At 68.3% G+C, this 46,891-nt stretch carries 43 protein-coding genes; 20 read left to right on the top strand and 23 right to left on the bottom strand.

The window, feature by feature from the left end; translation table 11 throughout:
• The first annotated feature begins 243 nt into the window (after positions 1 to 243).
• From htpG to E2169_RS13295, 3 genes are all read left to right on the top strand, one after another.
• On the top strand, positions 244 to 2,169 hold the full coding sequence (gene htpG, locus E2169_RS13305; RefSeq protein WP_132987102.1) for a molecular chaperone HtpG: 1,926 nt from the start codon (positions 244 to 246) through the stop codon (positions 2,167 to 2,169).
• Between the two features lie 99 nt (positions 2,170 to 2,268).
• Positions 2,269 to 2,694: a DUF3597 domain-containing protein gene (locus E2169_RS13300; protein ID WP_132987101.1), complete on the top strand. Its 426-nt coding sequence runs from the start codon at positions 2,269 to 2,271 to the stop codon at positions 2,692 to 2,694.
• 23 nt (positions 2,695 to 2,717) lie between these two features.
• Positions 2,718 to 3,536 carry a type II toxin-antitoxin system RelE/ParE family toxin gene (locus E2169_RS13295; RefSeq protein WP_132987100.1) on the top strand — a complete coding sequence of 273 codons (819 nt, stop codon included), beginning with the start codon at positions 2,718 to 2,720 and terminating at the stop codon, positions 3,534 to 3,536.
• Between the two features lie 142 nt (positions 3,537 to 3,678).
• Here E2169_RS13295 and E2169_RS13290 read toward each other — a convergent pair whose 3' ends face one another.
• Together E2169_RS13290 and E2169_RS13285 are read right to left on the bottom strand one after the other, a co-directional pair.
• Entirely contained in the window at positions 3,679 to 4,575 is an 897-nt protein-coding gene (locus tag E2169_RS13290) for an NAD(P)/FAD-dependent oxidoreductase (protein WP_132987099.1), read from the bottom strand.
• Positions 4,572 to 5,018, bottom strand: coding sequence for an RrF2 family transcriptional regulator (locus E2169_RS13285; RefSeq protein WP_132987106.1), 447 nt, complete (start codon positions 5,016 to 5,018; stop codon positions 4,572 to 4,574). The genes E2169_RS13290 and E2169_RS13285 overlap by 4 nt, the downstream gene beginning before the upstream one ends.
• Before the next feature lie 51 nt (positions 5,019 to 5,069).
• On the opposite strand from E2169_RS13285, the gene E2169_RS13280 reads away from it, so the two are divergent.
• Positions 5,070 to 5,747 carry a class I SAM-dependent methyltransferase gene (locus tag E2169_RS13280; RefSeq protein WP_132987098.1) on the top strand — a complete coding sequence of 226 codons (678 nt, stop codon included), beginning with the start codon at positions 5,070 to 5,072 and terminating at the stop codon, positions 5,745 to 5,747.
• Between the two features lie 133 nt (positions 5,748 to 5,880).
• Positions 5,881 to 6,348: a hypothetical protein gene (locus E2169_RS13275; RefSeq protein WP_132987097.1), complete on the top strand. Its 468-nt coding sequence runs from the start codon at positions 5,881 to 5,883 to the stop codon at positions 6,346 to 6,348.
• Between the two features lie 160 nt (positions 6,349 to 6,508).
• Here the strand turns inward: E2169_RS13275 and E2169_RS13270 are convergent, their stop codons facing one another.
• The 4 genes from E2169_RS13270 to E2169_RS13255 all read right to left on the bottom strand — a co-directional run bounded on the left by E2169_RS13270 (position 6,509) and on the right by E2169_RS13255 (position 11,056).
• A complete protein-coding gene (locus E2169_RS13270) occupies positions 6,509 to 7,039 on the bottom strand; it encodes an SRPBCC family protein (protein WP_132987096.1) in 531 nt (176 codons plus the stop codon).
• The gene (locus E2169_RS13265) at positions 7,036 to 7,395 is read right to left on the bottom strand and encodes an ArsR/SmtB family transcription factor (RefSeq protein WP_132987095.1); all 360 of its coding nucleotides are present in this window, start codon (positions 7,393 to 7,395) and stop codon (positions 7,036 to 7,038) included. Before E2169_RS13265 ends, E2169_RS13270 begins: the two co-directional genes overlap by 4 nt.
• A 79-nt stretch (positions 7,396 to 7,474) precedes the next feature.
• Positions 7,475 to 8,029 carry a YdeI/OmpD-associated family protein gene (locus tag E2169_RS13260; protein WP_132987094.1) on the bottom strand — a complete coding sequence of 185 codons (555 nt, stop codon included), beginning with the start codon at positions 8,027 to 8,029 and terminating at the stop codon, positions 7,475 to 7,477.
• 261 nt (positions 8,030 to 8,290) lie between these two features.
• Positions 8,291 to 11,056 carry a VIT domain-containing protein gene (locus E2169_RS13255; protein ID WP_229659231.1) on the bottom strand — a complete coding sequence of 922 codons (2,766 nt, stop codon included), beginning with the start codon at positions 11,054 to 11,056 and terminating at the stop codon, positions 8,291 to 8,293.
• Positions 11,057 to 11,306: 250 nt separating this feature from the next.
• Between E2169_RS13255 and E2169_RS13250 the strand changes: the two genes are divergently transcribed.
• Positions 11,307 to 11,885: a hypothetical protein gene (locus tag E2169_RS13250; RefSeq protein ID WP_132987093.1), complete on the top strand. Its 579-nt coding sequence runs from the start codon at positions 11,307 to 11,309 to the stop codon at positions 11,883 to 11,885.
• Between the two features lie 24 nt (positions 11,886 to 11,909).
• On the opposite strand, the gene E2169_RS13245 is transcribed toward E2169_RS13250, so the two are convergent.
• From E2169_RS13245 to recC, 9 genes are all read right to left on the bottom strand, one after another.
• Complete coding sequence (locus E2169_RS13245) at positions 11,910 to 12,128, bottom strand: polyprenyl synthetase (protein ID WP_132987092.1); 219 nt, start codon at positions 12,126 to 12,128, stop codon at positions 11,910 to 11,912.
• 155 nt (positions 12,129 to 12,283) lie between these two features.
• Positions 12,284 to 12,793 (bottom strand): hypothetical protein, encoded by a 510-nt coding sequence (locus E2169_RS13240; protein ID WP_132987091.1) that lies wholly within the window; start codon positions 12,791 to 12,793, stop codon positions 12,284 to 12,286.
• A gap of 15 nt (positions 12,794 to 12,808) precedes the next feature.
• A complete protein-coding gene (locus tag E2169_RS13235) occupies positions 12,809 to 13,933 on the bottom strand; it encodes a DUF4062 domain-containing protein (protein ID WP_132987090.1) in 1,125 nt (374 codons plus the stop codon).
• Positions 13,934 to 14,203: 270 nt separating this feature from the next.
• A complete protein-coding gene (locus E2169_RS13230; protein WP_132987089.1) occupies positions 14,204 to 14,995 on the bottom strand; it encodes a hypothetical protein in 792 nt (263 codons plus the stop codon).
• A 143-nt stretch (positions 14,996 to 15,138) separates the two neighbouring features.
• Entirely contained in the window at positions 15,139 to 17,010 is a 1,872-nt protein-coding gene (locus E2169_RS13225; protein ID WP_132987088.1) for a UvrD-helicase domain-containing protein, read from the bottom strand.
• Entirely contained in the window at positions 17,007 to 19,331 is a 2,325-nt protein-coding gene (locus E2169_RS13220; protein ID WP_132987087.1) for an AAA family ATPase, read from the bottom strand. The genes E2169_RS13225 and E2169_RS13220 overlap by 4 nt, the downstream gene beginning before the upstream one ends.
• A 64-nt stretch (positions 19,332 to 19,395) precedes the next feature.
• Positions 19,396 to 21,213, bottom strand: a complete 1,818-nt coding sequence (gene recD / locus E2169_RS13215) for an exodeoxyribonuclease V subunit alpha (protein ID WP_132987104.1) — start codon at positions 21,211 to 21,213, stop codon at positions 19,396 to 19,398.
• A 104-nt stretch (positions 21,214 to 21,317) separates the two neighbouring features.
• Positions 21,318 to 24,971, bottom strand: a complete 3,654-nt coding sequence (locus E2169_RS13210; RefSeq protein ID WP_132987086.1) for a UvrD-helicase domain-containing protein — start codon at positions 24,969 to 24,971, stop codon at positions 21,318 to 21,320.
• Positions 24,968 to 28,498 carry an exodeoxyribonuclease V subunit gamma gene (gene recC / locus E2169_RS13205; protein WP_132987085.1) on the bottom strand — a complete coding sequence of 1,177 codons (3,531 nt, stop codon included), beginning with the start codon at positions 28,496 to 28,498 and terminating at the stop codon, positions 24,968 to 24,970. The genes E2169_RS13210 and recC overlap by 4 nt, the downstream gene beginning before the upstream one ends.
• 201 nt (positions 28,499 to 28,699) lie before the next feature.
• On the opposite strand from recC, the gene E2169_RS13200 reads away from it, so the two are divergent.
• The 6 genes from E2169_RS13200 to E2169_RS13175 all read left to right on the top strand — a co-directional run bounded on the left by E2169_RS13200 (position 28,700) and on the right by E2169_RS13175 (position 33,131).
• A complete protein-coding gene (locus tag E2169_RS13200; RefSeq protein ID WP_132987084.1) occupies positions 28,700 to 29,557 on the top strand; it encodes an ABC transporter ATP-binding protein in 858 nt (285 codons plus the stop codon).
• Complete coding sequence (locus E2169_RS13195; RefSeq protein ID WP_132987083.1) at positions 29,557 to 30,306, top strand: MlaE family lipid ABC transporter permease subunit; 750 nt, start codon at positions 29,557 to 29,559, stop codon at positions 30,304 to 30,306. The genes E2169_RS13200 and E2169_RS13195 overlap by 1 nt, the downstream gene beginning before the upstream one ends.
• Before the next feature lie 189 nt (positions 30,307 to 30,495).
• A complete protein-coding gene (gene mlaD / locus E2169_RS13190; RefSeq protein ID WP_132987082.1) occupies positions 30,496 to 31,041 on the top strand; it encodes an outer membrane lipid asymmetry maintenance protein MlaD in 546 nt (181 codons plus the stop codon).
• Positions 31,038 to 31,697: an MlaC/ttg2D family ABC transporter substrate-binding protein gene (locus E2169_RS13185; protein WP_132987081.1), complete on the top strand. Its 660-nt coding sequence runs from the start codon at positions 31,038 to 31,040 to the stop codon at positions 31,695 to 31,697. The genes mlaD and E2169_RS13185 overlap by 4 nt, the downstream gene beginning before the upstream one ends.
• A complete protein-coding gene (locus E2169_RS13180; protein ID WP_132987080.1) occupies positions 31,681 to 31,980 on the top strand; it encodes an STAS domain-containing protein in 300 nt (99 codons plus the stop codon). The genes E2169_RS13185 and E2169_RS13180 overlap by 17 nt, the downstream gene beginning before the upstream one ends.
• 26 nt (positions 31,981 to 32,006) lie before the next feature.
• Positions 32,007 to 33,131, top strand: a complete 1,125-nt coding sequence (locus tag E2169_RS13175; RefSeq protein ID WP_132987079.1) for an MlaA family lipoprotein — start codon at positions 32,007 to 32,009, stop codon at positions 33,129 to 33,131.
• Positions 33,132 to 33,165: 34 nt separating this feature from the next.
• On the opposite strand, the gene E2169_RS13170 is transcribed toward E2169_RS13175, so the two are convergent.
• On the bottom strand, positions 33,166 to 34,539 hold the full coding sequence (locus tag E2169_RS13170) for a DNA recombination protein RmuC (protein WP_132987078.1): 1,374 nt from the start codon (positions 34,537 to 34,539) through the stop codon (positions 33,166 to 33,168).
• Positions 34,540 to 34,668: 129 nt separating this feature from the next.
• On the opposite strand from E2169_RS13170, the gene E2169_RS13165 reads away from it, so the two are divergent.
• Complete coding sequence (locus tag E2169_RS13165; protein WP_132987077.1) at positions 34,669 to 35,046, top strand: DUF488 domain-containing protein; 378 nt, start codon at positions 34,669 to 34,671, stop codon at positions 35,044 to 35,046.
• On the opposite strand, the gene E2169_RS13160 is transcribed toward E2169_RS13165, so the two are convergent.
• Entirely contained in the window at positions 35,010 to 36,179 is a 1,170-nt protein-coding gene (locus E2169_RS13160) for a class I SAM-dependent rRNA methyltransferase (RefSeq protein WP_132987076.1), read from the bottom strand. The genes E2169_RS13165 and E2169_RS13160 overlap by 37 nt on opposite strands.
• Positions 36,180 to 36,298: 119 nt before the next feature.
• On the opposite strand from E2169_RS13160, the gene E2169_RS13155 reads away from it, so the two are divergent.
• From E2169_RS13155 to E2169_RS13135, 5 genes are read left to right on the top strand one after another with little or no spacing between them, the layout of a single operon-like run.
• Entirely contained in the window at positions 36,299 to 37,087 is a 789-nt protein-coding gene (locus tag E2169_RS13155) for a rhomboid family intramembrane serine protease (RefSeq protein ID WP_370465155.1), read from the top strand.
• A gap of 15 nt (positions 37,088 to 37,102) precedes the next feature.
• The gene (locus E2169_RS13150; RefSeq protein WP_370465156.1) at positions 37,103 to 38,314 is read left to right on the top strand and encodes a serine hydrolase domain-containing protein; all 1,212 of its coding nucleotides are present in this window, start codon (positions 37,103 to 37,105) and stop codon (positions 38,312 to 38,314) included.
• A gap of 31 nt (positions 38,315 to 38,345) precedes the next feature.
• Positions 38,346 to 40,061, top strand: a complete 1,716-nt coding sequence (locus E2169_RS13145; RefSeq protein ID WP_132987073.1) for a M28 family peptidase — start codon at positions 38,346 to 38,348, stop codon at positions 40,059 to 40,061.
• A 50-nt stretch (positions 40,062 to 40,111) separates the two neighbouring features.
• Positions 40,112 to 41,173 (top strand): Gfo/Idh/MocA family protein, encoded by a 1,062-nt coding sequence (locus E2169_RS13140; protein WP_132987072.1) that lies wholly within the window; start codon positions 40,112 to 40,114, stop codon positions 41,171 to 41,173.
• On the top strand, positions 41,170 to 42,327 hold the full coding sequence (locus E2169_RS13135; RefSeq protein ID WP_132987071.1) for an NAD-dependent epimerase/dehydratase family protein: 1,158 nt from the start codon (positions 41,170 to 41,172) through the stop codon (positions 42,325 to 42,327). The genes E2169_RS13140 and E2169_RS13135 overlap by 4 nt, the downstream gene beginning before the upstream one ends.
• Positions 42,328 to 42,592: 265 nt before the next feature.
• Here the strand turns inward: E2169_RS13135 and E2169_RS13120 are convergent, their stop codons facing one another.
• The 4 genes from E2169_RS13120 to E2169_RS13105 all read right to left on the bottom strand — a co-directional run bounded on the left by E2169_RS13120 (position 42,593) and on the right by E2169_RS13105 (position 44,242).
• A complete protein-coding gene (locus tag E2169_RS13120) occupies positions 42,593 to 43,126 on the bottom strand; it encodes a GNAT family N-acetyltransferase (protein ID WP_132987070.1) in 534 nt (177 codons plus the stop codon).
• A gap of 73 nt (positions 43,127 to 43,199) precedes the next feature.
• The gene (locus E2169_RS13115; protein WP_132987069.1) at positions 43,200 to 43,592 is read right to left on the bottom strand and encodes a cupin domain-containing protein; all 393 of its coding nucleotides are present in this window, start codon (positions 43,590 to 43,592) and stop codon (positions 43,200 to 43,202) included.
• Between the two features lie 84 nt (positions 43,593 to 43,676).
• Positions 43,677 to 43,997, bottom strand: coding sequence for a type II toxin-antitoxin system RelE/ParE family toxin (locus E2169_RS13110; RefSeq protein ID WP_132987068.1), 321 nt, complete (start codon positions 43,995 to 43,997; stop codon positions 43,677 to 43,679).
• Positions 43,985 to 44,242: a type II toxin-antitoxin system Phd/YefM family antitoxin gene (locus tag E2169_RS13105; RefSeq protein WP_132987067.1), complete on the bottom strand. Its 258-nt coding sequence runs from the start codon at positions 44,240 to 44,242 to the stop codon at positions 43,985 to 43,987. Before E2169_RS13105 ends, E2169_RS13110 begins: the two co-directional genes overlap by 13 nt.
• 209 nt (positions 44,243 to 44,451) lie before the next feature.
• Here E2169_RS13105 and E2169_RS13100 point away from each other — a divergent pair, with 209 nt between their 5' ends.
• A complete protein-coding gene (locus E2169_RS13100) occupies positions 44,452 to 45,435 on the top strand; it encodes an IS30 family transposase (RefSeq protein ID WP_132987066.1) in 984 nt (327 codons plus the stop codon).
• A gap of 1 nt (position 45,436) precedes the next feature.
• Here E2169_RS13100 and E2169_RS13095 read toward each other — a convergent pair whose 3' ends face one another.
• Together E2169_RS13095 and crcB are read right to left on the bottom strand one after the other, a co-directional pair.
• Positions 45,437 to 45,844 carry a hypothetical protein gene (locus E2169_RS13095; RefSeq protein WP_132987065.1) on the bottom strand — a complete coding sequence of 136 codons (408 nt, stop codon included), beginning with the start codon at positions 45,842 to 45,844 and terminating at the stop codon, positions 45,437 to 45,439.
• Positions 45,845 to 45,973: 129 nt separating this feature from the next.
• Positions 45,974 to 46,351: a fluoride efflux transporter CrcB gene (gene crcB / locus E2169_RS13090; RefSeq protein ID WP_132987064.1), complete on the bottom strand. Its 378-nt coding sequence runs from the start codon at positions 46,349 to 46,351 to the stop codon at positions 45,974 to 45,976.
• Positions 46,352 to 46,582: 231 nt separating this feature from the next.
• Between crcB and E2169_RS13085 the strand changes: the two genes are divergently transcribed.
• Positions 46,583 to 46,891: IS110 family transposase (locus E2169_RS13085; protein WP_165942428.1), on the top strand; the 309-nt coding region annotated here is incomplete at its 3' end.

Genomic DNA, 46,891 nt, shown 5'->3' with positions numbered 1-46,891 from the left:
GCGGGGAAGTAAAGGAGGAGGCATCCGCCGCCAGGCGGATGCCGGGGGACATGAGCCGCGAAGGCCTCCCGGCCGCGGCGGGGCCCTCCAGGTCACGACAAGGCGTAGCGAAAGAAGCAGACACTCCCCGTCGAACCCATTTCCACGGACTTGGGAGAAGAACCTGTTTTCGGCCCGCGGCGCTTGAAATCGCCACCGCCGCTCGCATATCGAAGGGCTCTCTGACCATGTTCTTGAGACCCGATGACCACCGCCGAAACCCGCAAATTCGAAGCCGAAGTCGCCCAGGTCCTGCACCTGGTGACGCATTCGCTGTACTCGCACAAGGAGATCTTCCTGCGCGAGCTGATCTCCAACGCCTCCGACGCCTGCGACAAGCTGCGCTTCGAGTCCATCGCCCAGCCCGACCTGCTGGCCGGCGACGCCGAGCTGCGGATCGACGTCAGCTGGGACAAGGCCGCGCGCACCATCACCCTCCGCGACACCGGCATCGGCATGGACCGCGACGAGGTGGTAGCCAACATCGGCAGCATCGCCAGCTCCGGCACCCGCCGCTTCCTCGAGGCCATGGGCAGCGAGCAGAAGGCCGACGCGCGGCTGATCGGGCAGTTCGGCGTGGGCTTCTACTCCGCCTTCGTGGTCGCCGATCGCGTGACCGTGCTGACCCGCCGCACCGGCGCCGCGCCGGAAGCCGGCGTGAAGTGGGAGAGCGACGGGCGTGGCGAGTACACGCTGGAAAACGTCGAACTGCCCGAGCGCGGCACCACCGTGGTGCTGCACCTGAAGGCCGACGAGGACGAGTTCCTCGAGCCCTGGCGCCTGCGCTCGCTGATCCACAAGTACTCCGACCACGTCGCCTTCCCGATCCGGATGCCGAAGGACGCGGCGGCGGGCGATGAGGATTCGGACGCGGACAACGGGAGCGATGGCGACGACGGCGCGGCCAGGGCGGACGCCGCACCCGAGTGGGAGGCGGTCAACGACGCCTCCGCGCTGTGGACCCGCCCGAAGTCGGACATCAGCGACGAGGAGTACCAGAACTTCTACAAGGCGCTCGGCCACGACTTCAACGACGCCGCCGCCTGGACCCACAACCGCGTCGAAGGCAGCCAGAGCTTCACCACCCTGCTGTACCTGCCGGCGCAGCCGCCGTTCGACCTGATGATGGGCGGCCGCGACGAGCGCAAGGGCCTGAAGCTCTACATCAAGCGCGTCTTCATCATGGACGCCGCCGAAGAGCTGCTGCCGAACTACCTGCGCTTCGTGCGCGGCGTGGTCGATGCCGACGACCTTCCGCTCAACGTCAGCCGCGAGATCCTGCAGCACAACCGCCAGCTCGAGCGCATCAAGGGCGCCTGCGTGAAGCGCGTGCTCGACCTGATCGAGAAGCTCTCGCGCGACGAGCCCGGGAAGTTCGCCACCTTCCTCAGGGCCTTCGGCAACACGCTGAAGGAAGGCATCGTCGAGGACGTGGGCAACCGCGAACGCATCGCGAAGCTGCTGCGCTTCGCGTCCACCAAGGGCGAGGGCGAGAAGCAGACCGTGTCGCTGGACGACTACGTCGGCCGCATGCAGCCCGGCCAGGACGCCATCTGGTACGTCACCGCCGACGGCTACCGCGCCGCGGCCGGCAGCCCGCAGCTCGAAGCCTTCCGTGCCAAGGACATCGAAGTGCTGCTGATGTCCGACCGCATCGACGAGTGGATGCTGGGCCAGTTCCGCGAGTACGCCGACACGCCGCTGAAGCACGTGGCCAAGGGCGAGCTCCCGCTGGACGAGGCCGAGAAGCAGAAGCTCGAGGACGCCACCGGCGCCGCGGCACCGCTGCTGGAGCGCATCAAGGCCCTGCTGGGCGAACGCGTCGAGGACGTGCGCGTCTCCGCGCGCCTGACCGACTCGCCCTCGTGCCTTGCGATGTCTGAGTGGGAGATGGCGCCGCACCTCGCGCACCTGCTGCGCGAAGCCGGCCAGGAGGTGCCCGAGCAGAAGCCGACGCTCGAGATCAACCCGCAGCACGCGCTGGTCCGCAAGCTGCAGGGCGAAGCCGACGACGCCCGCGCGACCGACCTGGCAACCCTGCTGCTGGAGCAGGCCGAGCTGGCCGCGGGCGCACCGCTGCCGGATCCGGCGGGCTTCGTGCAGCGCATGAACCGCCTGCTGGTCGGGTGATCCCGGCCCCGGCACATGCCGGGGCCCCGGTTCGCCGCCGGTCATGCAATTTCACCCTCGAAGCTGCAGAATCGCAGCTCACATCCCCCGGAGTGACCCATGGGCCTGTTCTCGAAGATCAGCGATCGCATTTTCGGTCGCAAGACCGCATCCGCACCGACGCCTGCCCCGGCAGCCACCGCCACGCCCGCGCCCGTCATCTTCGATGGCAGCGAGAACGACCCTGACGTGGCGCCTCCCGCGCTGACGCCGGCGCCGATCCCGGAGCCCGTCGACGTCGAAGCCGTGCTGACCGCCATGGCCGAAGAGAAAGGTGGCAAGAGCGACTGGCGCCACTCCATCGTCGACCTGCTGAAGCTGCTCGACCTCGAATCCAGCCTCGATGCCCGCAAGGAGCTGGCCGCCGAGCTCGACGTGAATGCCGGCGCCCACGGCAGCGCCGAGCAGAACATCGCCCTGCACAAGGCGGTGATGCGCAAGCTTGCCGAGAACGGCGGCAAGGTACCCGACGACCTGAAGGACTGAAGCTGCGCCGCGCCGCCGCGGTGGTGACGCCGCGGCGTCCAGCCACGCATCGAGCACCCCGGTTCGACCGCCTGCATCCCTGGATCGCCGCGCTCTCGAGCGCGCTGCTGCACCTGCTGTTCGTGCTGCTTCTGCTGTCGTCGACTCCGATCACGATGTCGAACCCTGATGGCGCCGCCGGCGGCAGCCGGATGGAAGTCGAGTTCATCGACGTGACGCACGCCATCCCGTCGCCACCGGAGTTCCCGACGCCACCGCGCGAGCGCGTGCCGCCCCGTCCCGACGCCGACCAGCCCCCATCCGCGTCACGCCTCCAGGTGGTCCAGGTCGAGCAGGCCGAGGATCCCCTGCCCCCCGACGCGGACGACGAGCCGCAGGACGCCGCAACGCCGCCCCCCGCAAGCGCCCGCCCCGCGCCCCGGCGCCAGCAGCATGCCTGGGGCCAGCCCCCCGGAATGCTCGCGGAAGACCACGCGCCCGTGAACGCGGGCCCCGCACCCAGCCCCGCCGCCTATCGCGGCCGCAGGTACAACGCCTCTGCCGCCGAACCCAACATGGAGGTCGGCGGCTTCCAGGTCATCTACGACCTGCGCAGCGAAGAGCGGATCCGCGCCTGGCGCGACGAAGGCATGACGGAGATCTTCCTGCCCCTGCCGGGCGCCCGGCAGTACATGGTCTGCCCGCTGGAGACCGCGCTCAGGCGCGAATCCGGCCCCTGCCGCCTGGTCGAGCCCGACGCTCCCGAAATGGCCGACATCGGCGACGCGCGCGAGGTCATCAACATGGAGCGCGTCTATCGGCGGGGCGACCTGGTGTGGAAGGGGCCGGGGCCGTATCGGTGAAACATGCCGATCGGCACCTCCACCGCTGACGGCGCCATTGCAGATCAACAGGTTGAAGATCTGCCAGCGCAGCAGGGCGATGCGGGTGGCGCGCGATGCGCAGCGTCGCGAGCTGCGCGACGGCGGAATCCGGCTTCGCCGATCAGGCCTGTGCGGCCGGGAATACGAGGGACTGGTGGAGCTGCGCGCCGGCCCATGCACCGTCGCCCACCGCCAGCGAAATCGAATGCGGGACCCGTGCCACGTCACCGCAGGCATACACGCCGGCGACGCTGGTCTGCCTGGCCTCGTTGGTGCTGACCTGGGTGCCCATCGGGGTCTCCATGAGCTCGCACCCCACCTGCTCCGCGACTGGAGAGGACGGTGCATTGCGCGGCGCCGTGAACAGCCCGCTGAAGACCAATGTCCGGCCATCCGTCAGCACCACGTCCGCATGTCCCTCGATGCCGGCAATCGGAGTGGGTTCGATGGCCACACCACGCTCCAGCAGCTCCTGCCGCACGTTTGGATCCAGGTCGAGCAAGCCATTGGTCAACAATGTCACCTGGCCCCACTCCGGCAAGAGCCGCGCCTGATGGACCGAGTTGGGTCCGGAGGCGATCACGCCGATGGCGCCACTGTCGAGTTCGTACCCATGACAGTAGGGACAGTGGAAGACGCTGGTTCCCCAGCGTTCCGCCAAGCCCTGGACTTGAGGGAGCTCGTCCGATACGCCGGTCGCCAACAGCAGGCGTCGGGCCCGGTATTCGTGGCCGTCTTCGCTGGCGATCGTGAAATCGTCCTTGGTGCCGCCTGCAGACACCACGCGGCCCTCGACCCAGGTCAGCGTGGCGTAGCGCTCCAGCTGCGCTCTTGCCACCCGGGCAATCTCCCCCGGGTCGGTGCCATCCTGTCCGAGGAAGCCGTGGGCCTGGGTCGCCGCACGATTCCTGCGCTTGCCGGCATCAACGATCAAGACGGTCCGGCGCGCCCTGAGCAGCTGCAGGGCTGCCGCCATGCCTGCATAGCTGCCGCCCACCACGGCCACGTCGTACTTCATCCGGTTGCTCCGTTTCGATGTGCCTGATGCCTGCGTGCGAAGTCCTCGGCCAGCTGGGCCAGCGAGACGGCTGCAAAGCGTTCCATCAGCAGCGCCTCGGCTTCGTCGAACGCCTGGTCGAGCGCCGCATTGACCGCCTGTTCGACCAGACAGCTGGGACGCTCGCTGCGATTGCCCACGGCAAAGAGCGCAGGCTCGCCAAGCGCCTCGTGCAGGTCGCGCAGGGTGACGGCATGCAGGTCGGCCTTGATTCGCCATCCCCCCGCATGGCCGCGATCGGCGCCGACCAGACCTGCCTTGCGCAACAGCCCCATGGTGCGTCTCACCACCACCGGATGGGTGCCGAGACAACGCGCCAATGCGTCGGAGGTCATCGGCCCCGGGTGCTCTGCCATGTGCAGCAGCGCATGGAGTACGCCGGACAGGCGGCTGTCTGTTTTCATGTAACTAATGATGTTACACATGGGATCCGATTGCAACGCAGGTGCTCCGCCATGACGTCTTTCTCCGACGCCGACGCTGTCGCCCACTACCAGACCAATGCGGCCCGGCTGGTCCCGGGCCTGTCTGCACTGCACCGCATGGCCGGGCTTCTGTTGGCGGAGGTGGTGCCGGCAGATGGCCGAGTGCTCGTGCTCGGCGCCGGCGGTGGCATGGAGCTGAAAGCCTTTGCCGAAGCCCACCCTGGATGGCGCTTTGCAGGCGTCGATCCGTCCCCACAGATGCTCAAGCTGGCCGCGGATGCCCTGGGCCCGCTTGCCCGGCGCGCAGATCTCATCGAAGGGACCATCGACGCCGCACCCGAGACGGCATTCGACGGTGCGTCGTGTCTCCTGACCCTGCACTTCCTGACGATGGATGAGCGCCGGCACACGCTGGGCGAACTCCGGCGCCGGTTGAAGCCAGGCGCCCCCCTGATCGTGGCGCACCACAGCTTCGATCAATCCGACGAAGACAAGCTGCGCTGGTTGACGCGCTACGCCGCCTTCGCCATGGCGTCGGGCGTCCCGCATATAAATGCCAAAGCGGCGATCGAAGGCATCGGTGCCAAGCTCCCGGTGCTCTCGCCCGATGCCGATGTGGCGCTGCTGCGGGAGGCGGGCTTCGAACGGGTGGAGCTGTTCTACGCGGCGTTTACGTTCAGGGGATGGGTGGCTTACAGCGCGCCATAGTCAAGGATTGCTCCCGGCTCCCGTCGAGCACATGGCCGCGGCGCTGCGGGGCATGCGTTGTCCATTCCACAGGGGTCGAACCGGCGCACCGCGACCGCTTTCTGGTGCCCGCCCACTTTGCAGGAGCACCCCCATGTCCACCGTCCTTCCCCGCAGTCCCGCCAACCCGCGGCCGGGGCTGCCGACGTACGAGGAACCCAGCGTCGCGCGCTTCCTTGTCGTACCCGGTTCGGATTCCGGCTTCCTGATCCCCGACGGCCAGCACATCGCCAACGACCGCCACATCCAGGACCTGGACGCCCCCGGGCTGGTGCCGGGACTGCCGGCAGTGCTGTATTTCCGCACCCAGTACACCGCCGGCGCGCGCTTTTCCGTGCGCATCAACGCCTCGTCCGAGTTCCACTTCCGCGCCGACAAGGCCGGCGCACAGTCCTGGCACGAACTGATCTCGCCCGGCGTGCTGCGCGAGCAGGGCAACGAGATGGTCCTGTTCGTCGCCTCGGACGCCGGGGGGCAGGTGATCTTCTCCGAGATCGCCATCCTCTATACGTCCAACAAGCTCACGGTGACGCGGTCGATAGTGCTCGACCCCAGCCCCTGAGCTCGCGGCTCGTGGAGGTGGACACCACGCGTGGTGCCGCCGGCAAGGAGCGCGGCTCGAGTCGAGGCTTCGTGGCTTGCAGCGAACGCGGTTCGATCAATCCGCCGCTTCGAGCGGCCCGAGGTTGCCTTGCCTGCTACAGGGTGGCTCCCTGATGAGATCAGGCGGGAAAGCGCTGCGCGTAGTCCGTCGTCAAGCGGGCGATCGCGTCCCAGAACGGGCTCGGCTCGGTTCCGCCGAGCACGCTCGACAGCACGTCGAGGTGCGCGTGCCAGCCGGGCCCGACGCTCAGCAGCGCCGCGCGATCCGGAATCCGGCTATGGGTGAGGACCAGCAACACCTCGTCGCCGCGTGGCGTCAGCTCGAACAGGACGGATCCGTGGCTGCCCCATGTGAACTCGAGCCGGCTCGGCGCTTCGAACACCGTGATGCGGCTCTGCATCCTGTGTTCGCTGCCGAACCCCTCGGGCCGATCGCCCGGCGGGTCGGTCAGCTCGTCGTTGCGCCAGACCAGTTCCACGGTTCCGCCCGCGGCATCCATGTCGCCTGCCGCCAGCCAGCGGCGGCGCAGCGCGCCATCAGTGAGGTACGCCCACACGCGCTCGACAGGTCCTGGAAGAAGACGTTCGATGCGCAGCGTGGCGGAGTCGGTCAGCGTGCCGTAGCCGCCGGCTGATGTCGGATCGTTCATGCGCGTTTTCCTCTGACGGGTTTTGTGTCGTCGCCCTCGCGGAGCAGGCTCTCCAAGACATCCAGCCGGCCGTTCCAGAAGCGCTCGTACGTGGCGAGCCACCGATGGGCGTCGGCGAGCGGCTGTGCCTCGAGCCGGCAGACATGCGTCCGCCCGCGCACCTCGCGCCGGATCAGTCCGGCGTTCTCCAGGGCTTTGACGTGCTTGGAGGCGGCGGCCAGTGACATTGCGAACGGCTCGGCGAGCTTGCCGACCGTCTGCTCACCGGACGCGAGCTCCTGCAGCATCTGGCGGCGGGTGGCGTCGCCGAGGGCGTGGAAGACCGCGTCCATCCGGAATGTCTGATGCTCAACCATGTGGTTGAGATTCTTCCATCCCGGCCGGATTGTCAACCCAGTGGTTGAATATCGGGCGGGGCGAAGAGGCCTGACCGGGTCAGTCCGCCGCTTCGGGCGGCCCGAGGTTGCCGCGGCTGTACATGCCGGAGCGGTCGAAGCAGCAGGCCCGGCGCTTGCCTGAGGCCAGTTGGTCGCAGGCGGTGGCGATGCGCTTCACGCGCGTCTCGGCCTTCTTGCCCGAGGTCATCCATTGGATCCAGTCGCGGCGGGCGACGGGGGTGATGTCGTCCCAGGTGGTCTTTGCGGCGGGGTGGGCGGCCAACGCGTCACGCAGGTCGGGCGGCACCTTCGGCTCGGGCTGCTGCGCCGCTGGAACGAGCTGCAGTGTGACCGTGTCGCCGGGCTGCACCCCGGCGGCTTCGAGCAGTGCCTTGTCGACTTTCAGCCAGTGGCTGCCCTGGCCGTCCGGCTCCAAGGTGGCCTGGAACGGCGCTGAGGCGAAGGTGCCCTCCACCGTTACCTGGCTGCGGGTCGGCAGCTTGGCGCTCGCGGCTTCGGGAAGGATGAGGAAGGCCCAGGTAGCGGTCTTCGGCTGCGCGGGCCGGTGGAGGACTGCCTTGAAGCGAACCGTGGCGGGCGGGAGCTTGGCCATGTCGAAACCTTAGCACCGGGACGAATGCGAATAAATTCAACGAATCAACGCGTTGTGGGCGCTGGATCCGAAGGTGTTCGCAAAGTACGCCAAGCACCAAGAGGCTGGCGAGGCGATGCCGCAGGCGCTGGTGGACAAGTCACCAAGAAGGAGCCGAGCCTGGAGCCGTTGCTGGAGCACCATGGCCTGAAGTAGGCCCGGCCGCGTCCGCAGACACGAAAAAGGCCCGCATCGCGGGCCTTCCTTTCTCTGGCCGAAGATTTATTCCACTTCGAATTCCCCGACCAGCACGGTCTCGCGCACGTCCGTCAGCCGGAGCGTCACGGCGCGGTCGTGCTGGTTCGCCTGTCCGAAGTTGGTAGACAGCCACAGCTGCAGCGTGGTGGCGCCGGTCACGAGCTGCTGGCGGTCACCGAAGAAGTTCGCCTCGACCTTGTACGTCCCCCGCCTGGCCTTGCGAAGGGCGAATTCCTTCGGCCCGTATCCGCCTGTGAGGTCCTGCGACATGCGCCCGCCCTGGTAGGTCAGGCGGTTGCCGTAGTACGCCCTCTCGCCATCGGGATCGGTCACCCACAGGTCCATGTCGCTGTTGTCGCTATCCCAGCTCAGCACCGTCCTGAGTGCGAGCGGCAGATTGCGGAGCAGGCGGCGGTCGACGAACGACGTGTCGAGCGGCGACCGGGAAGCGGCGACGATGCCGTTGAGTTCCGCAAGCGCGATTTCCGACACTCCGCTGAAGCGCGGGTCCCACTCCCCCTCGACGACCTCGTACAGGCGCTCGATCGCCTCCTGCGGTCGGCCGGCCGCCGCGTACGCAAGCCCGAGGTCGCGGTACGTCTGCGGCTCCTCGCCACCCATCTCCTGCACGCGCTCGAGCACGTCGACGGCGAGCTGCGGGTGCCCGGCCTGCATCAGGCGATAGCCGAGCACGCGCAGCACGTGGCGGTTCTCGAGGTCCATCTCGGCCAGGTTGGACAGCACGCGCAGCGCCAGCGCCGGCTGCTTCTTCTCGAACAGGACATCGGCGACATCGAGGTAGAACGCCGTCCCCGACGCGTTGCGCGCACGCTCGTCGAGGTAGTGCGGATACACCTGGTCGGCGGGGAGCTGGCGCAAGCGTCGCGCCGCGGGCGCGTCGGAGCGCCAGGGCGCCAGCGTGATGGATGTGCCGGCCGCGGCCACGTCGCCCTCTTCGACCCGCGAGCCCGTGACTTCGATCCGATCGAGGGACGCCGGCGCGGCCGATGCGGGCGGGGCCGGCGACGGCGCGGGCGTGTCGACCGGCGAGGGGTCGTCGAACACCACGGGCGGCTCTTCAGACTCAGCCGACGCGCTGGACGGACCCCGGCCGTCCTTCGGGAACGGGGCTTCCCACCACTCCACGCGTGCATTCCAGGCCTCGGCGATGGCGTCGAGCCGCTGCTGCCGTCCCGCCGAATGCGTGCGTTCCCGCTCGCCCTGCAGCCGCGCGAACGCCTCGCGCAGTTCCGCGGGAGGCTGGATGTCGTAGCGGACGTAGTCCTCCACGTCGTCGAGCACCAGCAGCGAGGTCTGCGGCGTCACCATGCCGAAGTCCTTGCCGAGTCCGGCCATGGCGGCACTGTGTCGGCGCGGGTCGGACTGGAGCGCGGCGAGCCGGTAGCTCGCCCAGACGCGCGCCGCGAGATGGCCCTCGACGAGGGTATCGAGCGGAACGTCGACCGACCGGTGGTTGCCCGCGGCGTCGGTGACCTGCAGTCGCAGCGAGGACTGGGCCTCGGCCAAGCGCCCTGCGACCCGGAACACCCCGTCGCGCGCGTGGATGGACGCGGCGACCAGGTCGGTCACGCCGCGGCCCTCCAGGGTCGTCAATCGCGGCGCGTCATGAAGGAGTTCGCGTTCGGCCGCCGCCAGCCCGGCGCTGTCGCGGATGCCGATGAAGGCGCCACCGCTGGCCTCGGCCAATGCCTGCAGGCGCGCGCTGTCGCCGCCGCCGCCCGCATGCACGGCGAACAGGCGCTGCGCAGGGCCGAGGCTGGGGAATCCGGACGCGCCGTAGTTGAACAGGCCGTCGCCGAACAGCAGGTACTCGCCGACGCCCGGATCAGATCGCCAGCCATCGGGACGCGTCGCGCCGTCGTACACCGTGCCTTCCAGCGCACGACGCAATGCCGACCAGTCGCCGTTGCGGACCTGGAAGCGCTCGACCGGATCCGCGACATCGCGCAGCCGGACCAGCTGCACGTCGACCGTGCCCGCCTTGCGGAAGTAGGCATCGAGCAGCGCGAACTCGAGATCGTGCGCGCGCCGCGCCCCGGACATCGAGGCATCCCAGAGCAGGCCGACCGAGCCGGGCAGCCGGCGTTCCACCGCGGCGCCACCGGCGGGGACCTCGGCCACGAAGTACGTGCCGTCGCCATGCCGCTGGCTGTGGAAGCGCGGTGCGGCCGCGCCCGGGAACTGCAGCGTGATGCCCTGTCCGGGACGCGTGTTTCCGCGCCCGACCGCGATGCGGTGCTCGCCGGTACTGCTCGCGACACGCACCTGGCGCACGGTGCCGGTGACGACCGGCGCTTCGGCGGAACGCACGGTGACCTGCACCTCCGGCAGTTCGCGCGCGAACTGCAGCGGCACGGTTGTCGACCACCCCGCGGTGTCGCGTCGGAGGGCTTCGGACACGATGACCCGCACGCGGCGCTCCCCACGCGGCGGAAGCGGATAGACCCGCACCCGGAAGAACTCGCCCTGCGTCTGCTCCAGCAGGCCCGGGTCGACCTGGCGGCGCTCGATGGATTCGAACACCTGTCGGGCGCGCTCCTTTTCGACCGGCACGGCATCGCGCATCCGCCCATCGATGTCCAAGGCGAACCCGACCACGCTCTGGCCCGGCTGCAGCGGGAACTCGAGCCGACCCTCCAGCACCCGCGCGTTGGGATTGTGGAAGGTCATGTCGATGGTCGTCTGCGCCATGCCCGCTGCGGCATCGACCACGATGGCCGCCGACGCGAGCCGGACCGGCACCTCGGCATGCTTGGCCTGCATGACCATGGGCGCGATGCGACGGTCTGGCTCCTGCGCAGGCGATGCCCACGACATGCAGAGGCCAGAAAGCAGGGCCACGGACAGCGCGAAGTGCCGCATAGAGTTCCCCTCGCCCTCCCCGCGCAGTCGGTTGACCGCGCCCCCCGGGGTGGCACCCGCAACAATAGCCGGAGCAGGCGGGGCCCGCGCAAACCGGCGGCGCCAACGTCGCCGCCGCCGCAGGCTGACGCGGGGCCCGCCACGACGTCACCCGCAGATGCGCACCGCCAACCGCCTGTACCCGCGGGAGCTGTACCAAGGCGTGTTCTGGATCGACAACCCGAAGCTGGTCTACCTGGGCATGCAGGACCAGTACTACACGTTCAACATGTTCGACGCCCAGGCGTGGGTGGCGCGCGACGTGATCCTGGGCCGCACCGCGCTGCCTGGCACCGACGCCATGCGCGCCGACAGCGAGGCCTGGTTCGCGCGCGAGAACGCCTGCGCCGGCGCCAACGACGACATCGATTTCCGGGCGGCCTACGTGCGCGACCTGGTCGATCGCACCGACTATCCTGAGTTCGCGATCGAGAAGGTGGCCGAGATGCTCAAGGAGTGGCAGCGCGACAAGCAGGCCGGCATCCTCGACTACCGCGACAAGAGCTACCGCTCCACGATCACCGGCACGCTGGCGCCGCGGCATCACACGCGGTGGATGGAGGCGATGGACGACTCGCTGCAGGCGTTCCTTGAAGCTCCGAGCGAGCTGGAAGACCGGCTTGAGGTGAAGCAGACGCCGGTAGCTGCGGTGGCTGGAGCTGTCGGCTTCGCCGAGCCGATCCGCCGCCGCGCCTGAACGCGGCAGTTGCGGTGGACGGCTTCAGCGCTTGAGGCCGGCCACGATCTCCGACACGTCCACGCCCAGCTCGAGTTGCACGCGTACGAACTCGCGCTCCTTGCGGGACAGGATCCGGCCGGCTTCGATGCGCACGTCCTCCGCCTGGAGGATGCGCATGATCCGCGGCAGCGCCGAGCCGACGGCATCGGGCCCGTAACCCGCTTCGCGGAGGGCGGTGCGGAGGAGGGATTCAACGTCCATGGCACCTTCTGTTCGTGCGGGGAATGCGCATTGTGCAGCGAAAGTTGTCCTTGACACATTTTTCCCGCCGGAAAAGACCCCGCCCGCGCGGAGCCGTCAACGCTTGAGTGCAATTCGCGTGCCCACGATCCGGACGGATCCGGGTTAGCGAACACCTACGCCCCAGCGGTGCCTTTCAGCGTCCCAAGATCTACAGCGAGAAGCAGGCCAAGGCTCTCGAACGGCCGCTCGTCCAGCGAGAGTTCGACCGACCACCTCTCGAATCGAGTGTGTGCCGGGCTGGCGTAATACTTTTCAACGTGAGTTCCATCCATGCGGAACGCGTACTGATCGCCATCGTCAGGATCGCTACCGATGAGGACAGGCCCATCGCTCGTCAGCACCAGCGCTCCAGAATAGGGCGTCTGATCCGTAGCCAGTGCGTTCCAGTCGAGCGACGGGAACCAACCGAACTCCGCCGCGATCGTGGTGCACTCGGGGACACCGGGGCCAACTGCAACCAAGTGCCCCTGATGTGGACCCTGCAGGATCAGACGGCTCTGCTGGCCGTGCCTCAGCTGCAAATCGACCAGCAGCGACCAGCACCCCCGCACCCTGACAAGTCGCCCTGGCGGCAATGCACTTGGACGGACCTCCACAAACGCTTGCGCGGGAAGCTGCATCACGCCTACTCCTTCGGTCTACGGGTCATCTTTCCAGCGGCGACGCAGAAGCACCAAGAGGTCCTCCGCCACGGTGCGCGCGTCCATCGCAAGTGCTTGGCGCGCCATGTAGGCTGGTGTGAGCTGCACCGGCGCTTCGCGCTCCCCTTCCCTGCCCCAAACCGTGATGCTGCCGCTCCGGGGACTCACGTCCTGCTCTGCTCTCGTCCGCCACGCCATCGCGTCGCGTCCAGCGATGCGCGCGGCCAGTGCGACGTGCGATTGCCGCTCAGTAGGGTCTATGCGCGCAAGGAGCCAGGCGAAGAAAGCGAGTCCTGCCTCGATGCGCTCAGCAACTTCTTCTTCGATGAGCGCCGCGAAACCCATGTCCGTGCTGCGACCAATCGGAAGGACAAGGCGCGCGCACCCCGTGCCCCAGAGGCGGATTTCCGCCTTGTGGTGGTAGCGGTCGCCCTGAAAGAGCACGAGCGCCTGGTCGTCCAGGCGATGGTCGATGCCGATCCGACGATCCAAGATCGGGGGCTGACCGAAGTAAGCACGCTGCGCCAAGTCATCAGCAAGCTGGTGCGCTTCAATCTGTGCCGGCCGAAGGAGGGCTGCCTGGGGGCCAGGCGCCAGCGTGAGGTGGAGCTGCATCTCGCTCTGGTCGCGGGTCTGCTCCGGCATGATGTCTACCGCGCGCCGCACGAGCGCCGCCGGATCGAGCGGGGTCCCGGCGCGCGCAAGTTCAAGATCGCGCAGCGCACGGATCACATGATCGCCTAGATTCTCAGGGGTGGTGAAGGTCTGATAGAGCCCGCCACCGGCCCACTCCCCGATCTCTCTGATAAAGGCCGTCTGATCAGGCTCCGGATCTTGCGTCCGCACGAAGGTGAGGATCGGCTTCCTTCCGCGCGCTTCCAGGAATTCCTCATGCGTTGCCGACACGCCGCTCTCTTGCTTCGCGCCGTAGCGGTCGCCAAGGATCAGGACGACTGCATCGGCATCGCGCAGCCCTTGCAGGCACGCCACCTGGGGTGATGACGCGCGCGCGCCGAACTCCTCAGCCATGACCGCCTCGCTGCGCATCACGTGAATCGCATGGCGTGCGGCTGCCCGCTCGGCCTCCATTCCCGTTATCAAGGAACTGACGAATACCTTCATCGCGCCCTCCTGTGTCCCGATTGTAGTCGACGCCTACGCGTCGAAATTATGCGAGCCACCACTGCACCGCATGGTGCCCGCCACGCGTCCGTCCCATCGCCCTTGGTCTCTCGCCTCTCCGCGGCCTGGCGCTGCTCTGCGGTTCGACGATCCCGCAGCATCCGGTGGTCGAGCGACCCGCTACTGAAATTGCGCGGATCGGGTGGGGCAGAGTAAGTGGCCATAGACGAGCATGTCGCCCGCTTGTCGCATCGCTCGCGACGGCTCGAACTATTGGGGCGCGAGCGCGCATTCCACCCGGCGAAACACGAGCCCCGCAGGCGTCTTCTGTGCAAGGACCACCAAATCGTCATTCAACCGCTTCACTCGATCAGACGGTGCGGGTCCGCATTGCGGGTCGATATGCATATCGAGCCCCGCAACCAGTCGGGGGGCCCACTCGCTGACTCCGGTGTGGAACCCGGACTTGGTTTCTACTGCTGGCGATACAAAAGAGATCGCCGCGAAGGACGCGATGAACCGCGCGAACCAGAACCAAGCTCGTCGCTCTCGAGCGCGGTCCTTGGAGCCGAGCTGGGCAGTCCAAGTGAACATGAATGCGACCACTGAGAAGGCGAGCAGCACGATGGCTACGAACCCGAGGATCGGTAGCGCCGCGATAGGCGCCATGAAGGTTGTGGCTCTCGGGAAAAGTTCCGGATCCTGTCCCGTCGCCACGTTCACGAGGCGCGCCGAGTCGCCGATAGCGAGTGCTCCGCCCATTATCAGCACGGGCACCATCAGCCACTTCGCCCACGCAGCATCCGCGACACGGGCGATCAGGAGATAAGCCTCGCAGGCCAGCGCGAACGTCAAGACCAGCCCGCCCACCCAGCCGATGCTCCGGAATGGCGCATCGTCGACGGGAAGCGCGACGCCCGCCAGGGAGACCAGCAACAGGGTGCCCCCCAAGACATAGGCCTTCTTCGCCGGATGAAGTGCGAAGAGCGACCGCATCCAGCCCGGCCAGCGATCGCGCGCGCCCGTCTGGGTTGGCTTCTCTAGCGAGGCCTCGACGCTCACGCAGTTCTCCGCTCTGCCGAGCCAGAGTTCGGAAAAATTGTCCCTAACATCCTCCCCCCCTATCGTCCAGTTGCTTGCCCAGCCCCCAGAAATGAACCTGAACCCCATTTCTGCGCCTCAGTACGGTCGCTCGGCGTAACCACTCAACGAACAATCACTTCGTCCTCGCTAAACCAGCCTGCCCGTAGCGCAAAATCTCGCACCCGCGCGGGTTGGTCAGTGTAGGCGATCAGCGCGAGGCTCTTCTGGGCTCGACTCGCAACAACATAGAACAGGCGGCGGGTGGCTTCTAGAACCTTGCCGTCTGCCTTCTTGCCGAACAGGTCTTCATACTTGAAGGAGAAGCCACGCGCTTCGTGGTCATCCATGATCACCATGACGCGTTCGAACTCCAAACCCTTTACCCCTTGGTGCGTATCGAAACGAGTTCGCTTTCCGAGGTAGTCGCGTAGCGGCGCGACCTGCGAGAAGGGAGCAGATAGCAGGCGCTCCACTACCTCGACACCTTCACGCGCGGCCGCGCCCTCCTCGCCTCCCTCGCCTCCCTCGCCTCCCTCGCCTCCCTCGCGCTCCTCATGTTCGCCATCGCCCGGCGGCAAACTCCATGCGACCAGACGCTCTGGAACTTCTAGCAGTTTGGTCTGCTCGACCTCGCGCAGTACTTCAAGGAGCGTCGGTTCTCGACCTTCTTCGAAGAGCGAGTAGAGGCTGTTTACCGCGGCTTGAACCTGTTCCAGTGAAGCTCTGCTAGGACTGGCGCGCAGCGCCTCAGCTGACATGAGCGGCGAGTAGGATTTGACGACACGCATCAGCCCGAAGCGGTCGCCGTCCCGCTTGGCCTCGACGATTGGCAACACCTGAGCGGTGAAGAAGGTGGCGATTCCCATCGTCCCATTCAGAAGTGCCTGGTTATCAAGGTCGTAAAGCGCGCCGAAGACATCAGCGCAGCCAAGACGCCGCGCGGCCATCCGATGCTCCAACATGAGCGTCTTGACCTCGTCTTGCGTGGTCCAGAGCGCGTCTTGGGTCAGCTGCGCCATGGTGCGAGCGACTTCTTCTTCGAAAGCGAAGCTGTCGGGGTGGTCGGCTTCGGTGATGAAGAGTCGAACAAGTCCCTCAGCCGCGTCCGAGCGCGGGCGCTGTTTGTGAGTGTCTACGTGAGCCCGCACTTCGTTGAGGAGGTTCACGATGCGCTTCGGGCACCGATGGTTCATGGCCTTGGCGGGTCGTGCCCACGATTCTGGAAGATCGCGCCCTAGTTCCTCCTTACCGTCGGCATAAATGCGTTGCATCATGTCGCCGATGAGCCCGAGCGTGAATGCTCCTTGGTGCTTCGCGTCAACCTCGAACAACGCGTCTACGAGCGCCTCGTTGGTGTCTTGGCTCTCGTCCACTAGCAATATGGGATAACGGCCGACGAAGATCGCCTGCATTCGTGGCTTGCTCATCAAGAAGTGCGCAGTGACCTTCAGCACCTCCGAGTGATTCAGCGAGTCTCGCGTTCTGTTGGCCCCCGTGGAGCTGTAAATGAAGCGAGAAATTCCGGGAAGGAGTTCAAGGCGCTTCGTGTAGCTCAAAATCTTTGCCTTGCGCTCGTCGGAGGCCTTACCCGCCCGGCCCGTCGCCTCTTTCGCTTCTAGCTTCTGGATCTCAGCTGCCAAGTGATCTCGCAGCCACGAGCGGATGTCCTTGTTCAGGCCTTCAATGATCGACCAAGCAAAGCTGTGAATCGTTCTAACGTCGAAGAGCGGGTCAAATTGAACCCGCCGAATGATCTCGTCACAGGCGGCATTGGTGTAGGTGATGACGCCGACCCGTTGGCCCATCTGCCGCATACGACCCCCCCTACTCGCCTGAATAGAGTGGAGAGTGTTGACAAGGGAGCGCGTCTTTCCTGAACCCGCACCCGCGAAGAGAAAAAAACTTCTCGGTGCAGACGGGTCGAGACAAGTTGCAATCTCTGCCTCCGCTGCTTGGTCGAAAGTGTTGTCTGGATCAGTTGAGACGGCGTTCATGCTGCTGCTGCCGCGACAGGGGTTAGTGGCGGAGGTGGGGTATCAAGCGGCAAATTGCCCGCAACCTCTTTTTCCTTGCGTTGGAGCTGTGAGATCAGCCATTTCAGGCCAGCGTCGATGTAAGGCGGGAGTTCAACCTTGGCAAGCTCCTCGCTCGCCAATGTCGTCATTGCGAACTCAGCCTTGCCGCCTCCGGCAAGGTGCTCGTGTAGTTCCTGCGAGAGCGCTCCCACTGTCTTGCATGATGCCAACGAGTCACGAATCTTCTTGGCAAGCCCGTTGCCTTCGAGTTCTTTGAAGACGTCGATGTTGCGATAGATTAGAGCGTCTTCGAAGGTGTTGGCGAGTGCGTCGGCGTCCTTGTCGGTGCCGAAGGACAGCTTCACCGGTTGCTGATAGGCCACCCTAACGCCCACCCCGCTCCCGTCGATGAGCGTGAGTTTGTCCGGTTCAAGATCGAACAGTGAGTCTATCGCCCGCTCCTTGGGCACCCAGCTCGCCAAAGTGTGATTGCGCGTGAGAAGTCCTGCGCCGCGCTTAGGCGGCACGTTTGCGTTCTTATCTGTCTTGGCGTCGAGGTCCGTGATCACCAAAGTGTTGAGTCCGAGGTCTTCAAGGAGACCGCGCAGGCGGTGGGCGTGGCTGCCACCGATTTCAAGCCAGGTGATGAAGCAACGGCGCAGGTGCGCGTAGGCTTCGCGGTTGCGCACCATGTGCGGAACGATAATGCGTTCAGCAGGGCCTTCGACAAGGATTACGCCATCGGCGAAGAACAAATCGCAGTGCGTGATCTTCAAGTAGCGCTTGACAAAACGCTCGGTCTCTTTGTCATCTTTGCCGAAGGTTTGGGACAGGCAAACGACGCGCGAGACGGGCACCGCCCCCTTGGCAGGGTTAATAGGCATCCGGCGAAAGTAGCGAAGCGATGAGAATTCCGCTTCATGGGCGACGTGGCTTGAGTGCGTGCTAACAATAAGCTGTGTCCTGTGATCCTCGGACTCTCCGAGGCCTGGGCGGTTGCGCAGAACCTCGTAGGCATGCGTGATGAACACCTGCTGGACCTGTGCATGCAAATGTGCCTCTGGCTCCTCGACCAGAACCAAATGCAGAGGAGGGACGGCTGCAACCTCTTCGGCCTGCTTCTTGCCAGCTTTACCCACAAGAATCCACTTGTCCCGAAAGCTCATCAGGGCAAATACCATCGACACCAGATTCTGATAGCCAAGACCGTTCGACTCTTCTGGAAGTCTATGGACGAAGCCCGCATCAGCAAGGTGGCTGGGGACTTCGTAATGGATGGCCGAGCCGTGCCGGAGCACATCGAGCGGTCGCAGGTCAGCTGCAAGCGATAGCCTGGGATCGGTAAGGCCCGGGTAGCCGATCCCTTCGAGCTCCTTCAGCGCGTCCGCGAATGACGATTCGAGTTGTTTGCCGAAGACATTTCGTGCGTTGTGGATTGCTTGGAGTGCCTCAAGGTCATCCGTTTGGGGGTGATCGAATGGGTCGAGGTGCTGAGCGTAGTAGTTGCGAAGCTGCGCGGAGAGCTTCTTGGGCGGGCGCGGCGTTTCTTCCATGGAACCGTCGTCGCTCTTCCTGCGCGGCGAGGACAGCCCAAGGCCGCGCTGCGCGCTGATTTCGTTGATCTGGATAAGCTCCTTGAAAGGGTCGCTGTCCAGCGGTTCACTTCCCTCCGGGAGGGGCTGGGGCGTCGCTTCGCCCTTTATTGAGGTCGCGCACTTGGCAGGATCGAGCAGGTATGCCTTGACTTCGAAGTTGGCTCGCAGGCGGCGAGACAAGAACTCGACCATGGACTTAGGCCAGAGCGAAAACGGCTCTGCGTCATCACTAGTCGTCTGCGCAGTCGCCGCCATGACTTTGTCTACGGCGGTACGCGCGGCTAGGTAGTCTCGCTTGAAGTCTTCAAGTTTCTTGGGCTCGAGGCGCAGGCGCACCCCAATTGGAGAGCCATCCCAGTCAATGGTAGGAAGGATCTTCTGCACGAAGTGAATCTGCTTCTCCGGGACGAAGAGCCATACGTCGAGCGCTGGCGCGACGCTGCCCCAGTCGAAGTCAGGGGCAGCTTTGCCCTTCATCTCCTCCTCCCAACTCTTGCCCAGCTTGTCGAGCTCGGGCCAGTGGCTCAGTGTGAAGTCGTCGATGGAGAATTGATCTTTCTCCAAGAGGAAGTATCGAAGCGCCACCATTGCAGATGACTTGCCGCTATTGTTGGCTCCGACGAATACTGTTGTCTTCTTGGCGATGTCGATCCGCACCGCCAGAAGCTTTCTGAAATTCGAGACCTCTACAAAATCTATGTGCACGGCTAGCTCCGTTTGCTGAGCACTGTGGGATAAAACGCATTAGTTTGGGCTGTGAGTAACAGGGTCATGTACACGTACCTAACCTCCACCCTAGCCCAGACCACCTCCGCGCATACCGCTCCAGGGCCATCCCGATTACATCCACGCTCCCCGCCACATGTAGCATCCGCCGCGCGCGTGTGATCCCGGTATACACCAGCTCCCGCGACAGCACGCGGTTGTAGCGCTCCGGCAGCACCAGCCAAACCTCGTCGAACTCGCTCCCCTGCGCCTTGTGCACTGTCATCGCGAACGCGCTGTCGTGCGCAGGCAGCGCTGCGGGATGGAACGGCCGTGGATTGCGCGGATCGTCGCCTGGGAACCACGCCATCAACGTGCCGCTGTCATCGCGCAGGCAGATGCCGATATCGCCGTTGAACAGGCGATGGCGATAGCTGTTCTCGGTGACCAGCAGCAGGCGGCCGTGGAAGTAGCGGCTTGCCGCTGACGCAAGACCGGCACCGCGACGCGTGCCAGCCAGCATGTCCTCGATACGCGCATTGAGCCCCCGCGCGCCCTGCGGGCCTTCGCGCACGGCGGTGAGGATTCGCAGGCGGCTGGCGCGCACGAGCGCTTCCGCCGGATCACTAGCCTCGGCAAGCGAAGCCCAGTGCGCCAGCAGATGCTCGCGATGCGACCGCAGCGGGTCAGCATTCCCTTCGTGGAAATGCACACCAGACAGTTCGCCACCGCGCAGCAGTGACAGCGCGCTAGTGGTATCGCCTTCGCGCACGGCAGCGGCCAGCGGCGCGAGGTCGAGCGCGGCGCTCTGGCGGTAGCCGCGGGTGAGGTGGACGTGGCGGGCCGGGAAGGTGGCGGTGGGCGCGGTGGCTTCGGCGGCGCGCAGGATGCCGGCGAGCACGTCGCCCGCTTCCACCGAGGGCAGCTGGTCGGGGTCGCCGAGCAGGACCAGGCGCGCGCCGTCGGGCACGGCTTCGACCAGCTTGGCCATCAGCGGCAGGTCGATCATCGAGGCTTCGTCCACCACCACCACGTCGAACGGCAGCGGGTTGTCGGCGTGGTGCCGGAAGCGCGGTGAGTCGGGGATGGTGCCGAGCAGGCGGTGCAGCGTGGTGCCAGTGGTGGGCAGCTGCGCGCACAAAGCAGGTTGGACGCCGAGCGCGGGCAGCGCCTGCACGGCGTTGCGCACGCTCTCGGCCATGCGTTCGGCGGCGCGGCCGGTGGGCGCGGCCAGGGCGATGCGCGGCGGCGCGGCGCCGGCTTCGAGCGCCTGCGCTGCCAGCAGCACCAGCATGCGGGTGATGGTGGTGGTTTTGCCGGTGCCGGGGCCGCCGGTGACCAGCAGCAGGCTGTGCCGGAGCGCGGCGGCGGCGGCGCGGGATTGCGGGTCGTCGCTGGTGGCGGCTTCGGGGAAGAGCTGGGCGAAGAGGGGTGCGAGGTTCGCTGGGAGCTGTGCGTCATCGGCATCGTCGGCCGCCGCGCCTGTGTGCGGGACGGCGCGGCCAATGCGGCGCAGGCCGTTGGCCAGGCGACGTTCGTACTCACGGTAGCGGCGCAGGTAGACGAGGCCGTGCTCGTACACGAGCGGGGCGTCGGCGGCGGATTCGGCATCGCCGGCGCCCGGGCGGGCGACCCAGCGCGAGGCTTCGAGCGCCGCCGCCCAGGCCTCGGGCGTCGGCCAGTCGATCGCGGCATCGACCAGGCGCTGCGGCTCCGCGGGGTCGAAGCCGGCGTGGCCGGATGCGACCGCGAGCGAGGCCAGCGCCGCCGCTGCGAGCACGCTGTCCGGCGTGTCCGGATCCAGCCGGCGCAGGCTCTGCGCAAGTGCGTGGTCGAGCGTGCGCAACGCGCCGGCTTTGACGAGTTCCTGCAGCACGCTCATGCGTCGCGTCCCATGCGCCTGCTCCGGCGGCATCGCATCGCGTCCGTCAGGAGCGGTGGCTGCCGCATCGCCAGCCTGCCCCTCCGGAAAGAGCGGAAGCGTACTCATGCCGCAGCCTCCGCGACCTGGCCAGCAAACAACGCATCAAGTTCATCAACCAGCGCCGGCATGAACCGCCACGCCTGCACCCCCTTCGCGTCTTCGCGAGAGGCATCCAGCCCCCGACAGAACACGTACCGCACGCCGCCGAAGTCACGTGCGTAGTCATACGCATCACCCAGGCGGAAGCGCAGCCAGCGGTGCAGCGCCAGCGTGTAGATCAACGCCTGCAGGTCGTACTCGCTGTGCGCCATCGCCTCATCCAGCTGCGCGGGGCCGTAGCCGGGCAGGCGGTTGGACTTGTAGTCGAGCACGTACCAGCGACCGTCGTGCACGTAGGTGAGGTCGATCAGGCCGGTCATCAGGCCTTCCAGCCGGCGACGCGCGCCGAAGCCCTGGCGCGCGGTGAGCAGGCCGTGGCGGTGCAGCAGCGCGAGCAGCGCGTCGACGCGCGTGGGCGCGAGCGCGAACTGGAACTCGATCTCCGGGCGGCGCCGGTCCGCGGGCACGTCGGCCAGGCGCACGCCTTCGGGCAGGGCGACGGTGAGCGTGTGGCCGATGAGCGGGGTGAGCACGTTGATGCCGTCTTCGATGTCTTCGGCCGGGTAGCCGCCGGCGCGCAGGCGGTCGGCGATCAGCTTGGCGTCGTCGCTGCCGGGCGCGGGCGCGCCGGGCGTCCATGCGGACCAGCGCGCGAAGTCGGTGTGTTCCAGCACGTCGTGCAGCACCACGCCGAAGCGGGTGCCGGAGAAGCGGGGGTCGAAGACGTCGGCGTCGGTGGCCGGGTCGGCACCCGACGCAAGCTCGACATCGGCATCCACCGCAGGCTCGTCCTGGCCGCCGGGTGCGGGCTGGGTGGCGCTGGCCGAGGCATCGCCCTGGCCTTCGGCGTTGGCGAGCTGGGTGAAGCTGTAGACCCACCAGTCGCTGGCGAGCGCGCGGGTGGCGATGCGCGCGGGCGGCACGGCATCTGTGGATTGCGGCGCGAGCCACGGCAGCGTGGCTGGCGGCGTGCTGTCGTCGATGGCGACGGTGGCGCCGAGCGCTGCGGCCAGCGAATCGGGCTTGGCGACCATGTGCAGCAGCGGCGACTTGTCGTGGTTGCTGAACATGCCGCTGGCCAGCCACAGTGCGTGGCGCGCGCGGGTAAGGCCGACGTACAGCAGGCGTGCGTCTTCGGCGCGCTGCGCGAGGGTCCATGCGTCCTTCGCCGTTTCCCAGCCGGAGCGCGACGGCAGCAGCTTCCAGTGCAGCGCGCGGCCGCCCTCGCCGTTCACCACGGCGCGCTGCCCGGGGCTGCGCGTGGGCGCGCCGATGGCCGCGAACGGCATGAACACCAGCGGGTACTCCAGGCCCTTGCTCTTGTGCAGGGTGACCACCTGCACGCGCCTGGCGTCGGACTCCAGCCGCAGCAGCTGGCTTTCGTCGTTGGCATTGGCGTCGGCGATGGCATTGGCCAGCCAGTCGACCAGGCCGTGCAGGCCGAGCGCACGCGCCTGCGCGTCCTGCAGCAGTTCGGCCAGCTGCAGGTAGTTGGTGAGGCGGCGCTCGCCGTCGAGCAGGCCGAGCAGGCGGCCGGCGTGTTCGGCGCAGAGGTCGTTGATCAGCGCCAGCGGGCCGCCGCGCTGCAGGCGGTCGCGCCAGGCGAGCGCGGTGAGCTGCCAGGCGCGCAGCGCTTCGCCATCGTCATCCAGCGCGGCGATCGCAGTGGCGTCCAGGCCCACCAGCACCGTGGACAGCGCCATGCGCAGGCGGCCGTCGTCGGCGCCGTGCAGCAGGGCGAGCAGCAGCGCGTGCAGGTCGCGCGCCTCGGGCGTGGCGAACAGGCTCTGCTTGCCGGCGGCAACCGCGGGGATGCCGGCCATCGCCAAGGCGTGGCGGATGCGCGTGGCCTCGTTGTGCGAGCGCACCAGCACGGCGATGTCGCCGGGCTGCACGGCACGGCCTTCGATGTTGGCCTTGCCGTCGCGCGCGTCGGTCAGCACGCGGTGGATGGCGGCGACGCAGGCTTGCGTTGCGAGTTCGCGCGAGCGGCCGGCGCTGTGGGGCTTCAACCTGCCCTTGGCGTCGGGTTCCGGCGTGGGCGCGCGCCACAGGGTGAGCGCGGGGGCGGCGGTGCCGTGGTGCTGGTAGTCGGCGTCGTCGCGCACGCCGCCGGGTTCGACCTGCTTGAAGGCGATGCGGCCGTCGATGAAGGGCGGCGGGATCTTGTCGTCGGCGTCGGACGCCGCCTGTGCCTGCGCGTACAGCGCGGACACCGCTTGCAGCACGGACGGCCGCGAGCGGAAGTTGAGGGCGAGCGGCGGAGCCTCTTCCGCGGTGGCGCGCGCGGCGAGGTAAGTCTCGACATCGCCACCGCGGAAGCCGTAGATCGCCTGCTTGGGGTCGCCGATCACGTACAGCGCGGGCGCACCGCTGGCGGCGCCGAACACGCGGTCGAAGATGCGCCACTGGCGGGCGTCGGTGTCCTGGAATTCGTCGACGAGCGCCACGGTGTATTGCGCGCGCAGTTTGGCGGTCAGTTCTGCGGCCTGGGGGCCGTCGATGGCGTCGGCGACGCGATCGATCAGGTCGTCGTAGGTCTGCACGCGCTGCTGCTGCTTGGCGCGGGCGACGCGCAGGCGGGCGTCATCGCGCAGGCGGTGCAGCAGCTCGACGCGGCGCGCGTCCTTCCACTCCGCCATCGCGGCCAGCGCGTCCAGGTAGCCGGGCACGGCATCGCAGATCGGCGAGTCCGGCGTGCGGCCGGCGCCGGCCTTGCTGGTGCGCAGCAGCAGGGTGTCGCGGTGCAGCTGCGGGAGCTTGGGGTGTTCGAACGGGGTGCCGCGCTCACCAGCGTGGCACCACTGATGCAGCGCATCGAACAGCGCGGTGATCCAGTCGAGCTTGTAGCTGCCGCCGTGCAGGATTTTGCCTTCCACCGCGGACACCAGCGCCGCGCGGAAGTCGTCGCCGTGGGTGCGGAACGCAGTGGCCAGCGCTTCACCGGTGGCGTGCAGTCTCGGCGCGGGATCATCCGGCAGCTCGGCCAGCGCCGGGCGCAGCAGGGGTTCGCGCACCAGCGGCGCGAGATCCGCGGCGAGCGCCTGCGGGCCGCCCGGCCACAGCGCCAGCAGGTCGTCGGCGGCGTCCGCCGTGCTGCCGTGCGATCGCCACAGGTCGGCGGCGATGGCCTCGTACAGCGGCGTGTCGCTGGTGAGCAGCTCCGGCGCATCGAAGGCCTGGCCGACTTCCAGCGCATGCTCGCGCAGCACGCGCGCGCAGAAGCCGTGGATGGTGAAGATGGCCGCGAGGTCGATGTCGTTGGCGGCGGCGTGCAGGCGGCGGCGCAGCGCGTCGGCGGTTTCGGTGCCGCGCGCGAGGTGGGCGTCGAGCACGGCGTGGGTGAGCGTGGCTTCGGGCGAGGCGTTCGCCGCAAGCATCGCGCCGACCAGCTGCTCGGCCAGCAGCAGGCGCGCGCGGATGCGGCTGCGCAGCTCCTGCGTGGCGGCTTCGGTGAAGGTGACGGCGAGCACCTGGCCCACGCGCAGCCCGCGCTCCACCACCAGGCGCACCACCAGCGTGGCCAGGGTGAAGGTCTTGCCGGTGCCGGCGGAGGCCTCGATGGCGTGCACGCCTTCAAGCGCGAGGTCGAGGTAGGGATCGCGCGCCGCGCTCATTCCGCGTCCTCCAGGTCGAGCGCGGCGGCGATGTCGCGCAGCGCGCCGAGATCGGTGCCGGCGTAGACCTCGCCGGACACCACCGCGGAATAGATGGCCATGGCGAGGTCGACGAACGCGACCTGGGTCGCCTCATCGGTGAATGGGTCGCGGCCGCGCAGCGCGAGCCGCAGCGCCTCGCCGGTGCCCTCGCCCCAACTGCGGTCGCTGCCGTGCCAGCGCTTGGCCGCCAGGTCCAGGCCGCGCTCGAGGTTGCCGGCGCGGTAGAGCTCCCAGCCGCTGTAGGGCGCGAACGGCAGCGGCCGGCGCAGGCCCTTGGTGCGCAGGGCGATCAGCGTGCGCAGCACGTCGCGCGCCTGTTCGGGATCGAGCGGCGCGCGCACGTGCGGGCCGACGCCGAGCTCGCCGCCGTCGTGGAACTCCACCAGCGGCGCCGATTGCCCGGCCGCGCTCGCCAGCAGCCAGTCGAGGCCGTTGCGGATCGCCGACTGCCCGGCGGGCGGATCGAAGCGCACGCGCGCAAGGCCGTGCGGGTACGCGTCGGCGACGCGGCCCTGCAGCTTCGCGCGGCCCGGGCCGCCGCTGCCCTGCAGCATCACGCCGTCGATCGAGACTTCGAGTCGCAGCGCATCCGGTGCCGCGGCACCGCGCCACTCGCCGAAGGCGGCGGCATACGCATCCACCTGCCCGCGCACGTCTTCCAGCGTGCGGCGGCCCAGCGGCCCGGACGGCAGCAAGCCTCGCGCGCGCAGCAGTGCATGCGTGACGCTGTCGTCCTCACCACGCAGCACGGCGTCGAACACCGCCTTCTGCAGCGTCTGCCGCGCGAAGCCGCGGCCCGGCGCGAGCAGCGGCTCGACGTCCTCGTCGATCGCCTCCACTTCGGCCAGGCGCAGGCCAAGGCGCTGCTTCAGGAACACTTCGGCCGGCGCCTGCAGGAAGCGGCGCAGTTCGTCGAGCGACAGCGTGGTGCCGTCATCACTGCCCGCCGACAGCGTGGTGCGATCCGTGCCGCCGCCGGCGTTTCCGTCACTGCCGATAGCGCCGTCGCCAATATCGCCGACGCTGTCGCTGCCATCAGCCAGCGCCGCCAGCGCCTCATCGCCAATCCACGCCGGCAGCGGCACGCGCTTCTGCGCGGGTTGCGCCGCCGCCGGCCACCATTGCGCGTGATACGAAAACCGCCGTGGCTCCTCATCGCTTCCAAACGCCGCAGGCGCAAACGGTTGCAAGGTGTGCCGCACCACCAGCGCCTCGCCCGCCTCTGTCTCCGGCACGTGCTGAGCATCCGCAGCCGCCAGCAGATCCGCCACCAGCACCGACGGCTCGCGCGCGCTGCCGTCGCGCGGGTCGGCGCCCTGGTAGCTCACGTAGAACACGTCCTGCGCTGCCGCGAAGAGCTGCAGGAACAGGAAGCGGTCGTCATCGCGCGTGGAGCGGTCGCCCTGGCGGCGCTGGCCGCTGGCGAGATCGGCGGTGAGGCGGTCGAGGCCGCCGGCGGGATCGCGGCGCGGGAACTCGCCGTCGTCCATGCCCAGCAGGCAGATCACCCGGAACGGCAGCAGGCGCATCGGCACCATGCGGCCGATGCTGACGCCGCCGGTGAGCAGCGGTGCGCGGGTGTCGGCTTCCGACAGCGCGGCGGCGAAGTGCGCGCGCACCACGTCCGCCGACACCGGCGTGTCGACGCCGGCGCGGCGCGCATCGGCGGCGAAGGTATCGATCAGGCTGCGCAGGCGGTCCAGCGCGCGACGCGACGCCGGTGACGATGGCGGCTTCGGCAGCAGCGCATTGAGCAGGCCGAGCAGGCGCTCGCGCCAGCCGTCGGGCGGCAGCGCTTCATCCAGCACGCGGGCGTGGCGGGCGAGCACGCGCAGCAGCCGCACCAGGGTGTCGAGCGCGTCGAGCGCGCTGCCTTCCAGCTCCGGCATCGGCGCGATGACTTGGCCGCTGGCTGTGGTGACGGGCGCATCGCTGCCGGTGGCGTGCCCGAGCAGCAGGCGGTCGAGCGCGAAGGCCCAGGTGTAGGCGTCATCCGCCGGCGCATCCAGGCGCGCGCGGTGCGCGGCGTCCAGGCCCCAGCGCGCGCCGGCGGCGTGCAGCCAGGCGTGCAGGCGCGCGAACGCGGCGGCATCCAGCGCCGCGGCCTCGGCCAGCGGCGGGCTGGCCAGCAGGTCCAGCGTTTCCACCAGCCCGAAGCGCGCCACCGGCAGCGCCAGCAGGCGCAGGAACACTTCGGCCAGCGGCTCGCCGGCGAGCGGGCTGGCGTCGGCGACCGCATAGGGAATGGAATCGGCGCGGCCGCGGCCACCGAACACGGCGTCCAGATACGGCAGGTAGGGATCGATATCCGGCGCCAGCACCGCGACCTCGCGCGGCTCCAGCGGCGGGTCGAAGCGCCGGCCCTCAGGCGAGTCCGGCTCGAACAGCGCGCGCAGCTGGTCGTGCAGCACCTGCAGCTCGCGCAGGCGCGTGTGGCAGGCGTGCACCTGCAGGCTGGGATCGTCGCGGCGCAGCGCCGGCAGCCGGGTGCGCGGGTCGTCCGCGGTCGGCGCTAGCGTGGGCGACGGGCGGCGGTGGAACAGGTCCGACTGCAGGCGCCGCAGCAGGCTGCCCTGCAGCGCGCCGCCGCCCTCGCCCGGGTCGGCATCGCCGCGGAACTCGACGTCCGGGTGCACCACTTCGTAATTGCCCAGCACCGCCATGAAGTCGCGCCCGGCCGCGCCCCAGGCGCGCAGCAGCGGGTTTTCGCCGGCGGCCGCATCCGGATCGCCGCCGCGCACGCGCTGCAGATCGCCCCAGTAGTCGCGGCTGGGCGAAGGCACATAGAGATGCAGCGTGCCGACCCGCGCCTGGCTGGCGATCACGCGCAGCACGTCCGGCGACACGTTGAGGATGGCGAAGGCGAACAGCCGCTTCGGCAAGCCGACCGGCAGCGGTGCGTCAACGTCGGCAAAGCCGCGCAGGTAGGCATCGATGCGCCGCGCGCGGTGGTCCGTGCCGCCCGCCACGCGCCGCCACAGCGCCGCCTGCGGATCGCGCGGCGCCTCGCCGGCCTCCCAGGCCAGCAGCCATTCGCGGCGCCAGGCCTTGTACTTCTCGAAGGCCTGCGCGAGTTCGCCGGCCAGCGACCACGCCTTCAGCGGATCGGGTGCGTCCTCGAGGTAGGCGCGCATGGGCTGCAGCGCGCGCTCGCGCAGCAGCGCCGGGTCCGCCAGCGCGGCGTGGATGCGCCAGCGCAAGGCTGCCGCATCGAGGTCATCGCCGCGCCCCGGCACGTTGCCATCCAGCGCGCGCTGCACGAACTCGCCCGGCGTCAGGAACTCGAGGTTGGCGGCCACGCCGTGCGCCTCGGCCAGGGTGGCCTGCAACCAGCGGCGCATGGCCACCTGCGGGATGAGGATGGTGTCCGGCTCCAGCAACCCCTGGCCCGGCGCGGTCGTGCGCAGCTCCGCGGCCAGCAGCCCGGCCAGCACGTCGAGCGCATTGGAGTGGTAGAGGCGGAAGTCGCCGGTCCCCTGTGTCATGCGGCCATGATGCCGGAGCGCGGTCGCATGGTGCGATACGGCGCATTGGGGCTCCTGCAGCAGCGGCGGTGCCATCCGGCGGGCGCAAGGCAGCGCTTATCCTGATCGGCGATAATCGCGGACCCGCCCCGCTTCGCCGCCATTCAGCCACTTCCGGCCAAGCTCTCGCGTTTGCCCGTCCGCAACTCCCGGCAGCCCCCCATGCCCCACGCAGCGCCCGCATCGAACGTCCCCGCCGTCCGCCTCTCCGGCGTGCGCCTGGACCGCGGTGCGCGCACGATCCTGTCGGACATCGACCTGGTGGTCCCGCGCGGCAGCATCACCGCGATCCTTGGCCCCTCGGGCAGCGGCAAGTCGACCCTGCTGGCGGCGCTGACCGGCGAGCTGGCGCCGGCCGCGGGCAGCGTGGAGGTCTTCGGCCAGGCGGTGCCGCGCCGCCATCGCGAGCTGCTGGAGCTGCGCAAGGGTATCGGCGTGCTGCTGCAGGGCAACGGCCTGCTCACCGACCTCACCGCCGGCGAGAACGTCGCGCTGCCGCTGCGCGCGCATACCAGGCTGCCGCCGCCGGTCATCGAACAGCTGGTGCTGATGAAGCTGCACGCCGTGGGCCTGCGCACCGCCGCCGATCTGTATCCGCGCGAACTCTCCGGCGGCATGGCGCGCCGCGTGGCGCTGGCCCGCGCGCTCGCGCTCGACCCGCCGCTGATGCTCTACGACGAGCCGCTGACCGGGCTGGACCCAATCGCGTCCGGCGTGATCATGAGCCTGATCGCGCGCCTCAACGCCACCCTCGGCCTGAGCAGCGTCATCGTTAGCCACCACGTGCGCGAGACCCTGCCCATCGCCGACCAGGTGCTGGTGACCGCCAACCGCGGCATCGTCTTCGCCGGCACGCCGGCCGAGCTCGAGGCCAGCGACGACCCGCTGCTGCGCCAGTTCCTGCGCGGCGAGCCCGACGGCCCGATCGCCTTCGACCCGGCGTCCGCGGCGAGCCACGAGGCCACACCCGCATCGCCCGCGACACCCGGCGCGTCCCGGCCCGCCACGGAGGCCCGCTGATGCCCTTCATCTCCAGCACCCGTTCGCTCGGCCGCGCCGGCCTGTTTTCGCTGTCGGTGTTCGCGGCCTCGAAGCCGACCGGCGACTTCTTCGCCGAGCTGCTGCGCGAGATCTACAAGATCGGCGCGCGCAGCATGCCGATCATCGCCGTCGGCGGCGCCTTCGTCGGCCTGTCGCTGACCCTGCTCGGCTACCGCGCGCTCGAGACCTACGGCGCATCGAACCAGGTCAGCGTGCTGATCGGCCTGGGCCTGTACCGCGAGCTGGCGCCGGTGCTGACCGCGCTGCTCTTCATCGGCCGCGCCGGCTCCTCGATCGCGGCCGAACTGGCGCTGATGCGCGCCACCGACCAGATCCAGGCCCTGGGCCTGATGGCCATCGATCCGATCGCCAAGGCGGTCGCGCCGCGCTTCTGGGCGGCGGTACTCTGCGTGCCGCTGCTGACCGCCTTCTTCGTCAGCCTGGCGCTGAGCGCGAGCTGGTTCCAGGCCGTGCAGATCCTCGGCGTCGACAACGGCACCTTCTGGCAGACCATGCGCGACGTGGTCGATTTCCGCGACGACTTCCTGGTCGCCTTCCTGAAGTCGGCCGTCTTCGGCGGCACCGCGGCCCTGGTCGCGGCCTACGTCGGCTTCCACGCCGAACCGACCATCGAAGGCACCTCCGTCGCCACCACCCGCGCCGTCGTCAACGCCTCCTTGCTGGTGCTGATGTTCAACTTCGTCCTGTCCGCGTTGCTCTTCCGATGAAAGAGAAGGGCGTTTGGCCACGGATTTACGCGGATGACGCGAATCACACGGATCGGCTCCCCGCTTTCCTGCTCTTATCCGCGTCATCCGCGTAAATCCGTGGCAAAAAAAGCTTTTGTTCTGCTCTGCCCTTGATCCGCGTCCATCCGCGTAAATCCGTGGCCAAAACCGCTCTTCCGAGGTCTCCCAATGAACACATCCCGTGGTCCCCGCCTCGAATTCGCCGTCGGAGCGTTCCTGCTCCTCGCGCTGGCCTCCGTGCTGGTGCTGGCGATCGCGTCCACCAACGGCAAGTTCGGCTTCGCGCGCGACAGCTACGAGCTGACCGCGCGCTTCACCAATCTCGGCCAGCTGCGGCCCAACGCGCCGGTGAAGGTCGGTGGCGTGACCATCGGCCACGTGGCGGGGATCGACCTTGATCCGGTGAAGTTCGACACCATCGTGACCCTGGCGATCGACACGCGCTTCAACGAGATCCCGATCGACACCTCGGCGCAGATCCTCACCGGCGGCCTGCTTGGCGAAAGCTACGTCGGCCTCCAGCCAGGCGGCGACATGGAAGTGTTCCTGCCCGGCGAAGAACTGGTCTACACCCAGCCCGCCGTCGACCTGATGCAGATGGTCGGCAAGTACATGTTCAGCGGCGGCGGCGATGATGGCGGCGCTGCCGCAGGCACACCGGCGCCCGACATGCCGGCCGAAGAGACCCCGTCCCCCACGGAGCCCAACGAATGAACCGTCCCCTGATCCCCCTCCTGCTGGCGTCCGCCCTGCTTGCCGCCGCACCGTTCGCGGTGCAGGCCCAGGCCGCCCAGCCCGCCGCCGCCAGCACGCAGGGCGAATCGCCCAGCAAGCTGGTGCTCGACAACAGCCAGCGCATCCTGACCACGCTGGAAGAGCGCCGCGCCGAGTTCACCGCCGACCGCAGCAAGCTGCAGGGCTTCATCGCCGGCGAATTCGACCAGATGTTCGACCGCGAGTACTCGGCGCGCCAGGTGCTCGGCCGCCACGGCCGCGGCGCCAGCGATGCCGAGGTGAAGGTCTTCGCCGACGCGCTGGCCGACAGCCTGATGCGCCGCTACGGCAGCTCGCTGCTCGACTTCAACACCCGGCTGCGCGTGCGCGTGAAGTCGGAAACCCCGCTGCCGCGCGGGCTGGGCGTCAAGGTGTCCAGCGAGATGCTGCGCTCGGGCGGCGAGCCGATCCCGGTCGACTACCTGATGCGGCAGACCGCCAACGGCTGGCGCGTGTTCGACGTGATGGTCGAAGGCGTGTCCTTCGTGCAGACCTTCCGCCAGCAGTTCGACACCCCGCTGTCGCGCAAGTCGATCCGCGACGTCGCGGCCGACCTGAGCGCCGGGCGGGTCCAGGCCGATGCCGGCGGCAACTGAGGCCGCCGTGCACCGCGACGGCGAGGCGCTGCGCTTCAGCGGCGCCCTCGTCCGTGCCGCGGTGCCCGCGCTGTGGCGCGCCGCGCAGCCGCAGGCCGCCGGCGCACGCCGCATCGACATCGGCGCGGTGACGCGGATCGACAGCGCCGGCCTGGCGCTGTTGTCGGCGCTGGCGGAGACCGCCGCGCGCGGCGCCGCCATCGACGTGATCGGCGAGCCGCCCGGCCTGGCCGACCTCCGCGCCGCCTATCGTCTCGATACGGCACTCGGCTTCGCGTCCTGAGACATCGGGACGGCCCAAGGACACGCATGCACAGCCAAGTACCATCCCGCCTGCGCACGGCCGCGGCCGCGCTCGCCCTGGCCTTGCTTGTCGGCTGCGCCGGCACCGCACCGCGCGCGCAGGCGCCGCTTGAGCCCGCGGCCACGGTCGCCGCCACCGCCGACCACGGCACCATCGATGGATCGACGGCGATCCACGATGCCGCAGCGGCAGGCACGCAGGCGGATATCGGCAGCGAGGCCGCCGCGCTGGACGGCCACGCTGGCGCCCTGCCCGCCGATGGTTTCGATCCCGATCCCGATCCCGCGTCCAGCGACGGCTTCGATGCCGCCGAACCCGGCCGCGATCCCACCCAGGCCGAGCTCGATTTCGCCGCCATCTACGGCGGCGACGTCTACGACCCCGTGGCCGACCCGACCCTGCCGGCGCCGGCCCAGCTCCCGGGCGCCAGCCACGACCCCTGGGAAGGCTGGAACCGCCGGGTGCACGGCTTCAACATGGCCATCGACCGCGCCGTCGCCGAGCCCCTGGCCCGTGCCTACATGAAGGCCGTGCCGCGCCCCATGCGCCTGGGCGTGGGCAACTTCTTCAGCAACCTCGGCCAGCCGGTCAGCGCGCTCAACGCCCTGCTGCAGGGCAAGCCGAAGCAGGCCGGTCAGTCGCTGGGCCGCTTCCTGGTCAACGCCACGATCGGCGTCGGCGGCCTGTTCGACCCGGCATCGCGCATGCACATCCCCAACCGCAGCGAAGACTTCGGGCAGACGCTCGGCGTCTGGGGCTGGGAGACCTCGCGCTACGTCGAGCTGCCGCTGTTCGGCCCGCGCACCGTGCGCGACGTCTTCGGACTGGTCGGCGACGGCCAGGTCTCGCCGCTGCGCCAGGTCGACGACGACGCGGTGCGCATCGGCCTGCAGGGCCTGCAGCTGGTCGATCTGCGCACCCAGCTGTTCGCGGTCGACCGCCTGCGCGAGGGTGCCGCCGACGAATACGCCCTGGTGCGCGACGCCTGGATGCAGCGCCGCAACTACCAGATCCACGGCGACAGCATCCGCGAAGACCAGAGCGATCTTCCCGACTACCTGCTCGAGGACGAAGCCAACCCGACGGTGCCGGTGGACGTGATGCCGATCGTGCCGGGCTCGGGCTCCTGACCGCCGTGCCGGCGACCGGAACCAGGCGCCGGCCCTAGTCCTCGTCGGCGCCGTTCGCGCCCGGCGCATCCCCCAGCAACTCCTGCGCCTCCGCCCCGGGCAGCGTCTCCACGCCCTTGAGCTGGCGCTCGATCGCGCGCGTGCGCACGCCGGCCTGCTTGATGCTGTTCTGCACGGTGTCGAGCTGGCCGTGGGCCCGCTCCAGCACGGTCGCGAACTTCCCGAACTCCGACTTCACCGCGCCCAGCAGCTGCCAGACCTCGCTCGAGCGCTGTTCGATCGCCAGCGTGCGGAAGCCCATCTGCAGGCTGTTGAGCAGCGCCAACAGGGTGGTCGGCCCGACCACGGTCACGCGGAAGTCGCGCTGCAGCGCTTCGAACAGGCCGGGGCGGCGCAGCACTTCGGCGTACAGGCCCTCGGTCGGCAGGAACAGCAGCGCGAAGTCGGTGGTATGCGGCGGTGCCAGGTACTTGTCGCGGATGCGCTTGGCCTCCACCCGCACCTGGCGCTCCAGCGCCACGGCGGCCTGGGTCGCGGCCTCGGGATCGGCGCGGTCCTGGGCGTCGAGCAGGCGCTCGTAGTCGTCGCGCGGGAACTTGGCGTCGATCGGCAGCAGGATCGGCATGTCCGGCTGCGTGCCGGGCAAGCGGATCGCGAACTCCACGCGGTCGCCGCTGCCGGGCACGGTGGCGCAGTTGGTCTCGTACTGGCCGATGGTCAGCACCTGCTCCAGCAGCGACGCCAGCTGCACCTCGCCGAAGATGCCGCGCGTCTTGACGTTGCCCAGCACGCGCTTGAGGTCGCCGACGCCGGTGGCCAGCTCCTGCATCTCGCCCAGCCCGCGCTGCACCTGCTCCAGGCGCTCGGACACCAGCTTGAACGAGGCGTCCAGGCGGGTGTTGAGCGTGGTCTGCAGCTTCTCGTCGACGGTGGCGCGCATCTGCTCGAGCTTCTGTGCGTTGTCGGCCTGCAGCGACTTGAGCTGCGATTCCAGCGTGGTGCGCATCTCGCCGATGCGCTGCTCGTTGCGCTGGGTGAGTTCGCCCAGGCGCTGGCCGAGCTGGTCGGCGAAGCGCTGCTGCGCCTCGGCGCCCTCGGTGCGGGCCTTGCGCGCGTCCTCGCCCAGGGCATCGCGCAGCACGTCCAGGCGCTGGTCGGTGCGGGTGCTGAACTCGGTCAGCCGGGCGGCAAACCCGTCGATCCGCTGCCCCTGCGCGGAACCCAGGCTGTCGAGCTGCTGCCGCAGCTCCCCGCGTCCGTCGCGCTGCTCCGCGCGCAGCGCCTCCTCAAGCCCGAGGCGCAGCGACGCCAGCGCCGCCTCCGGGCGCCGCAGCAGCAGGACCACCAGCAGCACGATGGCCACCGCCACCGCCGCCAGCACCAGAATCAACAAGGTCTGAACATCCATGCGTCCAGTGTATCCGTGGCGGGTCGCAGCCATCGCGACCGGAACGCCAGCCGCAACCAGGCCCGACCTGGAATCCTGAAATCGCAGCCATGGCTGCTCCCACACCCGATTGGCGGGAGACCAAACCACATGAAAATCCAGGTCCGCCGCGTCTATTCCGATCCCGGCACCGGCGAAGGCCACCGTGTACTCGTCGACCGCCTGTGGCCGCGCGGCAAGTCGAAGGCCGATCTTGAAGGCGTGCCCTGGGTGAAATCGGTGGCGCCGAGCGACGGGCTCCGCCACTGGTTCGACCACGATCCGGACAAGTGGCCGGAGTTCAAGCGCCGCTACTTTGCCGAGCTGGACGCCAATCCCGAAGGACTGGCCGAGCTGCGCAAGGCACTGGGCCGCGGTGCCCGCGCCACCCTGCTGTATGCCGCGCACGACGAGGGCCACAACAACGCCGTCGCCCTGGCCGAATACCTCCGTCAGTCCAGCACCCGGCAGAACACCGCCTTCAGATAGCGCGACTCCTGCGCGTTCGCCATGAACGGATGGTCCGGCCCGGCGCCCGACACCTTCAGCACCTGCACCGTGCGGTTGGAGAAGAACGCCGCCCGCCGCAGCATGTCCAGGAACTGGTCCTCGGCCACCAGGCCCGTGCACGAGAACGTCGCCAGCAGCCCGCCCGGCGCCACCACCGACAGCGCCAGCTTGTTCATGTCCAGGTACTTCTTCAGCGCCGGGATCACCTGCTCGCGGTCGCGCGTCATCTTGGCCGGGTCCAGCACCACCACGTCGTAACGCTCACCGGCATTGGACGCATCGCGCAGCCACGGGAAGATGTCGGCCTGCACGAAGCGTGGGCGCACGCCGTTGAGCTTCGCATTGCCCTTGGCGAGCTCGATCACGTCGGCGTCGATGTCCACGCCCACCACGTCCGCCGCGCCGCGCACCGCCGAATACACCGCGAAGCCGCCGGTGTTGCAGCACAGGTCCAGCACGCGCTTGCCTGCCACCTGGCGGCTCAGCCATTCGCGGTTCTCGCGCTGGTCGGCGAAGAAGCCGGTCTTGTGCGCGCCCGAGGGATCGGCGCGGAAGCGGATCCCGTGCTCGGTGATGATCGCGGGCTCGGTGCCCGGCGTGCCGTGGAAATCGAAGCTCTCCTGCTTCTGCACGTGCTCGTCGGCGAAGGCGTGGAAGCGGCAGCCCGGGAACTGCTCCCGCAGCGCCTCCATGATCCATTCGCGGTGGCGGAACATGCCGGCGCTGAAATACTCCAGCACCAGCAGGTCCGCGTAGCGGTCGACCACCAGGCCGCTGAGCCCGTCGCCCTCGCTGTGCACCACGCGCCAGGCGTCGCTGGACGCGTCCAGGCGCAGCACCTCGCGGCGCAGCGCCACCGCGTCGGCGATCTTGCGCGAGAACCAGCCGGCGTCGACCGGCACGTTCGGGTTGGTCTCGAGGATGCGCACCGCGATCCGCGAATGGCCGTTGTAGAAGCCGCGGCCGATCCACTCGCCGTCCACGCCGACCACATCGACGATGGTCCCGGGCTTGGGCCTGGGGGTCGGCTTCTCGACCAGCTTCTGGAAAATCCACGGATGGCTGGACCGCCAGGCGTTGCGCAGGCGGACCACGGGCAGGGCGTCGTTCATGCCGTGATTCTACCGGGTCGCAGCGGCGGCCCCGGACGTCGGCAGCCACGGCCGGTGCCGTGCCCGGGGTCCGGCCCTTGCGTTGCCGGCGTCCGTCGCCATGCTTTGGGAACATGCACCTGCCCAGCCACGACCACCCGCCCGACTCCGCGGCCCAGCGCGCCGCCGACTGGCGCCGCTTCCGCCTCGCCGCCGGCGCCTCGGCGATCTTCGTCGCGCTGCTGGCCGTGGTGTACATCGCCCAGGCGGGCTTCGACGCGCGCCTGTTCTCGGTGGCGCCGGGCAGCATCGCAGGCCTGTTCGGCATCCTCAGCGCGCCGCTGCTGCACGGCTCGCTCGAGCACGTCGTCGCCAACGGCGTGGCCGTGCTGTTCCTGGGCACGCTGGCCGGCTGGGTCTACCCGCGCGCCACCCTGCGCGGCCTGCCGTTGATGTGGCTGGGCTCCGGGCTGGGCGCCTGGCTGCTGGGCGCGCCGGGCTCCTGGCACCTCGGCGCCAGCGGCGTGACCCACGGCCTGATGTTCCTGGTGATGGCGCTGGCCGTGCTGCGCCGCGACCGCGCCGCCATCGCCGCCACCATGATCGGCTTCATGTTCTACGGCGGCATGCTGCTGACCGTGCTCCCGCGCGAGCCTGGCGTGTCCTGGCAGTCGCACCTGGGCGGCGCGATCGGCGGCATCGTCGCCGCCTGGCTGTTCCGCCGCTTCGACCCGGCGGCGCCGCGCAAGCGCTACAGCTGGGAGCTCGAAGAGGAACAGGCCGCCGCCGACGCCGCACGCGCGGAGGCCGAGCGCGACCAGTTCGAATCGCAGCTGCCCGATGACGTGCCGGTGCTGTGGACGCGCCCCGAATCCGATGGCGACGAGCGCGGGAAGGTGCTGGAGTTCCCGCCGCGCGATCGGCGCTAGACTCCGGCCATGCGCATCCACCCTGCGACCCTCCTGCTGATGGCGATCCTGCCCTGGAGCGGCGCCACCGCGAGCGATGCCACGGAGAACAGGGCCATGGCCGAAGTCGACGCCCGGCTGCAGCGCTACACGGGCGACGTGCCGGGCGCGGCCCTGCTCGTGCTGCGCGACGGCGAACCCGTGGTCCTCCGCGGCGTCGGGCTGGCCGATGTCGAGGCCGGCATACCGGTCACCCCCGGCACCAACTTCCGCCTGGCCTCGGTGAGCAAGCAGTTCACCGCTGCCGCCGTCCTGCTGCTGGCCGAGGACGGCCGCCTGCGCCTGGACGATCCCGTGCGCCGCTGGCTGCCCGCGCTTCCCGCGAACGCGGACGGCGTGACCCTGCACCACCTGCTCAGCCACACCTCGGGCCTGCACGACTACGAGGACCTGATGGCGGCCGACTTCAGCGGCCAGGTGCGCGACGCGGACGTGCTGTGCCTGCTGGCGACCGGGTGGGCTTGTGGTGCTGGCGGTGCTGATGCCAGTGTCGGAAGCGGTGATGTTATCGATGCCGATACCGGACTCGACCCCGATGCGCTTGCCGCCCGTGACGACAGCGCACCAAGCGTTGTCGATGACACCATCGGCCCGCCCTATTTCGCCCCCGGCAGCGCCTACCGCTACAGCAACAGCGCTTACGCCCTGTTGGCCCTGATCGTCGAACAGGCCTCCGGCAAGCGCTACCCCGATTTCCTCCGCGAGTGCATCTTCGCGCCGCTGGGCATGGACCACACCGTGGCCTTCGTCGACGGCGCCAACCATGTCGACAAGCGCGCCTACGGCCACAGCGCCGAGGGCGATGGCTGGCGGCGCACCGACCAGTCCACCACCAGCGCCGTACTCGGCGACGGCGGCATCTACTCCTCGATCGACGACCTCGCGAAGTGGGACGCCGCGCTGTACGACGACCGCCTGCTCGCCGACGCCTCGCGCGCGCTGGCGTTCTCCGCCCAGACCACCACGCCCACCGGCGAAGACGACGTCCACGCCTACGGCTACGGGTGGCGCCTGCACGACGGCCTGAAGTGGCACTCGGGCGAGACCATGGGCTTCCGCAACGTCATCCTGCGCTGGCCCGCGCAGCGGCTGACCGTGCTCCTGCTCAGCAACCGCAACGACCCCGAACCCTATGCTGCCGCCCGCGCCATCGGCGAGGCGTTCCTTCGCGAGGCCGACGCACGCTAGGCTTGTCGCCTTCGCACCGTTGGACCCCGCCATGCCCCTTGCCCGCCGCCTGTCGCCGGCAGCCCTTGCCCTTGCCGCCGCCGTCGCCCTGCTTCCGGGCCTGTCCGCCTGCCAGCGCGATGCCGCGCCCGAAGCCGGCGCGCCGTCCGCCACCGCCGCCGAACGCTCGCAGGACCCCGCCGCCAACCGCATCGAGGACGACGTGCGCACGCTCGCCGACGACCGCATGCAGGGCCGCGAGACCGGCACCCCCGGCTACGACCTGGCCGCGGAGTACGCCGCCGAACGCTTTGCCGACGCCGGACTGGTCCCCGGCGGCGAGGATGGCGGCTGGTTCCAGCGCGTGCCCCTGCTGCGCGCCACCATCGCCGCCGAGAGCGCGCGCTTCGGCGTGCGGCTGGGCGACGAGGCCACCACCCTGGACTTCCAGCACCAGTTCCTGCCGATGGCCAACTTCAACCGCCCCGAGGCCGCCATCGACGCCGCCGCCGTGTTCGTCGGCCAGGCCGTGCACGCGCCGGCCCTGGGCCATGACGACTTCGCCGGCCTGGACCTGCGCGGCAAGGTCGCGGTGATGTTCGGCGGCGCACCGGAACGTTTCGACGACACCCGGCGCGCCTTCCACGCCTCCCTGGCCGAAAAGCTGCGCGGCGTGGCCGAGCGCGGTGCCGCAGGCGCGGTGCTGGTCAGCACCGCCGCCGACGAAGTGCGCACGCCCTGGGCGCGCAGCGCCGCCGCCTGGGACCGCCCCAGCATGCGCCTGCGTGGCGCCGACGGCCGCGGCATCGACACCTGGCCCGAACTGCAGGTGGTGGCCCGCGTGAGCGCCGCCGCGGCCGACACCCTCTTCGCCGGCGGCGACCGCAGCGCCGCGCAGCTCGCCGACCAGGCCCGCGCCGGCACCCTGCGCGGCTTCGACATGCCTGTGCGCCTGTCTTTGGCCGTGCACACCCGCGTCGAACCGCTGGACTCCCGCAACGTCGTCGGCCTGCTGCACGGCGGCGACCCCGCGGTGGCCGACGAGTACATCGTCCACACCGCCCACCTCGACCACGTCGGCATCGGCATCGAAGTCGACGGCGATGCGATCTACAACGGCGCGCTCGACAACGCCCTGGGCGTCGCGATCATGACCGAGGCCGCGCGCGAACTCGCCGCGGCCGACGAAGCACCCCGCCGCCCGCAGCTGTTCGTCGCCGTCACCGCCGAAGAGCAGGGCCTGCTCGGCTCGCAGTGGTTCGCCCGCCACCCGACCATCTCCGACGGTGCACTGGTCGCCAACATCAACATCGACATGCCCGTGCTGACCGCGCCCAGCCGCGACGTCGTGCCGATCGGCGTCGAGCACTCGTCGCTGAAGGCCGTGGTCGATGCCGCCGCCCGCGAGATCGGCGTCAAGGTCTCGCCCGACCCCTTCCCGGAAGAAGCCGTGTTCGTGCGCAGCGACCAGTTCTCCTTCGTGCGCGAAGGCATTCCCGCCCTCTACCTCGACGGCGGCATCGAAGCCGCCGATCCCGACCGCGATCCCAAGGTCTCCGCCACCTGGTTCATGCGCAACTGCTACCACCGCCCCTGCGACCAGGCAGACCTTCCGATCAACTACGACGACGCGGCGCGCCTGGCACGGCTGTCCGCGCGCATCGCGCAGGGCATCGCCGACGCCGATGCGCGACCGGCGTGGAACGATGGGGACTTCTTCGGCGAACACTTTGGTGGCCAAGCGCCGGCCGGCGGGATCGAGCCCTAGCTCGCGTGCGCAACAAGGCCGGTTGACGGTCCAATTCGCGTGTCCCCAGTGTGTCAACAGGGGGAACGATCTTGACGAGCTTACCTTCCGACCGGCCGGTACGGCTGGGCATAGTCGGATGCGGTGCGATCACGCGCGCGGCGCATCTGCCGGTCATTGCCGGAGACCGCCGGGTGGAGGTGACCGTGCTCTGCGACCGCGATCGCGGCAACGCCACGCAGGCCGCGCGCGAAAGCGGCATGGATGCCGCGATCACCACTGACCTCGCCGAGCTCGCCGGCAAGGTCGACGCCGCCATCGTGGCCGTTCCACCACGCTTCCACGCCCCGGTTGCGATCCAGCTCATGGAAATGGGGATCGACGTCCTGTGCGAGAAGCCGCTCGCGATCACGGTCGCCGACGGCCGCAGGATGGCGGAGGCCGCTCGCAGGACCGGGCGCGTACTCGCCGTCGCGCTCATGATGCGGTTCTTCCCGCACAACCGGTGGCTCGCGGACCTGGTGGAAGAGGGGGAGATCGGTGAGGTCCGCGAAGTCATCGTCGAGGACGGCGCGCCGCTGGACTGGCCGATGGCAAGCAACAGCTATTTCGATCGCAACGCGACCGGCGGCGGCGTCCTGTTCGACACCGGCGTGCACCTTCTCGACCGGATGCTCTGGCTGTTCGGCGATCTCACCGGGATCGCCTACGAAGACGATGCCCTCGGCGGCTTCGAGAGCAACGCCAAGCTGACCGGCGTCCTGCGCATCGGCGGGCGACCGGTGCCGGCGCGCCTGGAGTTCAGCTGGTCGCACCGGCTGCGCCGCAGCATCCGCGTGGTCGGCGAACGCGGCACGCTCGAGGCATCGACCGCGGATCCGCGGACCCTGACCCTCCACCGGACCACGCGACGCGGCCCGATGGAGATGCAGATCGCGTGCGCCCCGCGGTGGGACGGACGCAGCCACTACCGGGCGCAGCTCGACGACTTCATCGGCGCCGTCCGCGAGCGGCGCGAACCGTTCGTGACCGCCGAGTCGGCACTGCATGCGCTGGCGGTCATCGAGGCGGCATACGCGCTGCGGACACCGATGGCGCAGCCCTGGCTGGCGCGGATCGAGGCATCGGCATGAAGCCCGCCCGGATCCTCGTCACCGGCGCCACCGGGTTCATCGGCTCGCGCCTGTGCGAGCTCCTGTCGCTGGAGTACCGGCTCCCGTACCGCGCGCTGGTCCGCGACTTCTCGCGCGCCGTCCGGATTGCCCGCCTGGACACCGAGCTGGTTGCCGGCGACATGCTCGACCCCGGCAGCCTGGCGCGGGCGGTAAAAGGGTGCGACGCCGTCATCAACCTGGCCCATGGCGACGACCAGAGCACCAGGAAGCAGACCGCGCACCTCGTCAACGCCTGCACGCGTGCCGGAGTCCGACGCCTCGTCCACGTCAGCTCGATGGCGGTGCACGGACCATCGCCGGAGCTGCCGGTGCTCACCGAAAGCACCGCGTCGATCAAGCGTTGGGGCGAGGCCTACTCCGACGCCAAGGCTGCCGGCGAAGCCGTGGTCACGGCGGCCGGGAAGCGGGGCGCGCTCGAGACCGTCGTCCTCCGCCCGACCATCGTCTACGGGCCCTACAGCTTCTTCGTCACGCCAATCATCCAGGGCGCGCGGGAGGGGCGGATCAGCATGATCGACGGTGGCCGCGGCGTCTGCAACGCGGTGTACGTCGACGACGTCTGCGAAGCGATCATGGCGGCGCTCGACGGCGACGACGCGGTCGGCGCGGCGCTCCTGATCAACGGCGATACCCGCATCACGTGGCGGGACTTCATCACTACTTTCGCCGGCATGGTCGAAGGCCCGAAGACGACCCATGACCACTCGCCCGACGACATTGCCGCCTACTGGCAGGGGAGACGACCGCGCGCGCGCGACAGCGTCACCGCGGCGCTCCGGCTCGCCGCCTCCCCGGCTTTCCATACCCAGCTCGGCACCATCCCGCCGGTGGGCAGGCTGATTCGCGGCACCAAGGAGCTGGTCGCCGGACGGATCTCCCCGGAACAGAAGATGATCATCAAGTCCCGACTGCAGGGCCGGCGCGCCACCGCGCACGCCGACGACACCGCAGCGGTCGAGGTGCCCAATCCGGGCCGGGTCGTGCGCGAGGCCTACCGGTCGTGGGTGTCGAACGACCTGGCCAAGGCCCGGCTCGGCTGGAAGCCGGCCCATCCGTTCGAACTCGGCGCCCGACGCACGGGCGAGTGGATGCGCTTCGCACGCATCGTTTGACCCAAAGGAGGGGTTTCAGCTTGAACGCCAAGCATGCCCGATACACCGTCAAGCAGGATGGCAATCAGAGCGTCACGTTGCCCCGCCACCGCCCTCATCTTGCCGACCAGCCCATACATTCTGCTCTCTCCACTCAGCCGGACGCAGCAAGTACTACCGTCCCAGCCGCAGCTGTAGCAACAAAGGCTCGTCTACTGAGATGCACCATAGCCGCCTAACCCGGAGTCAAGCCGCGCCGCGAAGCGGCTTCAGCCTGAATGAATTGTCAGCCCTCAGCCTTGCGCACTGAGAACAGATGCCCTGTACAAATCTCACCCTTGTACTCAGCCTGTCGCGTGTCCATGTGGCGCATGCCTGAATGCGCCAAGACCGCGAGGCACGCCAAATTACGGACATCCGCGTTTGCCACAACTTCAGCGACGGCTGTGGCCGAGAACAAGAGCTCTATCAGCCCGCGTACGCACTCAGCGCCATACCCGTTTCCCTGAACCACGGGGGTGATGCTAAGGCCAAACTCTGCTTGTACACAGTCAGGAGAAAGCCATACACCAATATCACCGATCAATAAATCGCTCTTCACGTCGGCAATTGCCAACTGTCGCCATGTGTCAGGCGCGAGGCTGGTTTGGGCGGCTTGAGACCGCAGGAAGTCCGAAGCCTCCCATCGCGTCATTGGTTCCCAGCCTTGGTACCTTGCGACAACTGGATCACTGCGATACGCGTGAAAGGCATCAAGATCGTCTGGCCGCAGGGTGCGGAGGCGCAAGCGTTCCAGGCTGTGTGGCAATCTCTCAAACATTGGGGAAACCGGGTATGAGGGCTAACACAGGAACCAGGCCGACCCGCGAAGCGGGTTCAGCTTGAATGAATTGTTAGGCCTCACCCGCGAGCTTCCCTAGCATGTGGTCGATCACTTGGCCATGTTCATGCTGCGGGCTGAAAAGCACCACCTCAGCATCTTTCTCGACTCGCACCGTATGTCCAGGAGGCCAGAAGAACATGTCACCAGCAGCTACAGACTCATGGGTCCCGTCTTTGTACGTAACGATGATCTCGCCTTCCATGAGATAGCCCCAATGCGGGGATTGGCAAAGATCATCAGTGAGCCCTTGGAGCAATGGAGCCATGTCCGTGCCTTGCCCAAGTGAGAAGTACTCTGCCCCAATAGCTCCATAACCACTGGCATCACCGAAGTCTGGAATCTGCCGAGCCGTGGCTCCAGGAATGGTGATACGTGCTGGAATATCAGTCTTTGCGATGCGCATGTCACACCTCACCTGGCGGAATTGGATGCCCCCAGTCCTCTGTAACGGGTGGATCCATGCGGTGCGGACATGTGTGCGCGAGGCCTATTGTTGGGCCTTTGCCTGCCGCGATGCCAACCGTCCCTTACGAAGCAATCTCTCTGCGCGCATGACGTACAGGATGAACACCTTGTGCCCATCGTAGCGATAGAAGACGCGGCAAGGCGGCTCCACAACCTGCCGATACCGTGAACGCCCAAGCTCTTGTGGGCGGCTACCGCTCTCTGGATGATCAGCAAGTCGCTCGACATGAGCAAAGATGCGCTTGACCAGCTCCGAGGCAGCGACCGGGTCTTCCAACGCAATGTAGTCGGCAATGGCATCCAGGTCGCTCAGCGCAGGCTCTGACCAGACTATTTCAGCCATCTGGCGAGACGCTTCTTGGCTTGTGCGTGCGTCGCCACACGACCCTCGGCAATCGCCTGCTCTCCGCGTGCGATTCCCTCGAGCACTGTCATGCGTCGCTGCATGAGCTGAAAGCTCTCAACGTCCACGAGGTACGCGCTCGGCAGGCCGTGCTGCGTGATGAGGATAGGCTCCTTGTCCCGCTCGATATCGGAAAGGAGCTCGGTCGCCTGGCGCTTGAGGGTGGTAACGAGTTCTGTACGCATGAAGTGACACTACAGTATCACTTTGGCCCCGCGCAAGTGCTGGGGCAAGGACCTAACACTGAGTTGAGCCGCGCCGCGTAGTGACGTCGGCTTGAATGAATTGTTAGGCCTCGCAGGTTAACAAAGTAAGTGCACCGCCCACGCCGCCCGATACTACAGAGGTGAGCTGGCAGACTGGGTGGGATCCCTCCGGCAAGAGACGATCCCCCATGTACAACCAGCTCACCGAGCATGAAAGATACACCTTGGGCGCGATGAATCGAGCGGGCTTCAGCGCCCGCCATATAGCCCGCGTGCTCGATCGCAGCCACACGACGATCAGGCGCGAGCTCAGCCGCAACGCCTGCCACGCCACCGACGGCGCCTATCGGCCCAGCAAGGCACAGGAACGGACCAACGGCCGGCGTCGCCGCTCGCGGCAGATCAAGCACCACCCGCCCGAGATCTACGACTGGATTGAAACGGTGCTGCAGGAAGATCAGTGCAGTCCGGAGCAGATCGCCGGCGCGTCCAGGAAGGCTGTGGGCGTGCCGATCAGCCACGCCACGATCTATCGCCACGTGCGCAAGGATCAACGCCAGGGCGGCCGTCTGTACCGGCACCTGAAACAGGGCGGGAAGCGCCGCCGCAAACGGACGTTTTGGCTGGAAAAGCGCGGTCGCCTGCAGGGCAAGCCCATGATCGACACCCGGCCCGAAGCCGTTGAGCTGCGCCTGGAACCCGGCCACTGGGAAGGCGACACCGTCACGGGCGCCACAGGCGAGCGCGACTGCCTCCTCACATTGGTCGACCGCAGCGCAGGGATCAGTCTGGTCAAGAAGTTGCGCCACCGCACCGTTACCGCAGTCAACCGCGCGGTCTTGGAGGTCATCCGCGACAGCGGCCTACCCTTCAAGACCATCACCTGGGACAACGACACCGAGTTCCACGGCTACAAGGCGCTGGAAGAAGCCGCCGGTATACGCTGCTACTTCGCCTATTCGCATCGACCTTGGGAGCGCGGCAGCAACGAGAACTTCAACGGCCTGCTGCGACAGTACTTTCCCAAGCGAAAGAGCCTCGCACGCGTACGGCAACGTGACTGCGATCGCATTGCGCAAAAACTCAACTCAAGACCGAGGAAGCGGTATGGCTACCAGACGCCCATTGAAAGGCTCAACGCGATCTCAGGGGTGGTGCACGTGGGGGGTTAATTCACCCCGCACCTGCGCCCCGGATCTTGGCTAGCGCCGCTGCCCCCAACCCCCAGAGCAAAGTAGAGCATGAGCCGGCAAAGACCGCCACGCTAAGCACCAGCCATATGGAGCCACGCCCGCCGCTGAAGTTGAGCTGCGGATTGCCCGCGAGGGCGACTGATACGGGAAGCCAGAGTACGGCCCCGAGCAGCGAGACGAGAGAGGCGACGCGTAGCGCAGAGCCCCGAATGCTGTGTACAAGTGCCAGGCCCGCCAGGGCACAGAGCCCTAAAGCGACCAATCCATTGCCGAGTGGCAATCCACCAAGCAGAGGTGTCTCGAGGTAAGGCGCGCCACAGACAAGCGACAGCACGACAAAGGCAACGAACGCCACAAGCACCGAAACGATCACGCTCTTCTTGATCATGCTTGCGACGGCACCCGACTGCGGCCTAACACCCAAGTCAAGCCGAGACGCGTATTGGAGCGAACCACATGGCAAGCTTTTTCTGCCATGTGGTTTGCGGAACGAAGTGGCTTCGGCTTGAACGCATTGTTAGGCCTCTGCCCCGCTGGTGAAACGAAGCCCTAGCCAGACCGCAGCAATGCCCACGAGGACGCTACCAAGAATGTACAGCAGGGCAAGGCTTGTTTCCCCGCGCCGCAGGAGGGTGAGCGCCTCCAGCCCGAACGCCGAGAAGGTTGTGAAGCCACCCAGAATACCGGTGACCAAGAACAGGCGAACCGGCTCCGAAACGGATGCCTTGGCAGAAGCGCCTACGAGCACGCCGATCAGCAGACAGCCCAAACAATTGACAGCGAAGGTGGCCCACGGAAACCGATCCGTCGGGGCAGCACCCAGCGCGACGGCCGCAGCGTAACGGGCCACCGAACCGAGGAAGCCGCCAAGTCCTACCCACAAGTACGCGCTCATATGTGTTTGAGGCCTAACGCCTTATGTCTTGAGTTTCCCCTACCGTAGGCGCCGAGAGCCCGACGTGCGCGCCCGATAACGCCTCGGTGTCAGACCACCGTAATTCAGCAGGGGCCGCACGCCGGATCTCGCGCCCTGCGCCCGAACAGTTGGTCGAGGTTTCCCTCGAACTGATAAGCGTGGGCCTCGGGCGCGATGCTCTCGACCACTCGACTGTAACGGAGAATCGGGATGACGGCAGCAGGGATCGACGTGTGCAAGGCCAGCCTGGATCTGGCCGTGGATGGGCGGCCAGGCGTGGTCGGGTTTGCCAACAATCGCGCCGGCATCGCAAAGCTGGTCAAGCGCTTGCGAACGCTCGGAACCACGCGGATCGTGGTCGAAGCTACCGGTGGCTACGAAGAACCGCTGCTCGAGGCCTGCTGTGATGCCGGCCTGTGGATCGCCCGGGTCAACCCGCGGCAGGCTCGCGCCTTTGCCAATGCCGCCGGCGAACTGGCCAAGACCGACGACATCGACGCCCGGATCCTGGCGCTCATG

This window comes from Luteimonas terricola, from assembly GCF_004352845.1.
Lineage (GTDB): Bacteria > Pseudomonadota > Gammaproteobacteria > Xanthomonadales > Xanthomonadaceae > Luteimonas > Luteimonas terricola.
The sequence above is the reverse complement of the archived record's forward strand: the minus strand, read 5'-3'. Positions and strand labels throughout refer to the sequence as shown.

Excerpts from the sequence above, each read along its gene's own strand:
- E2169_RS13100 (WP_132987066.1), top strand. The coding sequence starts at position 44,452 with ATGTACAACCAGCTCACCGAGCATGAAAGATACACCTTGGGCGCGATG.
- E2169_RS13170 (WP_132987078.1), bottom strand. The coding sequence starts at position 34,539 with ATGGATGTTCAGACCTTGTTGATTCTGGTGCTGGCGGCGGTGGCGGTG.
- E2169_RS13165 (WP_132987077.1), top strand. The coding sequence starts at position 34,669 with ATGAAAATCCAGGTCCGCCGCGTCTATTCCGATCCCGGCACCGGCGAA.
- E2169_RS13260 (WP_132987094.1), bottom strand. The coding sequence starts at position 8,029 with ATGGCCAAGCTCCCGCCCGCCACGGTTCGCTTCAAGGCAGTCCTCCAC.
- E2169_RS13120 (WP_132987070.1), bottom strand. The coding sequence starts at position 43,126 with ATGTTTGAGAGATTGCCACACAGCCTGGAACGCTTGCGCCTCCGCACC.
- E2169_RS13115 (WP_132987069.1), bottom strand. The coding sequence starts at position 43,592 with ATGCGCATCGCAAAGACTGATATTCCAGCACGTATCACCATTCCTGGA.
- htpG (WP_132987102.1), top strand. The coding sequence starts at position 244 with ATGACCACCGCCGAAACCCGCAAATTCGAAGCCGAAGTCGCCCAGGTC.
- E2169_RS13280 (WP_132987098.1), top strand. The coding sequence starts at position 5,070 with ATGACGTCTTTCTCCGACGCCGACGCTGTCGCCCACTACCAGACCAAT.
- E2169_RS13285 (WP_132987106.1), bottom strand. The coding sequence starts at position 5,018 with ATGAAAACAGACAGCCGCCTGTCCGGCGTACTCCATGCGCTGCTGCAC.
- E2169_RS13180 (WP_132987080.1), top strand. The coding sequence starts at position 31,681 with ATGCCGGCGGCAACTGAGGCCGCCGTGCACCGCGACGGCGAGGCGCTG.
- E2169_RS13145 (WP_132987073.1), top strand. The coding sequence starts at position 38,346 with ATGCCCCTTGCCCGCCGCCTGTCGCCGGCAGCCCTTGCCCTTGCCGCC.
- E2169_RS13235 (WP_132987090.1), bottom strand. The coding sequence starts at position 13,933 with ATGAAGGTATTCGTCAGTTCCTTGATAACGGGAATGGAGGCCGAGCGG.
- E2169_RS13210 (WP_132987086.1), bottom strand. The coding sequence starts at position 24,971 with ATGAGCGCGGCGCGCGATCCCTACCTCGACCTCGCGCTTGAAGGCGTG.
- E2169_RS13135 (WP_132987071.1), top strand. The coding sequence starts at position 41,170 with ATGAAGCCCGCCCGGATCCTCGTCACCGGCGCCACCGGGTTCATCGGC.
- recD (WP_132987104.1), bottom strand. The coding sequence starts at position 21,213 with ATGAGCGTGCTGCAGGAACTCGTCAAAGCCGGCGCGTTGCGCACGCTC.
- E2169_RS13105 (WP_132987067.1), bottom strand. The coding sequence starts at position 44,242 with ATGCGTACAGAACTCGTTACCACCCTCAAGCGCCAGGCGACCGAGCTC.
- E2169_RS13265 (WP_132987095.1), bottom strand. The coding sequence starts at position 7,395 with ATGGTTGAGCATCAGACATTCCGGATGGACGCGGTCTTCCACGCCCTC.
- mlaD (WP_132987082.1), top strand. The coding sequence starts at position 30,496 with ATGAACACATCCCGTGGTCCCCGCCTCGAATTCGCCGTCGGAGCGTTC.
- E2169_RS13250 (WP_132987093.1), top strand. The coding sequence starts at position 11,307 with ATGCGCACCGCCAACCGCCTGTACCCGCGGGAGCTGTACCAAGGCGTG.
- E2169_RS13275 (WP_132987097.1), top strand. The coding sequence starts at position 5,881 with ATGTCCACCGTCCTTCCCCGCAGTCCCGCCAACCCGCGGCCGGGGCTG.
- E2169_RS13175 (WP_132987079.1), top strand. The coding sequence starts at position 32,007 with ATGCACAGCCAAGTACCATCCCGCCTGCGCACGGCCGCGGCCGCGCTC.
- E2169_RS13160 (WP_132987076.1), bottom strand. The coding sequence starts at position 36,179 with ATGAACGACGCCCTGCCCGTGGTCCGCCTGCGCAACGCCTGGCGGTCC.
- E2169_RS13270 (WP_132987096.1), bottom strand. The coding sequence starts at position 7,039 with ATGAACGATCCGACATCAGCCGGCGGCTACGGCACGCTGACCGACTCC.
- E2169_RS13185 (WP_132987081.1), top strand. The coding sequence starts at position 31,038 with ATGAACCGTCCCCTGATCCCCCTCCTGCTGGCGTCCGCCCTGCTTGCC.
- E2169_RS13200 (WP_132987084.1), top strand. The coding sequence starts at position 28,700 with ATGCCCCACGCAGCGCCCGCATCGAACGTCCCCGCCGTCCGCCTCTCC.
- E2169_RS13095 (WP_132987065.1), bottom strand. The coding sequence starts at position 45,844 with ATGATCAAGAAGAGCGTGATCGTTTCGGTGCTTGTGGCGTTCGTTGCC.
- crcB (WP_132987064.1), bottom strand. The coding sequence starts at position 46,351 with ATGAGCGCGTACTTGTGGGTAGGACTTGGCGGCTTCCTCGGTTCGGTG.
- recC (WP_132987085.1), bottom strand. The coding sequence starts at position 28,498 with ATGACACAGGGGACCGGCGACTTCCGCCTCTACCACTCCAATGCGCTC.
- E2169_RS13110 (WP_132987068.1), bottom strand. The coding sequence starts at position 43,997 with ATGGCTGAAATAGTCTGGTCAGAGCCTGCGCTGAGCGACCTGGATGCC.
- E2169_RS13225 (WP_132987088.1), bottom strand. The coding sequence starts at position 17,010 with ATGAACGCCGTCTCAACTGATCCAGACAACACTTTCGACCAAGCAGCG.
- E2169_RS13290 (WP_132987099.1), bottom strand. The coding sequence starts at position 4,575 with ATGAAGTACGACGTGGCCGTGGTGGGCGGCAGCTATGCAGGCATGGCG.
- E2169_RS13300 (WP_132987101.1), top strand. The coding sequence starts at position 2,269 with ATGGGCCTGTTCTCGAAGATCAGCGATCGCATTTTCGGTCGCAAGACC.
- E2169_RS13255 (WP_229659231.1), bottom strand. The coding sequence starts at position 11,056 with ATGGTCATGCAGGCCAAGCATGCCGAGGTGCCGGTCCGGCTCGCGTCG.
- E2169_RS13245 (WP_132987092.1), bottom strand. The coding sequence starts at position 12,128 with ATGGACGTTGAATCCCTCCTCCGCACCGCCCTCCGCGAAGCGGGTTAC.
- E2169_RS13195 (WP_132987083.1), top strand. The coding sequence starts at position 29,557 with ATGCCCTTCATCTCCAGCACCCGTTCGCTCGGCCGCGCCGGCCTGTTT.